Origin of the sequence: Bartonella sp. MR110HLJHH (assembly GCF_042194225.1) — a bacterium.
Classification (GTDB): Bacteria; Pseudomonadota; Alphaproteobacteria; order Rhizobiales; family Rhizobiaceae; genus Bartonella; species Bartonella grahamii.
Genome location: NZ_JBHIMQ010000001.1, coordinates 115,344 through 173,014, shown reverse-complemented (window position 1 = coordinate 173,014; position 57,671 = coordinate 115,344). Strand labels below are relative to the sequence as shown.

Sequence of the window (57,671 nt, the reverse complement as noted above, 5' to 3'; positions counted from 1 at the left end):
TGGACGCCATAACCTTTTGTTTGTAGGACCTCCTGGTGCTGGGAAATCTATGTTAGCGCAACGCTTACCTTCCATTTTGCCACCTCTTGATAGCCGTGAGCTTTTAGATGTCTCTCTGATTGCTTCTATTACAGGAGAAACGGTTCATAATACCATTTCACTTCATTGCCCCTTTCGTTCCCCACATCATTCTGCTTCCATGGCCGCAATGATTGGTGGGGGACTTAAAGGACGACCGGGAGAGGTCTCTCTTGCCCATAATGGTGTGTTATTCCTTGATGAATTGCCTGAATTTTCTCCGCAGGTTCTTGATTCTCTTCGTCAACCCTTAGAAAGTGGGGAATCGGTTATCGCCCGCGCTAATCACCATATTAGCTATCCTGCTCGCTTCCAACTCATTGCCGCAATGAATCCTTGCCGTTGTGGTATGGCAGGCGAAAAAGACCATGTTTGCGCTAAAGGAATACGCTGCCAAATCGATTATCAGTCCCGTATTTCTGGTCCTCTGCTTGACCGAATTGATTTACGGATTGATGTCCCTGCTTTGACAGCTATGGACCTTATGCAACCAGAACAATCAGAAAAAAGCTGCGATGTTGCCAAACGCGTCGCACGATGCCGTACCATTCAAGCTAAACGTTTTGCAACAATGGGGTTTGATCATATTCGCACCAATGGCGATTGCCCTGCCAAAATTATAGAACAGATTGCCATTCCTGATAAAAGTGCGACCATACTCTTACGAGATGTGAGTGAAAAAATGCACCTCTCTGCACGCGCTTATCATCGCATTCTCAAAGTTGCACGCACAATTGCTGATCTTGACGGATCAGATAATCTTTCACGCTATCATCTCGCAGAAGCTATTTCCTATCGACTAGGCGCAGAAAGATTAACAGCCCTTAACTAAAAAACTATTCATCAATAAAAACTTATTGGAAAATAACGCAAATAAAGTTCTGTAAGTTTACCATCCTCTTCTAGAGATTTCAGCGCATAATTGAGTATATCAACCAATTTTTCATTCTTTTTTGCAACAGCAAGCTGCATTCCTTGTCCCAATAACTGTGGCGCCATATATGCCCCCCCAACAAAATGGCAGCAATCAACAGATTTTTGTTTTTTGAACCATAACGATAAAGCAAATCCATCATCAAAAATAAGGTCAATTTTACGCTCTTGTAATGCTTTATAGAGCTCTTCTCTCTTTTTAAATTCTTGCCATTTTGCTTTAGGAAAATAATGATGAAAGAGCTTTTCGTGAATACTTTTAGACAAAACACCACTGGTTAAATGTACCAATTGATCGCTTATTGGCTCATCGAGATCTAAAAGTCGAGAAGCAACAAATCGCGCTGGAAAGCGCAAATATGACTTTGTAAAAACAAGATCTTGCTGGGTTTTACTTGTTTCTTTTAAACCCGCAATAATGACTTCTGCACCACCATTTTTAACATATTCTACAAGCTCTTTCCAAGGAATTACTTCTACTTCACAAAGCTTCTCTAATTTTAATTTTGAGCAAATAGCGCGCAATAAATCGATATTATAACCTGCAAGATGCCCCGTTTGATCAAGGAAATTAAAAGGAGGAAAATCAAAAGTTGTTACAAAACGCAAACGAAGAATATCCGTCGTATCAGGTTGTACCAAATGTTCATGCGAATCAAAAAAAGAAGGCAACCTTTCAGCTTCTGCGTAAGAGGAAAATAGAACCCCCCCTGCTACAAATAAAATACGAATAAAAATATTGTATGGATTATTGAATAAAAAATACCATAAACGCAATTGAAGATGTTTTATATATATAGATTTTTTTATTTTCAAAATCTCTCCCCCATTTTTAAAGCTAAGATGCAACTCTTCTCGATTATTATCTAACGCTCTTCACCAAAATATCTGGCGTTTAATAAATAAAATTCTTGCTATTTTTAAAAACCATTGAAAATGCCTAAGCTTTTGGTGTTAATTTTCCCAAATGAATATATAAAAAGTAATTTGAGAGAAAGGCGATTTGATTTTTTAAATATAAGAAATAAGCTGTACATACTTTAGTGGCACACTCCATTTTATCAAAATATCCCACGTATTTTAAAATATTAAGACACTGATTTGTAATGATAATTTATTATTTATATGTTGAATAAAAAACTTTATTTCGAATCTATTTATATTGAAAATATCAAAACCATTTTCTTGCGTATCACAACCAGAGGGAGTATATAGACACTATTAAAGAAAAGAGTAAAAATACCCTTCAAATGCCGAGGGGTCTCTCAACATTAAGGTTGTGTCAACATTTAAGAGCTGGAAAATAAAATGATGCTGCTGGTTTGCATCTTATTGTCAATATGGGCAAGATAGGGGACATGAATCTTGTAGTATTCACAGGGTATTGTGCGTTATACTATTTAAACATCGTTGTAAAATGAGTTTAGGAACATTGAGAGATGTTTCTTAAAAAAGCGCGTGAATAACAGCGCAATGGGGCTTTGTTTTAAATAAGGGACGTAACCTCCATTACAGGAATGAGAAAAACAAAAGCGTAAGACAATGCGTCATCACCCCCATTCTTTAAAAACATCGCCGTAGACGTTTTTAAAAGTTGTAAAACTGAATAAAAGAACGATAGTGGAAACGTGTTTTTACATTTACGCCTTTATATTTTCCACATTTTAAAGATGCCACAAACCAATATACCCAATATTTTCGCCTCAATCTAATATATAAAAATTTGAGCTGCTTAGAGAGCTCGTAACCTTTGTTTTAAATATACGGCAGCATTAGAATTGAAAATTGATTTATGGATAAAACAAGTAAGACCTTTGTTAGTCTAACACAAAAATGTATAACTAATTTTGAAACATTACGCATATGCAAAAATAAACAAAATAAATAGCATCATTATTGTAAAGCTTAATTGACCTCATTCCCACACCTCAAAGGAAAAGGATTCCTACTAGCGTTGACGTCTAGACAGTCCTGCTTCTCTCGACTAATTCTTTGGGGCTATCCACTCATGCAATTTACTTAACTAAAGGTTATACAAATAAACCCTGCTCCGAATATTCACCACACACTTTAAAAATACTTAATGTATCAAGGTAGTGCTTACTTTCCTTATATCACCATATCACCGCCCTAAATGACGGAGTTTTACGACATAACAGTACAATCTCATTTCATCATTCTCTTCATTATATATCGACAGATATTGAATCTAGTTCTGATATACGGTAAATGTTTAATGTGGTTATTCCATAAATAACTGATCAGAACATTAAGCTTTAAAAAAGCAGATAGAATATTGTAAATTGAACACAGGAATGGACTAACTTATGAGTGATGAAATAACCTCAGCGGCACAAAGTGATGATTATGGCGCTTCTTCTATCAAAGTCCTCAAAGGCCTTGATGCTGTACGCAAACGTCCTGGTATGTATATCGGTGATACTGATGATGGATCGGGTTTACACCATATGGTCTATGAAGTTGTAGACAATGCTATCGATGAAGCTTTAGCCGGTCATGCTACTCTTGTAAACGTTACACTCCATGCTGATGGTTCTTGTTCTGTTCGTGATAATGGACGTGGAATTCCGACAGATATCCATCCAACAGAAGGTGTTTCTGCAGCTGAAGTTATTATGACACAGCTTCATGCCGGCGGAAAGTTTGATCAAAACTCTTATAAAGTTTCAGGTGGATTACACGGTGTTGGCGTCTCTGTTGTGAATGCATTATCCGTTTGGCTTAAATTGCAAATCAGACGGAATGGTAAAATTCATGAAATATCATTTACCCACGGAGTGGCTGATGCTCCATTAAAAGTTATTGGCGATTGCGATAGAGAAAGTGGAACAGAAATCAGATTTTTACCAAGTTCTGAAACTTTTACTATGGTTGAGTTTGATTTTGAAACTTTGGAGCGCCGTTTACGGGAATTAGCCTTTCTAAATTCTGGCGTTTATATTCTCCTTGTTGACGAGCGTCATGCTGATACTAAATCAGTTGAATTACATTATGAAGGTGGATTAACGGAGTTTGTCAAATATATTGATCAATCAAAAAAAGCTCTGCTTGATAATCCTATTTACATTGCAAGTGAAAAAGATGGTATGAGCGTTGATGTTGCCCTATGGTGGAATGATTCCTATCATGAGAAGGTCCTGTGTTTTACCAATAATATTCCTCAGCGTGACGGTGGAACTCATTTGATAGGTTTTAGAAGTGCCCTTACGCGCCAAATTAATGGCTATGCTGAATCTTCAGGTATTGCTAAAAAAGAAAAAGTAAACTTAACCGGTGATGACTGCCGTGAAGGATTAACAGCTATTCTTTCTGTGAAAGTTCCTGATCCAAAGTTTTCTTCACAAACAAAGGATAAGTTAGTCTCTTCTGAAGTGCGTCCTATTGTTGAAAATTTGGTCAATGAAGGTCTTTCAGTATGGCTGGAAGAACATCCTCATGAAGCAAAACTTCTCATTAGTAAAGTGGTAGAAGCTGCAACAGCACGTGAAGCAGCACGCAAAGCACGTGAACTCACAAGACGAAAAGGGGCGCTTGATATCACTTCTTTACCAGGAAAACTTGCCGATTGCCAAGAACGTGATCCTGCAAAATCAGAAATCTTTATTGTCGAGGGGGATTCGGCTGGCGGTTCAGCAAAAAGTGGGCGCTCACGTCAAAATCAAGCAATTTTACCCCTTCGTGGTAAAATTCTCAATGTTGAACGAGCACGTTTCGACCGCATGCTCTCATCTGATATGATTGGAACACTTATTACAGCTCTTGGAACGTCTATCGGTAAAGATGAATTTTCACCGGATAAATTACGTTATCATAAGATTATTATCATGACAGATGCGGACGTTGATGGAGCCCATATTCGTACTCTGCTGCTCACTTTCTTTTTTAGACAAATGCCCGAGTTGATTGAACGTGGGCATCTTTATATTGCTCAGCCTCCTCTTTATAAAGTATCGCGTGGAAAATCTTCCCAATATATTAAAAATGAAGCAGCATTTGAAGAATTCTTGATCGATACTGGATTAGAAGAAACAACGCTTGAGCTTTCAACGGGAGAAGTTCGTGCAGGGGCTGATTTGTATCAACTCGCTAAAGATGCTCGTATATTACGTCAACTTTTAGATGGTCTTCATACCCGTTATGACCGTAATATCGTTGAACAAGCAGCAATCGTTGGCGCTTTTAATCTTGAAGTCTTTGCAACACAAGAAAAAGCGCAAAAAATAGCAGATACTATAGCACACCGCCTTAATCTGATTGCTGATGATATGGAACAAGGTTGGAGTGGACAATATACAGCAGATGGAAACTTATGTTTTGAGCGTATTTTGCGTGGTGTTAAAGATGTTGTTACGCTTGATGTGGGACTTATAAATTCAACTGACGCACGCCAAATTGATCGCATTTCCCAAAATTTTATCGACATATATCATCCTCCTGTTCTTTTACGTCGCAAAGATAAAACAGAGCGTATTTTTGGTCCTATGAGCCTTTTAGAGAGCATTTTTACAAACGGTAAAAAAGGTATTACTCTTCAACGTTATAAAGGTCTTGGGGAAATGAATGCTGAACAGCTTTGGGAAACAACGCTTGATCCTAATGCACGTTCTCTTTTACAAGTAAAAATTAATGATGCAACCGATGCAGATTCACTCTTTTCTCGTCTCATGGGTGATGAAGTTGAACCTAGACGTATTTTTATTCAAGACAATGCCTTAAGCGTTGCCAATCTTGATATCTAAAGGTACTCTTCTGTTTTTAGCTGTGTAAATGTCGCAGTTTTATACGTTGTTTTTTCGTATTTGAACATTCCCTCTTTATTTCATTTACGATAAAAGAAAAATAAGGAAGGTCATACACATGGCAGTTGAAACAGAACGTGTAGGAGCCAAGGGTGGCATGGAGCACTCTTTTGGTTTTACAAGAGTAGATGAAACACAAAAACAATCCATGGTGGATGGTGTGTTTCATTCTGTTGCTGAAAATTATGACAAGATGAATGATATCTTATCATTAGGGTTACACCGTGTGTGGAAAAATTCCATGATTGCTTGGCTTTCCCCACCAGCACTTTCTCATTGGAAAGTTCTTGATGTCGCTGGCGGTACAGGTGATATTGCTTTTCGTATTCTCAATGCTTCACGCCAAAAAGCCCATGCTACAGTGCTTGATATTAACGGCTCAATGCTCAACATTGGCAAAAAGCGCGCACAAAAAAATGGTCTTGCCCCTCTGATTGATTTTGTTGAAGCCAATGCAGAAAATCTACCTTTTGAAGATCAAAGCTTTGACGCTTACACTATTGCTTTTGGAATTCGCAATGTTCCTCATATTGATCAAGCTCTTAGAGAAGCTTTTCGTGTTTTAAAGCTCGGTGGACGTTTTTTATGTTTAGAATTTTCAAATGTCGAGACGCCTCTGCTGGATAAAATTTATGATCTTTGGTCTTTCCATGCTATCCCTAAGCTTGGTCAATTTATTGCAAATGATGGTGATGCTTATCGTTATTTGGTTGAATCTATCCGCAAATTTCCTAAGCAAGATGATTTTGCCCATATGATCAAGCATGCAGGATTTTCGCGGGTATCGTACCGCAATCTCACCGGTGCGATTGCAGCGCTGCATTCAGGTTGGAAAATTTAAAAATGGTGCAAATTTCCCCTTACCTTCAATTGATGCATGCAGGATGGGTTTTAGCACGTGAAGGTGTTTTAAGTGCTCTTCCTCATGATGATCTTCAAGGATTTCCAGCGCTATGTCATCGTATAGCGAGTGCATTAGCACGACGCAAAACGAAAAAAAAACAGCGATCTGAAAATATTTCGTATGCCATTAATAAGCTTGGACCCTCTTACATAAAACTTGGTCAATTTCTTGCCACAAGACCTGATATTGTTGGGCGTGATATTGCGGAAGATTTGTCACAACTACAAGATCGTGTCCAAACATTTTCTTGCACTGCTGCTGTTGCTCAAATTGAAAGTTCTCTTGGTCGCTCTATCGATGATTTATTCATAAATTTTTATCCCCCCATTGCTGCAGCTTCTATTGCTCAAGTTCATCCAGCTGAATACAGTGATGAAACTGGTCATACGAAAAAATGTGCTGTAAAAGTTATTCGTCCTAATATCAGAGCACGTTTTTCTAAAGATCTTAGAGGATTCTATCTCATTGCTCACTTACAAGAGCGCTATATCCCTGCCTCTCGAAGGCTTCGTCCTGTTCGTGTGGTAGATACTTTAGCACAAACAACACGCATTGAAATGGATTTACGTTTAGAAGCAGCGGCTATATCTGAAATGGCTGAAAATATTCAACATGATACAGGCTTTCGGGTTCCACGTATTGACTGGGAACGGACAGGACGTAATGTTCTTACAATGGAATGGATTGATGGTATCAGAATATCCGAAATTTCCAAACTCAAAGAAGCAGGATTTGATTTGCAGGCGCTTGCCATTACGCTTATTCAATCTTTTCTTCGTCATACATTGCGTGATGGTTTTTTTCACGCTGATATGCATCCTGGTAATTTATTTGTAGATGCAAAAGGATGTATTGTTGCTGTTGATCTAGGCATTACAGGAAGGCTTGGCAAAAAAGAAAAGCATTTCCTTGCTGAAATCCTTTATGGCTTTATTACCCGTGATTATCATCGGGTTGCACGCGCCCATTTTGAAGCCGGTTATGTTCCTTCACACCATAACATTGAAAGCTTTGCGCAAGCCAACCGCGCTATTGGCGAACCAATACATGGACAATCAGCACAAAGTATTTCCATGGCTAAATTGCTCACTTTATTGTTTGAAGTCACTGAATTATTTGACATGCAAACGCGACCTGAACTTTTATTGCTGCAAAAAACGATGGTTGTCGTGGAAGGTGTTGCCCGCACATTAGACCCCACTTTTAATATGTGGAAAGCTTCTGAACCTGTTGTCAAAGAATGGATTAGTAAAAATTTGGGACCTGTAGGCGTTGCAAAAGACTTTAGTGAAGGAGCGCAAGCTCTCCTTTCGCTGGCACGCAAAACACCACAATTGGTTCAAAATTTCCAACGGATAGAAGAAGATTTCGATCAAATGAGAAAAACAGGTTTTAATCTTTCTCCTGCCACCATCAAACAACTTGCTGTCGAACAAAGTCGTAGAAACCGTTATGGTCGTTATAGTCTTTTCATCATTGCGCTTTGTTGCGTTTGTCTCACTTTTTACTTTTTTCATCTTTTCTAATTTCCTTAATATGCTAAAAATATCAACGATGAAATCATTGCAATCATTTTATTTCTTGGAGGTATTTTATGGCCAGTATTACTATTCGTAACCTGTCTCCTGAAACCAAAGAAGCTTTGCGCATACGTGCCGCGCAAAATGGTGTTTCTATGGAAGAAGAAGTCCGACGCCTTTTAAGCAATCCCACTCCTCTCACCACACAACTCTCTCATACTAGTGCTGTTGAAGTGCAATCATTGAAATCAAAATCTCTCCTTCTTATTATTGGGGGAAGTATTGCATCCTATAAAGCACTTGATTTGATTCGCCGTTTACAAGAACGTGGAGCACACTTAAAAGTTGTGATGACAAAAGCAGCGCAAAAATTTATTACGCCTTTAGCTGCTGAAGCTTTAAGCAGTGGTACTGTATATACTGATTTATTTTCACGCGAAGAAGAACACGATATTGGACATATCCGATTAGCACGTAATGCTGACCTTATTATTTTAGCCCCTGCTACAGCCAATCGCATTGCAAAAATAGCCAATGGCATAGGAGATGATCTGGCTGATTGCATCCTTTTAGCGGCACGCTGTCCACTCTTAATTGCACCCGCTATGAATCCGTCCATGTGGGCGCATCCAGCCACTATTCGCAATGTTGCACAACTGCGCGCAGATGGCGTTCATATCATTGGACCAGAAATCGGAAATATGGCTGAACGTGACGAGATAGGATATGGGCGCATGAGCGAACCTTTAACGATTGTCGCTACCATAGAGGCTCTTTTGAATGTGCATGAAAAACCTCTCTCTGACCGCCATTTCATCGTTACCTCTGGCCCTACCCATGAACCAATTGATCCAGTGCGTTATCTTGCTAATCGGTCTTCAGGTAAACAAGGTCATGCCATCGCAACTGCTCTTGCGCATTTGGGTGCAAAAGTAACACTTATTTGTGGACCTGTTAATCTTGAAGACCCACAAGAAGTAAAAACCATTCATGTTGAAACAGCACAACAGATGTTACAAGCCGTTCAAACCGCATTGCCTGCTGATGGTGCCATTTTTGTCGCCGCTGTTTGTGATTGGCGCAGTCAAACGCAGTCTTTACACAAAATTAAAAAGAATGCTCATAAAATACCACCATCCCTTCATATGGTCGAAAATCCTGACATTTTAGCAATGATTGGACACGCTCCAAATCGCCCCTCATTGGTCATTGGTTTTGCTGCTGAAACATGTGATATCATTGCCAATGCGCAAAAAAAATGTGTTGAAAAAGGAGCTGATTTCATTCTTGCTAATGATATTTCTCTTCAACTAGATGGCACAAGTGTCATGGGTGCTGATACAAATCAAGTTTATCTCGTGAGTAAGGAAAAAGTTGAACAATGGCCCCATATGAGTAAACAACACGTAGCGCAAAAATTAGCAAACATGATTGTATCATTTTTTGCCCCCCAGACACCTACTCCTCATGAGGAAAATATACCCCATTTCAAATAATAACTCTTCAAATGCATTCATATTAAAACACCTTATAAAATAGAACTAACAATAGGTGTCTATCTATCTCGATTAGTATACAATATTTTGAGTTATAATGATCATCTAGCGTTGTTCATATTAAATTAGAATCCTGAATATCGTAAGATTCTCTCATTTCAACTCTCTCTCATGTTGAATCAATAAAAACCATTTTCTTGCACGTTGCAAAGAAGGATAGCCGTATGAATACAAAACGTTTAAGAAAGAACTAAAAACGCTTATAATGGACCGTCTCAAGAACAGAGCTGTCGAGCAATACTGAGAGAATGATGGTGCCCGCAGTGCTCTTTTATTAAGTGTAAAGATAGTGGTGCCCTATAAGTTTTATATTATTCACGAGAGCTTTACCCTTATACCATTCACAAGCACTGTTGGGAAATGGGTGTGACGAGCGTTGGGAAATGTTTCTTTAAAAAATTCTATTTCACCCATAGCCTTCATAAAAAATTGGATCTATTGCACCTCTGTTTCCCCAGCTTATAAAAAACAAGCTATTATTTACTTTGCCTACCATCAATTTTGAGAAAGCTCTTGCACTGGATAAAATTTATAAAAGCATTTTCTTTCTTCAATGTTTTTATCCCCATATTAGTCCTATTTATGATGTGCAAATAAATGCTTTTGATTGTTTCATGATGAGAGCAGCTAATAAGAAAATATGACAACTTTACTTGGGGCTCTTATTCACTATGAAAAATAATGTATAAATCAATGTATTATAACATCTCAATGCAATTTGAAGCATATCTCACACTGATGCTCATAAAGAATGTAAACAAAATTCATTGCACCACTGTCTATAAGTTTATGAAACTGACGCCTTTATTATTTTCCTCAGTGATCGGTCTTTAAAATTAAATGTGTGTGTCCTCTCTCCAGCATACCAAGACCACAAAGACTAGGATTTGATCCATGATATCCTCACATTGTAACGATTCATGAGAAGCATTTTTATTCCTTTATCGAAAGCTTTGTATCCATACACTGGTCTCGCCTATAATGTGCAAGTAAATAATTTTTTGATGTTGAATAGAGGCTTTAAAATGAGAGAATATTTCTATATTTTGGATTCTTATTCAAGTTGAAAATGATCAATTCTCTTCATAAATTAGTGGTGTTATTATCTAAAAATTATTTGATACAGTGCACCACTTATATGAAAAGTGCTTCAATGAATTCTTACTTCGTTGCACTTATAGCTTTTAAAATTCAAAATCTCATCATTTTTAATCATCAGTGGTGTCTCCCACTCTTTGCTTCTTCTCAAGAAATTACCCTTCCATGGGATATGGACAGTCAATCGCCTAAGCTTATTTTTTCCACTTCTATCATATTAATCATTCTGTTGCCCAAATCAGAATATCTACAAGCTACTACGTTACTCCTATTCCATTGAACTCAATATGTTTTGAATAAAAGCGAGAGGCAAAAGCATGCCGCCAAATAGTATAAAAGTACAGAGTATTAGGAATTGTGCAAAACAATTAAGCACGTAGATAAACGAAATTAGACAACTCTACTGAATAAATAGAAGTCAACAACTTTCCTCCCAAATAGTTCTTATTCCTTAATTTTTACATATATCATATAAACGCAATAACCTACACTCTGTACAAAAATATTAAAAATTTCTTCTACAACAGCTGCTTTTTAAATTCTTCTTGATTTTTAAAAATCAAAATTTCTATCTATTCAAACTTTATTTTAAACAAAGAAGCCTTAGCCGTTTTTTATAATGTTCTTGAAAAGAAATCTTGTAATTCAAAAAAGAAAAAACTACACCGTACATTCTTTAAATATATTTCTTGTTTTTTTTGCTTCTTTCCTTAGTTTATTAATTTATGATTTTTACTGCTGCCTATCGTGCTTTACAACGTCTTCTGACCTCGCAATATAGTATTATGATACTGAAAGCATTGGGGATTACTTTTTTCATTCTCGCCATTTTATGGTTATGTGTGCACCAACTTTTTATGTCTTACTTTTGGCCTTGGATTGCTCAGTTTTTTCCTGAACTCCCTAGTTGGGCGGGATGGATTGGTTTTAGCATGCTTATCATTTTTAATCTTGGTTTGGCTCTTTTGTTGGCTTTTTTGATTGCACCAATCGCAGCTATGATTGGTGGTTTTTTCATTGACTCTGTTGCTGAAATCATTGAAAAAGAGGATTACCCAAACGAGCCTATTGGACAAGCTTTGCCGTTTCAGCGTTCTCTTATCATTTCCTTTAAATTTGTTATTTTAAGCCTTCTTGGTAATGGAATTGCTTTTATTTTATTCTTCATACCAGGTATTAATTTAATCGCTTTTTACGTTATTAATGGTTATTTGCTTGGTCATGAATATTTCTTGTTTGCTGCTTATCGTTTTCGAACAGAGCAAGATGCACGTGCTTTTTTACATACTCATTACACAACGGTTTTTGGTGCAGGATTATTAATAGCGCTTTTTGTTTCGATTCCAATTCTTAATTTAACAACACCGCTTTTTGCAGCCGCCTTTATGACATATTTACACAAAATGCTTTCCCAAAAGACCATGGCACGCATTACACAAAAATAATGTTACTTGACTTTAAGGCTAATAAAACTTGCCAGCCAAAAAAGCATAATATAAAATTTTATGCTTTATCTTTTATTAAAGTAATATATTGATTTATAACGATAATTTATTGTTTCACAACATGAGTGAAAAACCTAAATATCATGAGGCTTTCTCATTTTAATCCTATTCATATTGGATTAATTGAAATCGTTTGTTAATATGTCATAAACGGAGGTGGTGTGTGGATAAAGGTACTTTCAAAAAGGCGTGAAATATCTTTTATGAATCCTCTCAATGCAAACATTATCGTCACATTAAAACTGGAAAAGAGTATGATGGTGTCGATTTGTACCTTCTATTTCAGTAAAAATGAAGAGCATAATGTATTTTATACCATTTACGGAGAGTATATACTCTTCTGAGGACAGTCATTAAGAGAGTTTTGGTGATTATTGAAAAATGTCTTTGTAAAACAAGCACATGAATGAGTAATATAATAGCATTTTTGAGGGTATTCAATTTTAATTGTGAAAAGCGCGCGCTTTAAAGAAACCTTTTGAAAAAAATCTTGCTCTGATGATAACGTTTCGCTAATATGGTGTTATCATGTACATTATCTTAAATGGATTGTTTTAGCCTTGTTAAAGCCTTATATTATAAGGTTTCTTTTCTTAAAAACTGTTGATACGAATGATTAATTGGATTTTCATTTTTATTAAAAAATAAGGGGTTTGTTAACCATCGCAAGGAGTGAATTTTAATACCAAAGTAAAAAAATAAAAATTAAAAAACAAGCTATACGTACACAGATAAAAGTATTAAATAGACTCCTTTGTTCCACCGGTAAAGCAAATGTGACTGCTTAGGTTCATATTCTTTCAAATCATGCGAAAGATGTGTAATATTTAAAGGAAGGTTATAAAGATGAACTGGATTACAAATTATGTTCGTCCTAAAATTAACTCTATATTGGGGCGCCGTGAAATTCCAGAAAATCTATGGGTTAAAGATCCTACCAGTGGTGAAATGATCTTCCATAAAGATCTGGAAGCTAATCAATTTGTAGCTCCCAATTCTGGCCATCATATGCGTATCAGCGCTAAAAATCGTCTCATGCATTTTTTTGATGATGGTGTTTATACAGCTCTTGAAAATCCAAAAGTTGTAACAGATCCTTTAAAATTTCGTGACGAAAAACGCTATATTGACCGGTTAAAAGATTATCGTTCTAAACTTGGTGTTGATGATAATATTTTAAGTGCACGTGGTACGATTGAAGGCTTACCAATCATTGCGACCGTTCAAGATTTCGCCTTTATGGGTGGATCACTCGGTATGGCTTCAGGAGAAGCTATTATTAAAGCTTTTGATACTGCCATTGCCGAAAGGCGCCCGTTAGTTCTTTTTTCTGCTTCTGGTGGCGCACGCATGCAAGAAGGAACACTCTCGTTGATGCAAATGCCTCGTACAACCGTAGCGATTGAAATGTTGAAAGAAGCAAAACTTCCCTATATTGTTGTGCTGACTAATCCAACCACCGGTGGTGTTACTGCTTCTTACGCCATGCTTGGTGATATTCACATTGCTGAACCTGGCGCTATGATTGGTTTTGCTGGTCCACGTGTGATTCAACAAACTATACGCGAAACCCTACCAGAAGGTTTTCAAAGTAGTGAATATCTGCTCGAACATGGTATGATTGATATGGTTGTATCACGTTTAGAAATGAAAACAACAATTGCGCGTCTTTTACGTTTGATGATGAAACGTCCTGCTGTTTTTGACCCTTCCAATCCATCCCCAACAGACTCTCAAACATCGCTTTCTACAACAAAAGCAGCTTAAATTTATGCAACAAAACCAGATACAAAGGGTGGTGGATGATTTACTAAAAAATTATCCGAAAAAATTTGATCTTTCTTTAGAGCGTATTATTCACCTTTTAGAGCGTCTTGGTAATCCACATTTAAAACTTGCCCCTATTATTCACATCGCTGGAACAAATGGCAAAGGATCTGCCTCAGCGATTTGCCGTGCTCTTTTAGAAAGTGCAGGATACTGCGTTCATGTCTATAGCTCACCTCATCTCGTCAACTGGAATGAACGCTGCCGGTTAGGTCAAAAAGGAGGTGGTCAACTTGTTACAGAAAACCAATTGGCTGAGACAATCCGTGAAATTATAAAAGTAAATCGTCAAGAGCCGATTACTATTTTTGAAATTTTTACAGCCGCTGCCTTTATGCTGTTTAGTACACATCCAGCTGATGTTGTCATTTTAGAAGTTGGGTTGGGAGGGCGTTTTGATGCTACCAATGTCATTAACAAACCAGCTGTATCGCTTATTATGCCCATTGATTATGATCATGAGAACTTTCTTGGAAACACAATTGCTCAAATCGCTTTTCAAAAGGGGGGAATTATCAAACCAAATGTTCCAGTAGTCATCGGGAAGCAAAATTATGAAGAAACTCTTGCTACTTTAATACCCCTTGCCGATAAAAATAAAGCACCTTATTCTCTATTTGATCAAGATTATCAAAGTTATAAAGAACATGGACGTATGGTTTTTCAAAACAATCAAGGTCTCATGGATCTTTCACTTCCTAACCTTATTGGAGACCACCAAGTTGCCAATGCTGGCGCATCTCTTGAAGCAGTTTGTCAAGCAGGTTTTCAACTTTCAGAACAAACCATAAATGACGCTTTGAAAAATATCTATTGGCCCGCACGGATGCAACATCTTATCCAAGGACATTTGGTTGATCAACTGTCTCCTAATATTGATTTATGGTTAGACGGTGGTCACAATCCTGCTGCTGGAAAAGTTATTGCAGCAGAACTTACACAATGGAGAAAAAAAACAGATCGTCCCATTATTATGATTGCTGGCATGCTCAATACCAAAGATGCTGTCGGTTATTTTCGTTCCTTAGCGAACCTTGTCGATAAAATATATACGATACCGCTGATTAACAATAATGCCAGTATCTCTCCAATAAAATTAGCTGAATCAGCGCAAAAAGCAGGAATCTTTGCTACTCCACAAGCACATCTACAAGATGCTTTGCATAAGATTAGAGCCGAATATAAAGAGGCAATTGTCCTTATTAGTGGTTCCCTTTATCTTGCGGGCGATATTTTACGTGACAATAAAACACCTCCATGCTAGAAATTGATTATTTTAAAGCTTTGAAAGATAGACTTTTTAATCATGCAACTTGATTGTGCACTTTATCAACATCCTAAACTTATTACTGTTTTTGGCGGATCTGGTTTTGTAGGACGACATGTCGTTGAAACTTTGACTAAGCGGGGATATCGCGTTCGTATCGCTGTTCGTTATCCACAAAAAGCTTATTACATGCTCCAAATAGGAGAAGTAGGACAAACCCAAATGCTTAAAACGGATATCAAGCATCGTGCCTCTGTTGCACGCGCGTTGCTTGGAGCTGATGCGGCAGTGTTTTTACCTGGTAGCTTAAAACAAGCAAATCAATCGAATTTTAAAAACACACAAATTGATGGTGCTTACAATGTTGCTGAATTAACAGCACAAGCTGCTATTCCACTCATCTATATGTCCACACTTGTGGCTAACGAGAATACTTCATGTCTTTATGCACGTGTTAAGTTTATGGGTGAACAAATCATTCATAACAAGCATCCTCAAGCAATTATTATCCGTCCATCCGTTATCTTTGGACCAGAGGATTGTTTCTTTAACACCTTAGCAGATTTGTCACGTTTTTTACCAATTATGCCTCTTTTTGGGGGTGGGCAAAGCAAATTGCAACCCGTGTATGTTGGTGACGTTGCTGAGTTTATCGCGCGCGCTTTAGATGAACAGGTTGCTTGGGGAAAAAATTATGATCTTGGTGGTCCCCAGATTATCACTTTCCAAAATACTCTTGAAAATATACTCAAAATTATTCACCGTAAAAAAACAATCCTATCCATGCCTCTTTCTGCTGGTCTATTGATTGGAGGAATTTTGGGAACTATCGGTAAATTTCCTTTTGTACCAACACTCGTAACAGCCAATCAAATACGTTTTTTGCAAATGGATAACATTGTTTCTAAAGAGGCTATAGAGAATGGATATACTCTAGAAGGTGTGGGAATTACCCCCAGAGCAATGGCTGCATTCTTGCCAAGTTATCTTTGGCGATTTCGTCCACATGGTCAATTTTCCAAAAACTTACTCGTCTAGAATAAATTTTTCCAGAAATGAGTTAATTATTTGATTTATAATTTATAGCTCGTTGTTAGCGGTTTTAAAATCAGAGTGCTCAATAGAGTAATGTCTTTGCATTTTTAATGCTCTATTCAGTATCACAAAAAATGTTTAATCGTATATCTATAGTATTTTGATAAAAATCGTTGAAAACAGGAGAAAAGCACTCCCTATAAACTGTCTTTATCCAAGAACAGATGCAACATTGGAATCCTAAAGAACCGATTCTGAATTGCCTATTCATAAATATGATAACCTATGGCTTTGCATTATATTATTTTGGTAGAAAGCTTAATAATGAGATTAAAGTAAGGTAATACTTCCTTTTTCAACAACCGCATAAGCGAGTAGAATACTCGTATACTACTTTCGATATTATCCCATAAAAAATCGATATAAAAACTGTGAAGCAATGCACAATTTTTATTATTTAAAAGGTATTCTCTCTGGAGATTTTTAAAAGCTTTAACGTTACGTGAAAAGGATAGAGTTTTGTTTATATAATAAGACTTATCATGGAGATCTCTTATTCTGTCAGTAACATCATCACTCAGATTCATAAATGCATATTTGTTGCACAAATTTATGAAGATTTTAAAAGAGCTTTTTCACATAGAGAAGTCCTCTTCTTGTCTTGCATTTTTTTTTAATTTCTCCTACCGTCTTGGAAAAACTTATTTTAAAGGGATAAAGAATGGCAGCTCAAGATTTTGTTGTCAAAGATATTGCACTTGCCGCTTATGGTCGTAAAGAACTTGATATTGCTGAAACTGAGATGCCTGGTTTGATGGCTTGTCGTAAGGAGTTTTCCTCTAATCAACCTTTGCGCGGGGCGCGTATTTCTGGCTCATTGCACATGACAATTCAAACAGCTGTTTTAATTGAAACATTAAAAGCTATTGGCGCCGATATACGGTGGAGCTCTAGTAATATTTTTTCTACGCAAGACCATGCAGCAGCAGCTATCGCCGCAACTGGTATTCCTGTATTCGCCGTTAAGGGTGAAACATTGGAAGAATATTGGACTTATATAGATGCAATTTTCCAATGGCCAGATGGTAATCCTTCCAATCTTATTTTAGATGATGGAGCTGACGCCACAAACTATATTTTAATGGGAAGTCGTGCAGAACAAAATAAAGATATCCTATCGCATCCCAAAACAGAAGAAGAAGAATTTTTTTTCAAACAAATACAAAAGCGTATGGATGCAACGCCAGGATTTTTTACACGACAGCGTGCAACAATTAAAGGTGTAAGCGAAGAAACCACAACAGGTGTAAACCGTCTTTATCAGTTACAAAAAGAAGGGCTTCTGCCTTTTCCTGCTATTAATGTCAATGATAGCGTCACTAAATCAAAGTTTGATAATAAATATGGATGTAAAGAATCATTGGTCGATGGTATTCGACGTGGAACAGACGTGATGATCGCTGGTAAAACTGCCATTGTCTGTGGTTATGGTGACGTAGGAAAAGGTTCAGCAGCATCTCTTTCTGGTGCTGGGGCTCGTGTTAAAGTAACAGAAATTGATCCTATTTGCGCTCTTCAAGCAGCTATGGATGGCTATGAAGTTGTTAATTTGGATGATGCTGCTTCCAGTGCTGATATTATCATCACGACAACAGGCAATAAAGATGTTGTTCGTTTAGACCATATGCGACAAGTAAAGGATATGTGTATTCTTGGAAATATTGGTCATTTTGATAACGAAATCCAAGTCGCAGCCCTTAGAAATTTGCCATGGACAAATATTAAACCACAAGTTGATATGATCACCTTTCCCGATGGAAAACGCATCATTTTGCTCTCTGAAGGGCGTTTGTTAAACCTCGGGAATGCGACTGGGCATCCCTCTTTTGTCATGTCAGCCTCTTTTACTAATCAAGTTTTAGCGCAAATTGAACTTTTTACCCGTGCAGAACACTATACAAATGAAGTCACTGTTTTGCCTAAACATCTTGATGAAAAAGTTGCACGTCTACATCTTGACCGGTTAGGAATAAAATTAAGTGTTTTATCAGAAGAACAAGCCGCTTATATTGGAGTCACACCACAAGGACCTTATAAACCAAACCATTACCGTTACTAAACATTTCCTTGGGTTAAAAAAGGGAAAGATGTCGTGCGCAGCTTTGGTGACTATAACCCCAAAGAAAAAGCTCAAAAAATGATTCGAATCTATGCGTATATATTTTGCCTTTTTTTCTTTTTTTCTCCAACATGCGCTGTTGCTCAGCCACTGGAAGGTTATCTACCATTTTTCTTCACTTTACTAGATGGTCCATGGCTGCTTTTAGCGCTGTGTGGAGGAATTTCTTGTGCTTCACTTCTCACGTGCCTAGCTGTTATTATGCGTGCAAAAAAAACTGCACAGAAGCCTTTGAAGATAATTCAGGCAAATTTTTCTGAAAAACTTAAATATTATGAATGGCTTCTGGAAGAAACCGAGCAATTCCTTCTTATTTGGGAAAATCCAACAACCTTACCCCGTGTCGTTGGTGCCCTTTCTGCATTGCAAAAAATAGGAATCGATCAGAAAGATTTTCAGCGTTTTGAGCTCTGGGTTGAAGAAAATTCTCTGCGAGAACTTGATTATGCATTGACTCAACTACGTTGTAAATGTCACCCTTTTGATATTTCTATCACCACCACAAACAATGTACTGCTGCAAGTTACAGGAGTTATCGCAGGAACAGTCGCTATTGCTCGTTTTCAAGATATCTCAAAACAACAGAGTGAAAATGCTCGTTTACAGAAAGATATCGCCCGCCTTCTTACTGAACTGAGAATGCAGCGTAATCTTCTTGATCTTATTCAAGAGCCCGTATGGATAAAAGATTGTGAAGGAAAAGTTTGTTTTATAAATCGCGCCTTTAGAGAAATGACAGACTTTCGTGAAGACAGTGATGAAGTGGGGGATCTTTTCAATGAAAATACACAACGTAAAACAGATGAAACAGAAACAATTTTTCAAGAACATGTTCACACAGTTATTGATGGAGAACGACATCGTTTTCATCTCACACGTATTACAACAGCCGAAGGGATGGCAGCTTTTGCGCGTGATGACAGCGCATATGAAAATCTTGCTCATGAATTAAGTTATGTTCTTCAAAGCCATTGTGAAACACTTGACCAAATTTCAACAGCTGTAGCTATTTTTGATACAAACCAAAAATTAAAATTCTGTAATCATGCTTTTAAAATTTTATGGCCGTTGGAGACTTCCTTTTTAGAAAGTGAACCAAGCCATACATTATTTCTTGAACGTTTACGTGAAAAAGGGCTCATTGCTGAACACCCCGATTGGCGCGCGTGGAAAGAAGAACTTTTTAAAGCCTATCGACAAACAGAATCGAACCAACAAATTTGGAATCTTCCAGATGGGCGTACGGTGCGTGTTATCTCGAACCCTCATCCACAAGGAGGTGTCACTTGGCTTTACGAAAACCTTACAGAAAAAATTGATCTTGAACGCCGTTATAATACACTTATTAAAATACAAGGTGAAACACTTGATAAACTTTCCGAAGGCGTGGTTGTTTTTGGTACTGATGGGCGCCTTCGTTTATCGAATCCTGCCCTGTCGAAATTGTGGTCGCTTCCCTATAATTTACTGGTAGAAGGGACCCATATTACACAGTTACAAAGCCATTGTTCAGCCTTAACCTTAGGACAAGAATGGGATCAATTTACCAAATTCATTACCGGTTTTGCTGAAAAACGTGAAACATATTCAGGTCGTATAGATCTTAAAAATGATATGATTATTGACTATACTCTGGTCCCTCTTCCCGATGGACAAACGATGCTTACTTTTGTGAATGTTACGGACACTGTCCATGTTGCGCGTGCTCTTCAAGAAAGAAATGAAGCATTAGAAAGTGCTGATCGTTTGCGTAATGAATTTGTTCAACATGTTTCCTATGAATTGCGTACACCTCTCACCAATATTATTGGATTTTCGGATATTTTACGTGATCAAATTTTCGGCTCTATCAATAAACGTCAACAAGAATATCTTGGGCATATTCATTCAGAATCAGGAACTCTTTTAAATATTGTTAACGATATTCTTGATCTTGCTACCCTTGATGCAGGCATTATGGAGTTGGACATAAAATCGGTTAATATTGCAGATGCTATGATACAAGCAGTAACACGTATAGAAGATCGCCTTAATGGACGCCATATTACGCTTTTACAACAAATTTCTCCTTCCTTAAATTCCATTTCTGCTGACGAAAAACGCTTGCATCAAATTTTTGTGAATGTGCTGAGTAATGCTATTAATTTTGCAACGGAAGCGAGCACTATTGAATTTTGCGTCGATGAACAAGATGATAATATTGTCTTTAGCGTTCACAATGAAGGCTCTGATATTCCAAAAGACGTCCTTGATCGTATTTTTAAACGTTTTTCTTCTCATTCACACCATGGCGGGCGTGCAGGAGCGGGTCTTGGCCTTTCCCTTGTGAAGAGTTTCGTTGAACTACACGGTGGACATGTTGAGATTCTTACCGGTTCTGGAAAAGGAACAACAGTTAAATGTTTTTTCCCACTTCCCAAAGGAGATAAGATTTTTTAATTTCAATCTTTATTATAACAAAAATTTTTCATCCATTTCATGGAACTCTTAATGAATTTTAGTTTTTTTCTTGAAAATGAAGAGGCAACAAAGCTTTTTGCACAACATTTAACCCTTTCTTTAAAGCCGGGGGATCTTGTAACGTTGCAAGGAGATCTTGGAACTGGAAAATCAACTATTGCACGTACAATCATCCAAACACTTGCGAATGATAACACTATGGATGTTCCAAGCCCTACTTTTACTCTTGTGCAAAGCTATCAACTTCCACAGTTTGAAATTATTCATGCTGATCTTTACCGCCTTTCTATGGCAGAAGAAATTGATGAATTAGGGCTTCATGAAGCTCGTGAGAAAAATATTTTGCTTGTTGAATGGCCAGAAAGAAATACAGCTCTTTTAGAGCTTGCCACTTTTGCACTCACCTTACACTATAAAGAACATGGGCGTCATGTAACACTCAGATCAGCACAACATTCCATTGAACGTTTGCAACAGTCTTTTGCAATTCGTACATTTTAAAAAAACATCGACATGAGCATGGACCTCATCATTTTTTAATTGATAATACCTCTAATACGTACCGAAATTTGAAATGATGAACAACATAAAGAAGTCCCTCATAGCGGATCAACCATGAAGATGAGACGAAATACTGACTCTTTTATATAACAATGACATAAATTGCAAAGGACATCCGTTAATTTATAGGAATTTATCAATTTATTTTAGAGAATGTTTTTTGCCTTTCATATTTTTGGTAAAGGCTCCAAAAAAATCTTTTGATTCTAGAGAATAGTACAAGAGAATTTTAAATTGAAGTGGTAACCCTTTAGAAGAGCATTATATAATCTGTAGTGAATTGCTTACTTCTTTCTGCTTAAAAATTGTGAACTTCAGAAAAGTAATTTGCAAAGTTTTTTCTTAAAATCTCCTTATTTCTAGATTGATATTGCCTTTTTATGTGTTGAAAGCACTATCTATCTCTATAGTCTTATCCAAGAAGAAAATACCTCTATGAAATTATCATTCACCCAATATTTTTAACGCGCATATAAGGAAAGAATTGCCTATATTCTTCATACAGGACAATTTTTTATAAAAAATAGTCAATTGAATCATGCATAAAAGTACGAATTCTTAAATTCATTTAACATTTTGATTTTATTATCTTTTTATTATAATGTAATGCAAAAAAGAATGTTAAAAAAATCAAAAGGAGAGACAAAGCTTCTCTCCTTTATAGTGATTATATGTGGAATTAACTAAGCCCATCTTTTATCCATTCAGAAAGACGTCCTTTAGAGGTAGCGCCAACCATATTCGATGAAATATTTCCATTTTTAAACATTAATAATGTAGGGATAGAACGTACTCCGTATTGGGTAGCCAGTTCTGGATTTTCATCAATATTTACCTTAGCAATTTTAACTTGATTTTGCATTTCTATTGAAATTTCATCCAAAATTGGAGCAATCATTTTGCAAGGGCCACACCATTCTGCCCAAAAATCAACCACAACAGGGGTGGAAGAGGTTAGAACTTCACTTTCGAAATTGTCCTTATCAACTTTTATACACGTCATTGATTTATCCTTTATATTCACTTTTTATAACTTGGTATGATAACAATTCATATCAAGTTATTGCAAAGATAAATTATTAAAGGACTTTTTTACACCAGAGATTGTGCATTGTGTTTGTTTGGGCGATTTTATGAAAGTAAAAAAGTGTAAGGATACTTTGAAGGAAAGGAGTAACTTATAAGGCAACTTCACCAAGAAATGCCTCGAGTTTTTCTGGAGAAAGTTTAAAAATTTTGGCTTCTTTACTGTAGATAAGCAGAGCTTGGATATCTTTATCGGGATGAATAGCTTGCAACAATTTTCGGTAAAGAGCCATTTGCAACCAGTGATGGGAAGCAATAGCAGCTTCATTTTCTGGCGGGGTTCCTGTTTTAAAATCAGCAAAGATAATGCTGTTTTGCGTGATGTAGAGACGGTCAATTTGACCAGAAATTGCTTGTTCTTTTCCACGAATTTTCACTATACCCATTAAGGAGACCTCAGCACGTGAATGCTCAGAAAAAAGGGGCTTGAGGTAAACGTGATCTAATATTTTCCAAACATGGCGAAGAGCATCTTCTCTTTGGCTCTCATACCAATGAGAGGCTTTGATATTGAGATAGTTTCGAGCATAGTCTCGACGTTTTTGTAGGGGATAATCGGGTAAATATTGTAACAATCGGTGAACGATATTACCATATTCAATGGAAAAAGCTCTGTTAGTATTTGTTGCTCCTAAAACAGGGGAGGTGGTAAGCTGTTTTGGACTTGAGGACAGCTCTGTATCAGCTTCAATGGAAAGGCTCGCGACTGAGGGTTTTAACGGTTTTGGTAGCACTGGTTCTTCTGGTACTTTATGGGAGAAAAAAGCAGGCAAAGGTGGTAAGGTTTGGCATTCAGCGCAAGGGACTTTTGGGTTTATAGAAGCAGAGGAAGGAGATGTAATACAATAACGCCAAGCTGCAATATCTTCCGCAGGACCTTTTATAGCTACCGCATGCGGTTCGAGAGCTTTCTTTACCAATTGTAGCCACGTATGAGGATTATTGCGTTCACCGCTATACCCGCAAACAAACAATCGATCTTCAGCACGCGTCATTCCCACATAGAGAAGGCGCCTATACTCCTCTTCAGCACGCTCTTTTAAACGCAAAGTTGCTTGTTTAGAGGGCATTGTATCAAATTCTGCATTAGGGCGCCAGATAAAAGCTTGTTGGTCACTCAAATGTGCATTGTTCAAGGGAACTTCAAGCAAGTGAGGTGAATGCTGGGGATGCCAGATTGCACTACCAGGATCAACCAGAAATACAACGGCAGCTTCCAGTCCTTTTGCAGCATGAACAGTCATGATGCGAATTTCTTCATGGTTTTGGTCAAACTCACGTTTAATTTCTGGTTCACTGACACTTAATGTTTCCAAAAAAGCTTGTAATCCTGGTAACCCCGTTTTTTGAATCGCGAGTGTGTAGTCCATAAAAGCATCAAGCACATCATTGGCTTCCGAGCCTAAGCGCGCTAAAATTTTTTGTCGTCCCTTATCATTATTTAAGATATGACTATAGAATTCGAAGACTGGTATTTTATCCACTAAAGTACGATACTGACTCAAGCTTTCAAAAGTATCTTTAAAAGGAATATGCGACGATGCCTGTTCACAAAGGCTTTTCCAAAGAGAGCCTGTACGGTGAGCGGCAAGTTGATAAAGTTCCTCTTCGCTAAGCGCAAAGAGTGGACTTTTTAAAACACAAGCAAGAGACAAATCGTCTTGTGGTTGCAAAACAAAACGTCCGAGTGCCATTAAATCACGCACACTCATATGTTTTATAAGCTGTAAACGATCTGCACCAGCGACAGGTATATTGCGTTGTTTAAGGGCACGAGAAAGCGCTAGGGCAAATTGATCACGCTTACGAACCAAAACCATAATATCACTAGCACGCAATAACCGCCCTTTTGCTGGAAGCATTTCTCCTTTGTGTAACCAGCCTGCAATAGTTTCAGCAACTTTTTCTGCCAAACGTATTGCTGGTGTATCTAAATGATCAACAGTTACATGCCAATCATCAGGAAATTCGTCTTTTTCTTTAGAAATGGCATCCCATAAAATAACTTCACCTGGACTGTGAGTACGGATAGCTTCGTGTATGGTTTTTGTATTTTCTGCTGAAAGCCCTTTATAATTCTCTGGTGTTTCAAAGACAAGATCCACACTTTTAAGAACATCGGCTGTGGAGCGAAACGAGTAATTCAATTGTATTTTTTCAAATTTCTGCTTTGCTTGTTGTGCTTTTTTTTGAATAATTTTGCCATTTGCAGCAAAATTTTCTGGTGCAGCGCCCTGAAAGGAATAAATAGACTGTTTTTCATCTCCAACAGCAAAAAGAGTACGTATATTGTCACGTTGACTATGACCTGTAAAAAATTCTTGCGCTAAAAGTTGAATAATTTTCCATTGATCAGGGTTCGTATCTTGTGCTTCATCAAGCAAAATATGATCAAGACCCTTATCAAGTTTATAGTGCACCCATTGGCTTGCACCTTCACGTTGCAACAAATGGAGTGTGCGCTCAATGAGATCATCAAAGTTTAAAAAACCATTGGCTTTTTTTAAATTTGCATAAATTTTGAGATAAAGGGCACAAAGCTGAAAAGCCGCCATATTGAGTGCACAGACTTTTACGCACTGATATTTCTCTAAAAGAACAGAAAGCTTGCTTTGTTTATCTTTAATCAATTGTTGAATAAAAGGCCAAATTTCATCTGATTTTTTAGACGATATAAGTGCAAAATTACGAGGTTTACCTTCTGTTGTAAAATAAATATTTGAAACAATATCAATGATAGTTTCTTCATCACAAGCGGTTTCTAATTGGGGAAGTTTTTCAATGATACTCTTGGTGTTTTTATTCCCATGGGTTTGGCAATGGGTAAAAGCATAAAGAGGAAGACGAGCAGTCTGTTGAATTTTTTCTAGTAATTGCTGATTTGTATCATCAGGTGCTAAATTAAACAGCGCCCGCAATTTTTCTTCTCCATTTTCAGACAGAAGAGAAGACAAAAAATCAGACAGTTTATGTTGCTTTTCAGCTGCTTCATACAGCAATTGGTTAAAAGTATGTTCACTGATAACCTTAAGCAGCTGTTTTAGAGCGGGTTGTACATCATGATGCTTTAAAAGTTGGCAGCGGGCTTCTTGTAGTAATTTCTTGCGGTTGACATCATCTATGAGTTCGAAATGTCCAGCAATATTGGCTTCTAGCATAAATTGATGCAAGAGAGATTCGCAAAATGCGTGAATAGTCTGTATTTTCAAACCACCAGGTGTTTCTAAAGCACGAGCAAAGAGTTGGCGCGCATAGGTTATTTTTGTTGCACTGATAGGTTTGTTTTCAAGCTTCGATAAGATTTCTTTAAGCTGCGCATCATCGAGTTCATTCCAGCTGGAGAGTGTGCGAAAAATCCGCGATTGCATAACAGCGGCGGCGGCTCTCGTGTAAGTAAGGCATAAAATACGTGCTGGAGGAGTACCGTTTAAAAGCAAACGAATAACGCGTTCGGTTAGAACATGGGTTTTTCCAGATCCTGCATTTGCAGAAACCCATACATGTGTTTTTGGATGTGTTGCTGTTGCTTGTGCATCAATGGCTGCTTCAGGAATAGAAAAAAGAGTCATGATTGATCTCCTTTATGAAATCCATTTGACCATTCCCATAAGCGTGCCAGATGATCATAGTCACTTTCATATTGTTTTAACATAGGGACTGCGTGTGAAAGATAGCCTTGTTGTGGATTTTGATAATACTCCATTAATGCGATAAGATGTTCCCACACCCTTTCACCAAGATTAATAACATTTTGGTGATCTTTTTCCGCTTTTTCTGAAAGAATTGATTGAGGAGTAATCTTACCTTTTCCATTAAGAGGGATATAAAATAAATTTGAGGGAGTAAAATCTTGAAAATCTGTAAAAGCTCCTCTCATTAATAGAGCGGTTTCCAATGCTAATTGTGGAAATAATAAATCACGAACTTGTTTTGATGAAGGGGGTGTACTCGTTTTAAAATCAAGTATTTCAACCGTTTTGTTTGGCAATATATCAATACGATCAGCACGTCCTGAAAGAATTACACCTGTTGTACCTATGGGTATTTTTTGCGATTCCACTTCCGAATGTCGTATTCGGGGTTCTAGACTTTGTTCCCATTGCAGAATAAAGGGAGCAAGATTTTCAAATGTATTCCACCAGATTGTTTCAACATCAGCAGGTAAATTAAACTTATCAAATTCTTTACGTCCAAGAGTGAGGAGTACATTTAATGCATTGTCAACCTTTAGATTTTTTACTTTTGTGCAAAAAGCAGCAAGAATAGCGTGATAAAGTGTTCCACGTTCTGAAGCGCTAGGATCATGAATAAGTTCTTTAAGTGGTTTGAGCCGTAAGATTTTTTTAGCATAAATAGCATAAGGATCATACCGCAATGTTTCTATTTCAGTGACTGAAAAATGACGCGGACGTATATCAAGAGGTGGAGCAGGGCAAGGACGTTCCACCTCAGAAGTTATGCTTGTATGATCAAGCATCTTTGCCCAATGGCGTAGTATTTCACCTCGTTCACGGATTTTTTTCCAAACCTGTTTCCCTACAACTGTTTCCATGCGTTGTAGCCAGCGTGAAGGAATGGAGGGTGTATGATTAACGCGCAATGCGCGACTCATCACCACTTTATCCATTCCCATCGCCCATTGAAAATCATGCGCGGAAAGACCAATACGCTGCTCTGGTGGCTCCAGAGTTAACATCATTTTCATCGGTCGCGATAAAAAAGCATCATTTCGGGTTGATATCGGCCATGACCCTTCATTAAGACCGCCGATGACCACTGTATCAACTGTTTGCAAACGTGATTCCAAAGTACCCCAGATGAATAAACGTGGATGTCCTCCAGGCGAAGGTGTGACGGAACGGGTTGCTATTATGGCAGAAAACATAGCGGGCCATTCGCAAAGATGAAATGTTAATCCTGATTGATCACTGACCAATTCACGTAAAAATTTTGATAGGGCTTGTCCTGCTTCGTGTTGATAAAGATGTGCAAGAGAATTATCTTCATTGCGACCAAAATTTTCAAAAACCTCAACAGTTGCTATCGCAGCTTCGGTGATGGTGCATTCTTTCTCTTTTTTCATAAGAGATGTTAAAGGTTCAACAGCTTTCCTCAAAAGATGACAAAGGAAACGTGCTTCTTCACATTTCTGCTGATCAAGAGCGTTGATTTCAGAACTATTATGAAAGTGCGTTTCAATCCATTTTTCAAGAAATTGATCACATTCGCAAAGATTGATGCGCCCTGTATTCCCTCGAAGAATAAAAAGTTCAAAATTTTCTGCCATTTCGCGTAAACGATGACGGTTTTGTTGGAGTGTTGTCAGAGGATGTTTAAGAAGAGAAAGAAAAGCAATGGGATCATCGGGTTGCAACACATTTTCTAAAATAAGCCGTAAGAGAGTTACAGGCAATGTTTGTGCAAGTGGTATTCCGCTTGAATCATTTGCTTCAATTCCAAATCTCTGTAATTCCACAGCAACACGGCGTGCTAAATTACGGTCATTTGTAATAAGGGCCGCAGTTTTTTGGGGTTCTTCAATAGCTTTACGTAAGGTAACAGCTATAGCGAGAGCTTCTTCACGTTCATTTATAGCTTCAATAAATGACCAATCTGCACAAAGATTTTCATAATCATCACGGACAATTTGTATCCATTTATCTGTTGTAGAAGCTGGTCGGAGTGCTTCTGATAAAAGAGCCATTCGTCTTTTCTTTGTTATACTTTGTTGGCCAATTTCGCAAACATGATGACGTTGACACTCCATGAGAGTTAGAAGTTTTTTTAAATGATATTGAGGATGGCTAAAAACATTTTCTGCAGGATCAAAAAAATCACAAGCTGTTTTTTCTTTATGGCTTGTGCATAGTGCATTCCATTGTTCTTCATCCATATGAAGATCAAGGCCAGGAAGAACAACAGCCCCTTTTGGCAGAGAAGCTATAACCTTTAAAAGATGAGAAACTGCGGGCATAGAACCTGACACACCAGCTGCAATGACCGGTTTATCAGGCGGCATACGTCGTAAAGTCTCTGCGTGCATTGTGAGTGCTTGATTACGCCATTCAGCGGGATTACTTCGTTGTCTTTCTGTCAAGATTTTTGGCCAATTTTGCGTAACAATAGTCAAGAAATCGAGCGTTATTTGCCACCATTCAGCGACCATATCAGGTGCAATATTTTTAAGTTTTGACCAGTCTGCTCCTTCTGTTTCAATTTCGTCCATCAAGTGTGCTAAATCTTGCGCAAGCCAAATCGCATCAGCACTATGAGCCGGAATAAGCACATCTTCTGTGCCAAACATGGCACGCAGATGCGCAGGTAAATTTTCACGCCATGGACGAATAAGGCGTGCTAAAAGTAAAAGACGTTCGCTTTCTCCAATAGGCGGATCGAGAGTGCTGGTATGATTTTCAACAAAAAGGAAACTGTCTTCATCTACATCTCCTAGAGCACGAATGGTTGGCAAGAATGTTGATTGTGTATCACTTCTTTCAACAAAGGCTAAACGCAAAGCGCGAGCAGCACGACGTGTCGGAACATAAATAAGGCTATCGGCAAGGGCAGTTTGAATATCTCCACTAGAAGCGAAATTATCAATAAGGCTACCAGAGAGTAGTGCATCAACAAAGTGAGGCAAAAAAGCAGTTCCCGGAGAAATAGAAAAAACACGCGGTTTATAGGTCATATGATCTCATCTTTGGGATAACAAATTTCAGCTTATTGATTATTTGTATTATTTGTATTATTTTGACTGTATACAATATTTATACAAGGAAAAACTGAAAAGCTATATTTATACAGCAGATTTTTTATTTTAGATTTAAAAAATCAGTTTCATAAATAATATTTTCCCATAAAAAGCTTGGGAAAAAAATAATATTTCCACCCTTCACAGCGAAAATAGATTACTTTGATGGAGAGAGTTTTGCAAAAGTTTATCGTGCAAGCCTCTATTTTGCTAGGATTACATCCCTTATGCAAAATAGAATGCCCAAAAATATCATTATGTTGCAATTTTATATGTTTGTTTTTAAAGAGACATCTTTCATTGTACTTGAGCTTACCTCGTAATGTCGTCCCGTAAATAATATAAATGAATAGTATAACTTAAACTTCCGTGAATGGGATAAGATACACCACACACCACCATCGTTACATCATAACGCTACAAACCACCATCATCACTTTTTTACCCTCACCCAATATTTTGAAAGCTCTTGGCTATGGAGAAGATTTATAAGAGGCTTTGTATTTCTTGCTTCCAGTGTTTTACGCACACATCAATCCTACTTATGACATGCAAACAAACGATTTTGGTTGTTTCAATATAAGAAACTTATAATATTCAGATTTTTAACCCAATATAAAAAATGATAAATTATCATTATAAATCAAATTATTGTAGAAAATATTTTTCTTTATTTTAAGAGCGTACTTGGTAATCTTTAAAAGCAGAAAATTTTATTTTAGGAGCTCTTTCTGCCTCATAATTCAATGAAAAATGATTCTCCGCTAAAAAGACTGGATCACCTTCTAAATCATACGCAATAGCAGAGCGGTGATTGCTGAGAAACTTTTGCAACTCATCTTTGCTCTGCGCTGAAATCCAACGACATAAATTAAAACGCGCAGACTCAAAATTCACTGGCAAAGAATATTCTATTTTTAATCGTTCTTTTAAAACATCAATTTGCAAAGCACCAATAACACCAATGAGAGAAGGCGACCCATCATCAGGAATAAACAATTGTACAACCCCTTCTTCAGCCATTTGTTGCAAAGCTTCTTTGAGCTTTTTTGCTTTCATTGGATCGCCCAAACAAACACGACGCAAAATCTCTGGTGCAAAATTTGGTACTCCCTTAAAGAGGATATCTTCTCCTTCAGTCAAAGTATCGCCAATACGCAATGTTCCATGATTAGGAATCCCTACGATATCACCGGCATAGGCTTGATCAGCAATTTGGCGTGAACGCGCAAAGAAAAATTGTGGAGCCGAAAGTGTCATTGGTTTTCCTGTTCGAACCAACTTTGTCTTCATACCACGTTCAAGTGTTCCCGAACATACCCGAAAAAATGCAATACGATCACGATGATTAGGATCCATATTTGCTTGAATTTTAAAAACAAATCCCGTCATTTTAGGTTCCATGGCTATGACATTGCGCTGATCTGCACTTTGGTCACGAGGACTTTGACCAAAATCAATAAGCGCATTGATCAAATCACGAACACCAAAATTTCGCAAAGCTGAACCAAAATAAACCGGAGTCATATGACCTTCACGGAAAGCTTGAAGATCAAAATTCTTGCAAACACTTTGAGCGAGTTCTACCCCTTCAATAAAAGTTGAATGTTGATATTCAGGAAGTAAATGGACAACCTCTCTGGGATTTGAAACTATCTGCTGTGTTATCTCATCATCTTTTTGACGAAAACGATTATGATAAAGGTCATAGGTACCAACAAAATCTTTACCCGTACCAATTGGCCATGTTATAGGCGCAGTATCAAGAGCAAGCTTTTCTTCAATTTCATCTAAAAGCTCTATAGGATCACGTGCCTCACGATCCATTTTATTGATAAACGTAACAATAGGAATATCCCGCATCCGACACACTTCAAACAATTTTAATGTTCTAGGCTCAATTCCCCGTGCCGCATCCAAAACCATGACAGCACTATCAACAGCTGTGAGTGTGCGATAGGTATCGTCCGCAAAGTCCTCATGTCCTGGAGTATCTAGGAGATTAAAAATATGATTTTCATATTCAAACGTCATCACCGAAGTTACAACGGAAATACCACGATCACGCTCAATATTCATCCAATCAGAACGGGTTTGAATACGATCTTTTTTGGCTTTTACTTCTCCTGCAAGTTGAATAGCACCACCAAACAATAAAAGCTTTTCTGTCAATGTTGTTTTCCCAGCATCTGGGTGAGCAATAATTGCAAATGTACGGCGTCGCTTTACTTCCTGCACTCTCTTTTCCATTATTCCTCCGTCGGCCGTGCAAGCGCTTCAGCAATCAGTGCACGCATTTCATTAATCCCATAAAGCGCTATAAATGATCCCCATCGTGGACCTCGCTCTTGTCCCAGAAGGACTTCATACAACATTTGAAAAAAAACATTGGAAACACCAGGCCCACCTTCAGGGCTTTTTTTGCTATGATCTTGATAGCGTTCCGTTAACCGCGCAACATCAAGAAGCATATTTTGTAGCATATTGCCATCAACAGTTTCAGGTAAATTAGCTAATTTTTCATCAATTTGTGCTAATGTTGCTCGTTCGCTATCATCAGGGAGCCGGAATTTTTTGTTTGGTTTAACAAAAACATCAAAATATCTAATGGCAAACTTCACTAATTGATTAAGTTCTGGATAAGTTTGTGCATTTGCTCCTTTAGCGTAACGAGAAATAAAACCCCAAAGAACTTCTGCATTCTCCGCATTTGAAGCACTTACCAAATTTAAAAGCATCGCAAAGGAAACAGGCAAATCAACCTGCGGAGGACAACCATTATGAATATGCCATACAGGATTATTCAACCGCTCTTTCCATTCTTGGCGACCATAGGCTGAAAGATGCGCATAATATTCATCAACCGCTTTAGGAATGACATCAAAATAAAGCCTTTTTGCTGTTTTAGGCTTTGAAAACATATAAAGCCCTAAACTCTCTGTTGGGGCATAAGTAAGCCATTCATCAATGGTTAAGCCATTTCCCTTGGATTTGGAAATTTTCTGCCCCTTCTCATCTAAAAAAAGCTCATAGTTGAATCCTTCTGGGGACTTCCCACCTAATACTTTACAAATTTTAGAAGAAAGATTTGTGGAATCGATAAGGTCTTTTCCTGCCATTTCATAATCAATGCCAAGTGCTGTCCAACGCATTGCCCAATCCACCTTCCACTGACACTTAACCTTGCCCCCCGTAACCTCTGTTTCTATGGTTTCTCCTGTTTCTGGCTCAATATAAGTGACTGTACCTTTTTCAACATTACGTGCAATCATCGGTACCTGTAATACTTTTCCAGAAAAGGGAGAAATTGGTAAAAAGAGCGAATAGGTCGCTTGCCGCTCTGCACCCAATGTTGGTAAAATAATTGCCATAACCTTGTCATAACAGGCAAGGATTTTCAAAAGTGTTTCATCAAAACGACCAGAATGGTAATAATCCGTAGCACTTGCAAATTCATAATCAAAACCAAAACGATCAAGGAAAGCCCGTAGCCGCGCATTATTTGCTGCCCCAAAAGAAGGATAGTCATCTCCAAAAGGGTCGGGTACACGGCTCAACGGTTGACCAAGATAATGTTCCATCCTCTCGCGATCAGGCACATTCTCAGGAACCTTGCGCAAACCATCCATATCATCAGAAAAACAAAGCAATTTTGTTTTTACTTTATTCTCCGTAAGAATATGAAATGCATGACGCACCATGGTTGTACGTGCAACTTCCCCAAAAGTACCAATATGCGGTAAACCAGAAGGTCCATAACCTGTTTCAAATATCACACTGTCTGGATAACCCGTCTTTTCATACCGTTTGATAATCTTACGTGCTTCTTCAAATGGCCAAGTTCTCGATTGAAAAGCCGCATCTTTTAATTCAGGCGCAAGGTTAAGGGTATCACACTGATCACGCATCATTATTTGTCCTAAAAATTACACTCTTTCAAAATAGGGTGTATGGTTCTTGAATTTATTCGTCAATAATAGCAAGCAAAAAGATGAAAATTTCTTTATACTCTTAAGTCACAATACAAAAATCGCCCTCGCTATAAACATATTTTGTTCTGATAAAAATCAAAAACATTCAATATTATAAAGCAAAATTGACTTGTTTTGATTATCAGAGCCTTCATTGCTATTATTATCATGAATTTTGCTTATTATACTGATTTAGTACAAAAGCGAAGCCTCTAACATTGAATGAAAGGACTGAAAAAACCAACAGATAAAAATGCTTAAGTTAGGCATTCCATACAAAAGTACTTCCCCTACTTTACACTTGTCACTGTAATTTTCTATTTCTTTTTTTGTCACCTTGATGACGCATTGCTAATGTACGCAAACGTAAAGCATTTAATTTAATAAAACCAGTTGCATCTCTTTGATCATAAGTACCTTGATCATCCTCGAAAGTTACCAACTCACTCGAATAAAGTGATTTTTTACTTTGGCGCCCTTCAACAATCACGTTTCCTTTATAGAGTTTTAACGTGACTTCACCTTCAACATGTTCTTGAGATAAATCAATAGCTGCCTGCAGCATCTTACGTTCCGGCGAAAACCAAAATCCATAATAAATGAGTTCTGCATAACGTGGCATCAATTCATCTTTCAAATGAGCTGCACCACGATCTAGCGTTAAAGATTCTATAGCTCTGTGAGCCGTTAAAAGAATGGTCCCCCCTGGTGTTTCATAAATACCCCGCGATTTCATACCCACAAAGCGATTTTCTACCAAATCTAACCGACCAATACCATTATCGCGCCCATAATGATTTAATTCTGCAAGTAAAGTTGCAGGAGATAAATTTTTTCCATTGATTGAAACAGCATCACCTTTTTTAAAGCCAAGAGTGATTCTGGTTGCTTGATCTGGAGCATCTTCCACCGAAAGAGTACGCATATGGACATATTCAGGAGCAGGAAGTGCTGGATCTTCTAAAATCTTTCCTTCTGATGAAGAATGCAATAAATTTGCATCCACTGAAAAAGGTGCTTCGCCTTGCTTATCCTTTTCTACAGGAATTTGATGTATACGAGCAAATTCAAACAGATCTGTCCGACTCTTAAAATCCCAATCACGCCATGGAGCAATAATCTTTATATCAGGGTTAAGAGCATAAGCGGAAAGCTCAAAGCGTACCTGATCATTGCCTTTGCCCGTTGCCCCATGAGCAATTGCATCTGCTCCTGTTTCCTTAGCAATTTCAATAAGGCGTTTTGAAATAAGTGGGCGTGCAATTGATGTTCCTAAAAGATAAGTTCCCTCATAAACGGTATTGGCTCGAAACATCGGAAAAACAAAATCACGCACAAATTCTTCGCGCAAATCTTCAATATAGATTTCTTTAACACCTAACATTTCAGCTTTACGACGAGCAAATTCTAGCTCTTCCCCCTGCCCCAAATCCGCTGTAAAAGTTACAACTTCAACGCCTAGCGTACTTTGCAACCATTTGAGAATAATTGACGTATCCAATCCCCCTGAATAAGCCAAAACAACTTTTCTAATATTTTGCCACTTCTTCATTTCAAAATTCTATATGAGCTGCTCTTTTATCTCTACCTAGAAATCAAAACAATGCAACAAATATAAAAATAAATTCTCTTTAAGCAACATTAAAAAGACGCAAAAAACGTAAATAAAAACGCTTTAGAGTGTAAATAATGAATACTGCTTAAAAATAAAAGGAGATTTACGTGTCATTTCTACCGGAGTGGTCTATTGTTGTACAATTTGCTTTAGCATCGTTGATTTTAGCACTTATTCCAGGACCTGATATGATGCTTTCTGTAGGACGAACCATTACACAAAGCAAAAAAGCTGGAATTATGTGCGCCTTGGGTAGTGCAACAGGGTTTGCCATTCAGGTTACCGCTGTAGCACTTGGCTTATCAGCGCTTATTTTTGCTGCGCCACACACTTTTATTCTTCTAAAAATTGCTGGCGCCTTTTATCTTTTATGGTTTTCCTTTCAAGCGTTACGGAGAAATCCAACTTTTTCCTTCGAACAGACATCTTCTAAATCTCAAAGCGCTAAACGCAACTATCTTGCTGGTATTGGAATCAATCTTTTAAATCCTAAAGTTATACTCTTTAACGCGACATTCTTACCACAATTTATCAATGCGGATGATCCTATGGCAACACAAAAGCTACTCTTTTTAGGACTCTCTTATATTCCTATTTCTTTTCCCATTACAATTTCTATCGTTTTTACAGCGCATAAACTTACCAAAATTCTCAAGAAAAATCCTCTTTATATTCGCTTTCTCGACTGGCTTATTGCTGGTACTTTTACTATCTTTGCCCTCCATCTCCTTATAGTTACAAAAATTGATTTATAAATGTAATTTATCGTTTTTAATTTAAATGAGAACCCAAATATTGTAGGATTCTCTCGTTTCAAACCTGTTTATTTTAAATCAAACAATATCTTTCTCTTGTACGTTATAAGCGAATCGGGAGTTTTCGTGTGTGAAGCGAAATCTTTTTAAAGAACGTAATAAACAAAAGAGTGAAGCAATACACAATCTCCACTTTTTAAAAGATATTACCGTAGATGCTTTTAAAAGTCATAAAATAGAATTAAAATGTACGATAATAATATGGAAATTAGTTAAGCCACTTAAGACTTCATATTCCCTCTAAATGAGGTTTCCTCTTTATTTTAGAAATTACGCAAACAGACTGCTATATACAATATTTCTCCCCATTGAGCATATAAAAGCTGAAACTGTTCGTCTAGCAATTATCCATCTTAATCTCTGTCTCACACATGCTATTATATGCTGATTTATTGAAAAAAGCATAGGCTTTAATATCGCAGAAAGTTGCATTAACTAATGACCAATGGCATTTTCAAGTCGCAAACGTTCAGATTTCCGTAAACGCTCTGAAGCTGATTTAAGTTGTCCACATGCCGCTAAAATATCGCGTCCACGCGGTATCCGAATAGGAGAAGCATAGCCCGCTTGATTAACGACATCAGCAAAACGCTCGATTTGCTCCCAATCAGAACACTGATAATTGCTCCCTGGCCACGGATTAAAAGGGATTAAATTGATCTTAGCAGGAATCCCTTTCAATAACTTAATCAATCGCTTAGCATCATCTAAACTATCATTGATATCTTTCAGCATAACATATTCAAAAGTGATTCGTTTTGCATTGGAAAGACCAGGATAATTACGGCAAGCCTCCATTAGTAAAGCAAGCGGATATTTTTTATTAATGGGAACAAGCATATCCCTTAATGTATCGTGTACTGCATGGAGTGAAATCGCCAACATAACACCAATTTCTTCTCCGGTTCGGATAATTCCAGGAACAACCCCACTGGTTGAAAGCGTAATCCGACGTTTTGATAAAGAAAGCCCATCGCCATCAGAAGCAATTAATAAAGCTTTTTTAACAGCTTCAAAATTATAAAGAGGTTCTCCCATCCCCATCATAACAATATTGGTAATTTTGCGACCTTCAATGGGAACTATTGCCCCATCAGGGGTATTTTTATCAGGAAAATCACCCAAACAATCACGTGCAACCAATAATTGTGCCAAAATTTCTTCCGCAGTCAGATTGCGAACAAGCATCTGCGTTCCCGTATGGCAAAAAGAGCAAGTTAACGTACACCCTACTTGCGATGAAAGACATAAAGTACCACGTCCTTCTTCAGGGATATAAACCGTTTCAATTTCAACAGGCCTTCCAGCTCCACGTGCAGAAAAACGTAAGAGCCATTTACGCGTACCATCTTTTGATATTTGTTCTCCAACAATTTCTGGGCGCGCAATGGAGAAATGACACTTAAGTGTTTCTTGCATTGCTTTAGAAATATTCAGCATCTCATCAAAATTTGAAACACCACGCACATAAAGCCAATGCCAAAGCTGACGCACACGCATACGCGTTTGATGCTCTGGTACACCAACTGTCTTTAAAGCCTGCACCATCTCATCTTGCGACAAACCAATTAAAGAGAGCTTAGAACTCTCCTTCACGACCACATTATCTGTTTCTCGCGCAAAACATGAACCAACTGGTCTAAGGTCATAGGAAATGGCCATTGCTTTCCAATTCACATCACTATTTTAGAAATTATCGAAACCTTAATGGCACTTTTGAGCTGCATTTAATGCAGCAGTAACCCCTTTTAAGGAATAAGTATAAGTGGTATGCGTTCCTCGTTTTGATATCGCTTTCACTGTCATATTGCTTCCAGCACGCATAGCAGAAACAAGCTGCTTTTCTAGCTCTGATGAAGCCAACCAAGCTGAGGAATCTTTCGTGAAAAAATCAAAGTCCTTACCTCCAATGGTCACTGTCACTCTCGACCCTTCTTGAAGGGTATAACCAGCCATAAACTGCGGTTCAAACGAAATAGGTGAATGAGAACGCTTGGTAACCAAGAAAAAGTTATCACCATGATTAACTGTCGTTGGAAGAGCCTTCAAAGGTACCGATAACACATAGCAAATCGTATTTTTGGGCGATTTATAAGAATAGGCTCCCCACGCTTCAAATTGATTTAAACGGCTTGGCGTTTGTGCATATGCCACGCCCGCTGTAACAAAAACCATTACAGATGCAGCAATAACAGTCTTTTCAAACATCTTCATTTAGCTCACTTCTTTAGTCTCTAACAAGATTCTCTTCATTGGAAAAATTCAACAAAAACTCCTCGATATCCATGTGTTATTGTCTTAATTCCTTCAATAAGCGAAATATTTTCACACTAACCAGAATAGATTTCCACGTTCCATTGTGACCTTTTAATCGTTACCAAAACATAAACTTCTTATTCAATAACCACATTAAAAAATAACATCTTCATTTTATGCTACTCATTTCGTTTTTGTATAAAAAACGATTTCTTTAAGCTATAGAACTTCAAAACGAGATGAAAATATACCCCATACTCCCCGCAAAAAAGCTTAATCGCCTTACGGATATCACTTCTCGACTTTATGCATTCAATACATTTATGTTCACAAAATACTCCATCTTTCACCCATTATAGTGCATTCATACTTCGTATTCAATATCGTCCCGATAACACTTTTTCTCAATCTTCAAAATATCTTGTAAAAATAATAAAATATTATCAATATATTAATAATAAAACATAAAGAATTCAGATTCTATCTCAATAATCACATACCACTTTGTTTCTTTTGATCTTATTTCCCTATATATTTTATCTCCAATTATTAATTTCTAAAATGATTTTAGTAGCTTATAATATTATTTTAATGTATTAGACGATATTTTTCTACAGCAATTTTAACCTTATCGTTTTTTAACAACATTTTAATCAATTAAAGTGGATCTGAATAAATCTTCCCATGCACAAAGCTGTTTCACCCAACCTAAAGCTATAACTTTCATTTTTACCGTACAAAATTGTTTTTTAGCATGGGCTCTATAAAACAGCTGACATCTAAATCATATCTATAAAATAGTTGACCTCTCCACTTGTGAAGAAGCAAACCGGCACCATAACACTATTTTCCAGCTCCCAATGTTTTGCTACAACCCTCGATACTTGAGACGATTCATAGGAAGCATTTTTACCCTTTCTTGTACAGTTTTTATCCACACGCTAATTCCGTTTATAACGTGCAAGCAAATGGTTTTGATTGATTCAACATAAACAGGTTTGGAATGAGAGAATCTTACAGTATTCGCATCTCTCATCCAACATGCAAAATAGTGAATTATATTTATAAATCAATATCTTGCTATACTGAGGATACACTCTTATTTCTTCTTGAGCATTAAAATATTATCCCTAAACACTCAAACTCAATTTACGAAAAAATTCGATGCACAAATAAATTTTTCTGTTGATTTCTTTCCCGCTTTCAAAGGACAAAGATTCTTAATCCAATCTGGACTGAAAAAGTTTGGATTCTTGTCGAGCGGTCTCCTCTTGTCTTCCCACTTATGTGATTTACCTAACCAAAAGCTCTACAAACAAGTCCTGCTTAAGAATATTTACCACACATTCTAAAAGCATTTAATGTATTAAGAAGACTTACATGCCTTATCTCTCCACACCTCAAATGATGGCTTTTTACAGTACAACAGGATAAATTAACCCACGAAGCATAATGATTAGATGCTTTAATATACAAGAGCAAGTAACAAAAACAAGTACTTCGTTTTTGTTACTTGCTCTTTAAAAAGAAGGTTCGCTTAGAAACGATTTCTCAAAATTGCATGACATAACCTTTTGTTATCAGTCTTTTAAGATAAAAATTATATTATTTTCTACGTTCCGTGGTGTATACCTTGCAACTTATACACTCATAATATCTTCTAAGCTGCATTTGATTCTGAAGTTTGAATCAGTAAAGCATAAAGCGCATTAGCATTATGCGTATTGCGCAATTTTTGCACAACATCAGTGTGACGCAAAACACGTGCGATCTGTGATAAAGCTTTTAAGTGATCTGCACCAGCATTTTCAGGTGCTAAAAGGAGAAAAACGAGATCTATAGGTTCGTCATCAAGAGCTTCAAAATCAACAGGACTTTCAAGACGTGCAAATATACCAATGATCCGATTAATATCAGGTAATTTTCCATGAGGAATCGCAATACCTCCACCCAAACCCGTTGAACCAAGCTTCTCGCGTTGTAAAACAACATCAAAAATCACATGCTCACTAAGACCTGTTAGCTTGGAAGCTTTTTCGGCTAAAATTTGCAGAACCTGTTTTTTCGAATTAGCCTTAAGAGCCGGAATGATCGCTTCCGGTGCTATTAACTCACTCAAATTCATACTTTAATTTTCCTCTTACACGCTAAAATGCTCATCAATAAACCTATAAACGGTATAGATACTTAATGTTCTTTCACTTTTCGCAACATCGCATGTGTTTTTACTTTTCAATTTATAATGGGTGATGGCTCAATACATCTCATATCACTTCTAACACAACAATAAATAGTATTCGGATCATCATTAACGGCATGAGAAACCAAAGAAATGAAGTTGTTCATAAAGTTAATTTCCTCACGACTCTAGAAAAGGTCATTATTCATAAATTTATTAAACTTGTCATAAGAGTTGATGTATAATTCGCCATCAGAGTTTTTCTTTCTTTAAAAATGAGCCCTTAAATTAAGATGAAAAGCATACTGAGCAAAATGGACCTTTACTTTGAAAATTACTGTATAGCTTGAACATCGCCTTATAACAAGAATATAAAGGTTTTTAGAGATTTAATGATTATTTTGAAAGGTTTATAGATTTATCCTGATATCTTTAGCCGAGCTCCTATTTTCAAATAGGCCATATAAACCAATAAAATACGACAACTCCTATTGAATAACCGCAATATATAACCGGTGCTCCCATCAAAATACCTAAAACAGCATCATCGATATATTATTTGATTCGACAGAGAAAAATATGATAAATATCTCTTACCTTTCAATAACACACGCATTTATTGAGAGCTTCGTTTATCACTCATTATCAAGTTAATCTAGTGATATCTTTTCTATGATACAATCATGAGCAAGCTAAACTTATAAAACAACAAACTAACCCTCTAATGATGAAGTCTTTTTCACCACTCAATAACAACATTAAGGTTATAGTCATAAAAGAAGTTTTGGCATAAATAAGGAGATTTTCAGTAATAATGTTTGGTTAAACTTAAATGGAAACTCGTGAAAGCTGTAAAATCAAAGAGAAAACTGATTTCCCAAATAAATTCTGCGTACATCAACGTTGTTGATAATATCATTAGGACAACCGTGAACTAACACCCGCCCTGTATGAATAATATAAGCGCGATCGACAAGCCCTAATGTCTCACGCACATTATGATCCGTTATTAGAACACCAATGCCACGCCTAGTTAAATGACGAATAAGTTGTTGAATATCGAAAATAGCGATAGGATCAATTCCTGCAAATGGTTCATCAAGTAACATAAAATGGGGACGAGAAGCTAAAGCGCGCGCAATTTCAAGTCGCCGACGTTCACCTCCAGATAACGAAAGTGCAGACATTTTACGTAAATGATCAATTTTAAATTCATGTAAAAGGCTATCTAACTCTTCACGTTGTTTAAGGCGATCTTTTTCAACGACCTCTAAAACAGCTTTAATGTTATTTTCTACTGAAAGACCACGAAAAATAGAAGCCTCCTGTGGAAGATATCCAATACCTAAACGCGCACGTCGATACATCGGAAGATGCGTAATATCAAATCCATCAATTTTAATGGATCCTCCATCAGATTTTATGAGCCCCGTAACCATATAAAAACAAGTTGTTTTACCTGCCCCATTGGGCCCTAAAATGCCAACGGCTTCTCCCGTACGAATGCCAAAAGAAACACCATTAACAGTTCGTCTTCCTCGATAAACTTTAATCAAGTTACTGGCAATCAAGGTCCCTTTTAAGGGATTTTTTGAAGCTTCACTTTCAAGATTATATTTATCGGTCTGTTTTTTTCTTTTGATTCCAAACATGAAATCTTAATGGCCATTCTTTTGATTTTGTTTTAAAATAATAGAAACACGACCTTTTTTCTTAGGCGTCTCACAACCTTCTAAAAAAGCCTTTCCGCTTTCCATATTTGCCGTTAGTTTGCACCCCGTGGCCACATTGTCACCGTCAGTTAACACAACATGACTCCCTGTCAAACTCATCATTTTTGACTTTCCATCAAAAACGCCTTTATCACCCGTAGCAATTTGCGTAGCAATTTTTATATAAACTTTTCCTAAAGCTTCCATTTTTTGTATACCCGACGAACCAAATAAAGAAACAGATGATGCCTTTGTATCTTCCTTGTTTTTATCAATTTCTTTATATGCTTTATCGTAGTAAACAACTAATTTTGCCGTTCTTAAAAGACGTTCACCTTGCACCACTGAAACATCACCTTTAAAAAGCGCTATCCCTTCTTTATCACGTATTTCCAAAGAATCTGCATGAAGTTCTACCGGTTCTTTGTCGCTTGATAAACTTATTCCAAAATGAGCCACTTCGGCATATCCTAAAACTGCTCCTCCTAACATTCCCATGCTAAAAGCCAAGGTCACACCTATCCATCTTTTGTACGATTTCATTATTTCAATTCTTCTGTTTGTATATACACATACTTCTCTTTATAAATATCCTTTGAAGATTCGTATTGATATTACGTCATTGCTTTTGAAGCACTAAATGCACACCACCATGGAAATACATGTTTTTTCCTTTTTCTCGAATTTGTAAGGCATTTGCGGCAAGATGCAAACCGGCTTGCTGAATATTAACACGCTGATCTGTTTTTAACTGTCCCTCGGATAAGTTAATACTCGCTGACATAAATTGTGCCATCATCCCATCATTCGTCGTAATGGTGAATGGCTTGTCCAACTGTAAAAAACCATTAATGTTATCGTAAACCCCCCCTTGTGCTGCGAGAAAAACCTGTTTTTGTTGGCCCATAAATGCTTTAGCTGTAATGTTTTGCAACCCAATCATTCCAGAGTGTGTATGGTCTTGAAATGCCTTTTCTGCTTTAAGCCAATAAGGTTCATGAGCACGCGTATACCCTTCTAACTTTGGATTGAGCATTGTCAAATTCACCACGCCACTTTCTTCATTATTCAAAGGCATAGAATCAGAAGTAACGGGAACCAAGAAAAACGTAAACCAGCAAAAAACCAGCGCTGAAATCAACGCTAAGAGAGGTAAAAAAATTTTTAATATGCTAATACGACGCGAATGAAGGGATGCTTTTTTAAAAACATCTCCAAAAGATGATTGCGTTGAAAAGGCTTCATAATTATTGTGTACGGACATACTCTCCTAATCTCTTAAATACTCCGCATTTTTAATCTGTATAACCTTTATAGAAGGTATTTTCAAATTTTGTTTCTTGCAATTTGTTTTTTCTTGGTTTTATTTTGCTTTTATCCGTTTATATATTGTAATATGCATGAAGTGCACAATTACAAAAAAATTTTTGTGTGAAAGTGAGGCTATTGTGGTAAAATCAGAGCTTGTGCAAATTATCGCTCGTCATAACCCGCATCTTTTTCAACGGGATGTAGAGAATATTGTAAACGCTATTTTTGAGGAAATTTCAACAGCACTTGCAAATGGCAATCGCGTTGAACTTCGTGGATTTGGAGCTTTTTCTGTAAAAAGCCGTTCAGCCCGTAATGGACGTAATCCACGAACAGGTGAAGCTGTTTCTGTTGAAGAAAAGTGGATTCCTTTTTTTAAAACTGGCAAGGATTTACGCGACCGTCTTAATCAGTGAGAAACTTATGATAATTAAACGTATTCTTCTAACAAGTATCGGTGTGATTCTCGCAGCGTTTTTGATTGTTTTTATCGTGGCTAATCGTCAAATGGTTCCGTTAACCCTTGATCCTTTTCGAGCAGATTCTGAAAGTTTTACTTATCATGCTCCCCTCTTTATATGGCTCTTTATTTTCTTTGGTTTTGGTATTTTATTAGGGAATCTGATCAGTTGGTTTTCCTATCACAAATACAAAAAAGCTCTCAAAAAAAGTAAAGCAGAGATCGAGAAATTGAAAACGTCTATCACAAATCTGGTGTAATGGTATTTTAATAAAATCTTTTCTCTCTGTATTTTATATTCAGTACAGAGTTAAAAGTGCTCTTTTCTTTTTTTATACATATTTTAATTGGCTTTAGCTCTTTTGCACTTTTACGAAATACTTAAGAGCTTTATAATATATTTTCATACCTCATATACCGTGATACAAAACATGCCCGCACAATGCTTTCAATCCTCCTCCCATAACAATAGATATCCGCAGGAAAAGTTGCCACTTATTTTAGAAACAGGTGTAAGTGAAAACTATGCTCTCATTGATTCTGGTCATGGAAAAAAATTAGAACGTTATGGAGCTTACCGCATTATTCGACCAGAAGGTCAAGCACTATGGAAACCCGCTTTACCACGAAAACAATGGGCTGATGTTGATGCTATTTTCACAGGAAACCGTGATGAAGAAGGGGTTGGTCGTTGGCATTTTCCTAAAAAGCCACTTGATGAAACATGGACTCTTTCTTGGAATGGATTGTTTTTTCTAGGCCGTTTTACTTCCTTTCGTCATGTGGGGGTTTTTCCTGAACAAGATGCTCATTGGCGCTCTATGGAAGAGCAAATTGTTAAAGCCGAACGTCCTATAAAATTGTTGAATCTTTTTGGCTATACAGGTATTGCCTCTTTGATTGGGGCACGAGCGGGTGCGAATGTTACCCATGTTGATGCTTCTAAAAAAGCCATTGCGTGGGCAAAAGCTAATCAAGAAAAAGCAGGATTACCAGATCATTCTATTCGCTGGATTTGCGATGATGCTATGAAATTTGTCGAGCGTGAACTGCGTCGTAAGAAAAGCTATGATATGATTCTTCTTGATCCCCCTGCTTATGGGCGTGGACCCCATGGTGAAATTTGGCAACTGTTTGATCATTTACCCGCTATGATCTCAAATTGTCGTAAACTTCTCTCTGATAAACCGCTCTCTGTTGTCCTTACAGCTTATTCTATTCGTGCTTCCTTTTTTGCACTTCATGCTTTAATGCGTGATGCATTTGTAAATCTTGGTGGTACGGTCGAATCAGGAGAACTCATTTTGCGTGAAGAAGTTTCAGGACGTGCTCTTTCTACTTCTCTTTTTAGCCGTTGGATTGCTTGAATATGTGTAGACCCAAAACTGGTAGAGTGAAAGAAATTACCTCTCTTAGCAACCCCATCATAAAAGACCTTAAAGCACTTAGCCAAAAGAAAAACCGTAATAGAGAAGGTCTTTTCATGGCAGAAGGATTGAAATTGGTCATTGATGCTCTCAATCTCGGCTGGACAATACAGACGCTTATTTTTTCTAAAAGTAAAATCGGTAATGCTGCTATCGAAAATACTGCCGCACGTGCTGTAGCCAACGGTGGTTTTGTTATTAAAGCCTCACAAAAGGTTATGGAATCACTTACACGACGCGATAATCCACAAACAGTTATTGGTATTTTCAAGCAAAAATGGCACTCTCTTGAAATGATAAAAGGACAGATTAAAGATGTTTACATCGCGCTAGATCGTGTACGTGACCCTGGAAATCTTGGTACCATTATTCGAACTGCTGATGCTGTAGGTGCTAAAGGTGTTATTTTAATTGGCGAAACAACAGACCCTTTCTCGCCTGAAACGGTCCGTGCAACCATGGGATCTATTTTCTCTGTACCACTTTATCGTCTTGATGAAAGCGCCTTTTTAAACTGGTCTGCTCACTTTAAAGGTATGATCGTTGGAACACATCTCAAAGGATCTCTGGATTATCGCACACTTGATTTCAAAAATGGCCCTATTATCCTTTTAATGGGAAATGAAAAACAGGGATTATCAGATCTTCTTACAAATCGGTGTGATAAACTTGCGCGTATTCCACAAAGCGGACGTGCAGACTCGCTTAATCTAGCTGTAGCAACAGCTGTTATGCTTTATGAAATCCGTCGCCCCTATTTAATACTGGAACCATGTGAGGAAAAATATGATGCGTAAATCACTCCCTTTTCTTCTCTTGGGCTTGGCTTTTACAGTAGTACTTGATCAAGCTGTCAAATACTGGGTTATGCACAATATGCCTTTAGGAACAGAAATTTCGCTTATACCTTTTCTTTCCCTTTATCATGTGCGTAATTCTGGCATTGCATTTTCGTTTTTTTCTTCCTTTTCTCACTGGGGAATCATCGCCATCACAATCATTGTGATTATCTTCCTTCTATGGCTATGGAAAAATACTGAACATAATAAGTCTTTAATGCGCTTTGGCCTTATTCTTATTATTGGGGGAGCAATTGGCAATCTCGTTGATCGTATTCGCTTTCATCATGTCACTGATTATATACTCTTTCATATTGATGATATTTTTTATTTTGCTATTTTCAACCTTGCAGATAGTTTTATAACTCTCGGTGTTATTGCCATTCTTATTGAAGAATTGCGCACTTGGATGAAAGAAAAACGTCATTCTAACAGTACATCTTCTCATTGATATGCTCATTGTCTTAGAAAACAGAGCTTATTGACCATCATAAGCCTGATTGTAAATTGATTTTTCTTGGATAATTCTTGCAGCTAATTGTTTTTCGTGTTTCTTTTCATAAAATTATAAAATCTTATTTTTCAACTTTACACTTCTACACTTGGTCAATGCAAAAGAAATGAACTCAAATAGAAATCAATATTTTTTATCCATATGTCCTCTATCAAATTCAGAGAGAAAATATTTTACAGCATTTAAAGTTCTATTATTTGCTTAGAACATTTGCTTTTCATATGTTTTTTAGTTTTTACAGATATTGTTTTTTACAGAGCCTTTCTTAAGTGCTTCGTTAAAAAACTCTCCTTTTTTATTTTATATATTGTTTAATAAAAAACATTTTTTCAACTATTTTCAATGGTGTATTGTTAAAGCAACCTATTGATTATAAATATAAATCATCGTTTTTTATATTGGATAAAAGCCCTTAATAGCCTAAATCTCTTTTATTTGAAATATCATTTAGCATACAAAAAGACAGTTTATCACTATATATCAATATGTTATATAAATCCAATTCAATAGCTCTTCTAACCGTGCAAAACAGGTGCAATATTGAAGGTTGAAAAATAGTATTATAGATACTTGCCGCTCTTCTTACAAATGCAAAAATAGTGGATATTTTATAAAGGATTGTATTACATAGTTTCTGTGAATAATAAAAATTTTTTGAGTGTAGTCTTTTTATCTTGTAAAAATATGGCAAAAAATGGAAATATTTTTTATTAAAATGAACCGTTTCCTTACCAATTTGTAAGGTTCCTTCTTCATATAAATCTCTTGTAATTTTTAAATAAATCTCCATAATAAGAGCAAATATGCTGGAATTCTGTCAGTGATTCTTAAGGGTTTTTGTATTTGCCCAATTAAGGCTTATGCCAAGCTTATCTGTGTAATGACAGAGACACTTTTAAAGCCCTATACCTGACGGGACATATGCTAAAGGATTTTATATTATGGCTAATTTTAAAAATTTACGTTCGGCGCCTACTTCTCACGCCGATGCATCAATTGATCAGGGATTGCGCGATTATATGTTGGGTGTCTACAATACAATGGCCATTGGTTTGCTTATTACAGCTGCTGCCGCTTATGTAATTGTATCATTAGCAACGACAACAGATATGAGCCAAGCAGCAGCTCAAATCAATAGCAGTGTTTATTTAACATCATTTGGAGTAACATTTTATACATCGCCATTCTCTTACATTGTTATGTTTGCACCACTCATAGCAGTTTTATTCCTCAGTTTTAAAATTAATACATTGAGCACAAATGCTGCTCGTAGCCTCTTTTTTGGTTATGCTGCTCTGGTTGGTCTTTCACTGTCTTCAATCGTTTTGCGCTATACGACAGAAAGTGTTGTGCAAACCTTTGTCATTTCCGCTGCAGCTTTTGGAGCTCTTTCACTTTATGGTTATACGACAAAGCGTGATCTCACGGCAATCGGTTCATTCCTATTCATCGGATTGATCGGCTTGTTTCTTTCCATGATTGTGAACATTTTTCTTGGATCAAGCGCTTTGCAATTTGCTATCTCTGTGATTGGCGTGTTGATCTTTGCTGGTTTAACAGCCTACGATACCCAAAGCATTAAGTTGATGTATTATGAAGGAGATGAAAGCGACACCAGAGGACGTAAAGTTATTATGGGCGCGTTGAATCTTTATCTTGATTTCATCAATATGTTTGTCTTCTTGCTACAATTTCTTGGCTCAAACCGTGATTGATTGCAGAAATCATAACTTAATTAAAGAACCTTGTTTCTAAAAGAGACAAGGTTCTTTTGTTTTTAGTGTAAGTCTTTACCCTTTGCCTCTTAGGGACTATTCTTTTCGCAAAATGACAAAAATACCTTATAAGCAAAAATTCCCTTGGTTTACCGGTTTTATCCAACAAAAACTCCATAGCTCCCTTTTAAATGCAATTCACAGCCGCTCTCATCATCAATCAAACATCATCAATCAAAATAGTAATTATGATCTGACTGTTGCTTCCTATAATGTGCATAAATGTGTAGGTGTTGATAAAATTTTTAATCCTACAAGAATTGTCCGTGTTATTACTGAATTACAAGTTGATATCCTTGCTCTTCAAGAAGCAGATAGACGTTTTGGAGAACGCGTCGGTTTGATTAATCTTCAGCTATTAAAAGCTGAAACCGGTTTGATTCCTGTACCTCTTAATACTATGTCACCTCATGGACACGGTTGGCATGGGAATGCTCTTTTTTTGCGAAAGGGATATGTACGTGATACTTTACAAGTCACTCTGCCTAGTATTGAACCACGTGGGGCTGTAATTGTAGAGTTGGAAATGGCAGCAGGCCCTATTCGTATTATTGCGGCTCATTTTGGCTTATTACGTTACTCTCGTAAACAACAAACAAAAATGCTCCTTGAAATTTTCCAAAAACGCTCCCTTATGCCTACACTCCTCATAGGAGATTTTAATGAATGGCGGATGGGAAAAGGCTCATCTTTAAATCATTTTTTTCCCTATTTTGATAGCACTTTTGAAGTTGTACCAAGTTTTCCCTCTCGCTTTCCTTTTTTAGCCCTTGATAGAGTTTTTTCTTTTCCCCACCAATTGGTAACAAGTATTGAAAATCATCATTCACCGCTTGCACGCATTGCTTCAGATCATTTGCCTATCAAAGCCTATCTTAATCTTTCCAACGCAATCAACATTCTTAAAAATAAATAAAAAAATTAATGTGCCTCATCCCAATTTTGAGCCGTCATGACTTTTACTTCAAGCGGTACAGATAAAGATAAAATCGGCATTGTAGCATTTTCCATAACATTTTTAACAACAGCCATGGTTTTTTTACTCTCTTCTTCTGGTACTTCAAAAATCAGTTCATCATGCACTTGCAGCAACATTTTTGCTGATAGTTTTTCTTCTTTTAAAGCATTTTCCATCTGTATCATAGCGCGGCGAATAATATCAGCCGCGGAACCTTGAATTGGAGCATTGATAGCTGCTCGCTCATTAAGAGAACGAATTTTTACATTCTTTGCTTTTATTTCTGGATAATGGATACGACGTCCAAAAATTGTTTCTACGTAACCATTTTCACGTGCAAAGATTTTGGTCTTCTCCATATAATCTTTAATTCCTGGAAATCTTTCAAAATACAGTTGAATATAACGACCCGCTTCTTGGCGTGAAATTCCCAATTGATTTGCTAATCCAAAAGCTGAAATACCATAAATAATACCAAAATTAATCGCTTTTGCACGCCGTCGTATATCTGAATGCATTCCTTCTATCGCAACACCAAACATTTGTGATGCCGTTATAGCGTGAATATCATGCCCTTTAGCAAAAGCTTCTTTTAATGCTTTTATATCCGCAATATGTGCAAGAATACGCAATTCAATCTGACTATAATCAGCAGAAAGTAACACATGTCCTTTTGGAGCAATAAAAGCTGTTCGAATTTTACGTCCTTCAGCAGTCCGCACTGGAATATTTTGCAAATTTGGCTCTGATGATGATAACCGCCCTGTTGATGTTATTGCCAAAGAATAATTCGTGTGAACTCGCCCTGTTTTTGAAAAAATATAAGAAGGCAAGGCATCTGTATAGGTAGATTTTAGCTTTGCAAGTTGACGCCACTCAATAATTTTACGCGGTAAAACATGACCTTCAGCAGCCAACTCTTCTAAGGTCTGTGCAGAAGTTGACCATTGTCCACCCTTAGTTTTAGCGCCTCCAGGTAATCCCATTTTTCCAAAAAGGATATCCCCTAATTGCTTTGGCGAAGCAAGATTAAACTTTTCATCAGCTTGTTTGTAAATTTCCTCTTCTAGAATCAAAGCAGCTTGTGCCAATTCTCCTGAAAGACGCAATAAAATCTGCCGATCAATAAGAATCCCACGTTCTTCCATTCTTGCAAGAACTTCTACAAGGGGTCGATCAAGACGTTCATAAATTTTTGTCATTCCACGAGCAACAAGTTGCGGTTTTAATACTTGCCAAAGGCGTAGCGTTATATCAGCACGTTCCGCCGCATAAAGGGTTGCTTGTTTTAAATCTACTTGTGCAAAAGAAGTAATTTTTTTTCCGTTATACGTTAAGTCTTTATAGGAAATTGGTTTATGCTCAAGCCAACGTTCAGACAAATCATCCATATTATGGGTTAATATTCCAGCATCAAAAGCATATGATAAAAGCATGGTATCATCAAAAGAGCTTATAATAATGTCGTATTGCTTCATCACCAACCAATCATATTTTATATTCTGACCAATTTTTAACACCGATGAATCTTCTAATATTGGTTTTAAAAGTGCTAAAGCTTTTCGGGTCTCAATCTGCGAGGCAATGTGCCCGCCCCTCAAAAGATCCTCTTCTCCTTCATCAAAATGTTCAAGAGGTATATAAGCTGCTTTTTCTGGCTGTAATGCGAGTGAAAAACCAACAAGCTTTGCTTGCATCGGATCAAGAGATGTTGTTTCAGTATTAAAAGCGAAAAAACCCTGCTCTTGTGCTTGTGATAACCAATCTTTTAAAATTTCCTCATCAAGAATTGTTGTATAAGCATCTCTTGTAATTTTTTGAGTCAGCGCTTGATCTTTACGTTTTTGTGCAAAAACTTGTGGAGAATTTTCAGAAAAATTATGAAGAGATGCGCGCTCAGTATTTTTGATATCAGAATCATGCCCGTGGCTCAGTTTTTCCCATTCAACATCTATATCAAGTGCATCAATAACAGCTGCATCGCATGTCGTTGCCTCTGCCACACGACGCGTTAATGTTGAAAATTCCATCGCTTTCAAAAAAGCAATTAAACGTGGACCATCTTGTGGCTCCAAAATAAAATCATCTAAATCATTATCTATAGGAACATCTGTTTTAAGCCTAACAAGTTCACGAGAAATTTTAACTTGTTCTCTATAAGCTTGAATGTTTTCACGTCGTTTTGTTTGTTTAATTTCTGTTACGTTTTGCAATAAAATATCAAGAGAATCAAACTGATCTAACAACTGAGCTGCAGTTTTGGGACCAATGCCTGGAATACCCGGTACATTATCCGTTGAATCTCCAATTAATGCTTGTAAATCAATCATTTTTTCAGGTGCAACACCCCATTTTTCTACAACTTCTGAGATACCTATATGCTTGTCTTTCATTCCATCATATAAAGATACATGCGTATTTACGAGTTGCATAAGATCCTTATCAGAAGAAATAATGGTTGTTTTTGCCCCAACCTTTGTTGCCAATTTTGCATAGGTAGCAATCAAATCATCCGCTTCAAAGCCTTCCTTTTCAATACAAGGCAAATTAAAAGCCTTCGTTGCTTGACGTATCAGCGCAAATTGAGGAATTAGATCTTCAGGAGGTTCAGCGCGATTCGCTTTATATTCAGGATAAATTTGTTTCCGAAAAGTATCAGATGAATAATCAAAAATAACAGCAAAATGTGTTGGAACAATACCAGTCGCTGTATTACGAGCATCACAAAGTAATTTCCATAACATATTGCAAAAACCAGCTACTGCTCCTACAGGAAGTCCATCCTTTTTACGTTTTAAAGGCGGCAAAGCATAATAAGCACGAAAAACATAGCCTGATCCGTCAACCAAAAAAAGATGATCTGTTGCTTTCATGACAATTTTATTTCTCCATTTCAGCTAAAAAAGCAAATTACCCTTATATATTTTTTTCACTTTTATTTTATTTTTTTCACTTTGCCTCTAAAAAGCCATTTTTTCTTTTCATAAGACATGAAGTCGTTGCACTTTATATTAAGTACCTAGAGCTTTTCTTTGCTGTTACAGGATTAATAGCTTTCATTTTGCTCCTCCTATGATAGCTGAGGTACGATGTAACGACAGGGTCGTTGTGGTGTTCCCCTCCCCACAACGACCGTTTTTTTTTGACATCCATATTCTTTAATTTAAATGGTGACTTCTTTAGAGAAAAGATGATGTTATTCATGAATTTTGAAGTTATTCCACAGAGCTTTTTCACCCATCGTGTTGATAAAATCGGCATGAAACCTTTTTTCTTGCGTACTCAATCTTGAAGGTAAAGCCTGTGGGCGAATTTTAACTGCATAAGATGTATCTTTATCATTCTGGATATGTTCATCAACACCCCTTCTATTACCAAAACCCAATACACCTTGTTTTCCACCGATCAGTTCAATATAAACATCGGCTAGGATCTCTGCATCAAGCAAAGCACCATGAAGAACACGATGGCTGTTATCAATTCCAAAACGTTTGCATAAAATATCAAGAGAATTAGGCCCCATAGGGAATTTACGCCGTGCCATAGCCAGTGTATCAAGAATATTATCAACACTGATGAGCGGTTTGTTGACGCGTTTTAATTCTGCATTAATAAAACCAATATCAAAACTCGCATTATGCGCAATCATTGTCGCGCCTTTAATAAATTCCAAAAATTCATCAACAATATCACTAAAACTTTTCTCGTTTTTTAGGCGTTCATTGGTTAATCCGTGAATTGCTACAACTTCATCAGGAATAATAACGCCTTCAGGGTTTAAATAAACATGAAATTGGCGCCCCGTAAGATAACGATCAACCATTTCTACACAACCAATTTCTATTACACGATCTTTTTCTTTATCTAAACCTGTTGTTTCTGTATCAAAAATAATTTCCCGCATGACTTCAATTCTTTAGTTTTTTTATCACATCAAAAACCTGTTGACGTGTATTCTCTAAATTTTTCCCTGTATAAATAATAAAATCAGCACGTTCTCGTTTTTTTTCATCCGGCATTTGTTGAGCATTGATAAAGGCAAATTTTTTCTCATTCATACCTTTGCGAATCATTACACGTTCTTTTTGTATTTCTGGTGGGGCAGAAACAACAATAACGCTATCCACACGACTTTCACCATTTTTTTCAAATAGAAGTGGAATATCAAGAATAACTAATTTTTTCCCCTGTTCACGCGCTATATTAATAAATTCCCTTTCTTTTTCTTGCACCAAAGGATGAATTATTTTTTCTAATGTTTGTAATTTTTCCTTATCATCAATCAAAATTTCAGAAAGTTTCAAACGGTTAACTTCACCGTTTTCAACAACACCTGGAAAAATACGCTCTATGAATGACAAAGCTGGCTCACTTTTATAAAGCTGTTGTACTGCTTCATCAGCACTAAAAACAGAAATACCCGCCTGCTTGAAAAAATCAGCAACTGTTGATTTTCCCATAGCAATTGATCCTGTTAATCCTATGATCTTCATTCTCTTTTTTCACTCATATCCTCTAAAATGGCTGTCCGTAACGCTTTTGTTACCTGTGGTCTTATTCCAAACCACTGTTCAAACCCTATAACAGCCTGATGTAGAAGCATCCCAAGCCCATCAACCGTCTTGAGATCACAAGCTTTTGCCTGTTGTAAAAAAGGAGTTATCAATGGTGTATAAATAATATCTGTTACTAACGCCGTTTTTTTTGCTTTATGAAAATCGCAAAAAAAAGAATCACTTTTTTCTTCTGGATTTTTTATGCCAATAGAGGTTGTATTAACAATCAAATCAGCTTGATGGAGTATTTCATGGATTTTATGCCAATCGTAAACTTTAATGGTTTTTCCAAAATGCTGAGCTAAATTATCGGCGCGTTGTTTTGTACGGTTAACCAAATAAATCTGTTCAAATCCGCGTTTTTTTAAGGCATATATGATAGCGCGTGCGGCACCACCTGCTCCAAAAACAAGAGCTGTTTCCCCTCCCCAATCAGATGCAAAATCATCAAGATTAGCGCTAAAACCATAGGCATCGCTATTCGTGGCACAAAGCTTATTTCCTTCATACCAAAGTGTATTAACAGCACCAATCATTATTGCTCTCTCATCTTTATAATCTGCTAAACGAAAAGCTTCCTGTTTATAAGGCAAAGTAACATTTCCTCCACAAAAGCCTATTTTTTGTAAAGACGCAATAAAATGACTGAATTCTTCAGATGTTACTTCTTGTGCAAGATATTCTCCTTGTAAACCATATTGTTTAAGCCAAAAATTGTGAATTTTAGGTGATTTTGAATGATGAATTGGAGAACCAACAACAAAAGCACGCGGATAATTTATTTTTTTTATTGTTAAGTCAACCATCAATAATTCCTAAATGACGCAGTTTTATGAGTAGAGGCAGCAAAGGTAAACCAACAATGGTAAAAAAATCTCCTTCAATTTTTTCAAAGAGATGAATCCCTTCCCCTTCAATTTGATATACTCCCACGCTGTTTAGAACATCTTTTCCTACGCGTGCTAAATAATGTTCAATAAATTCTGACGAGAGCAAACGGACGGACATATGTGCACTAAAAGCTTCAACCCAAATTTTTTGACCATTTTTAAATAAAGCTACCGCACTATGAAGAGAATGGGTTTTTCCTGATAACTCACATAAACGTTGATGTGCTTCCTTAATATTTGTTGCTTTGTGAAAAACTTTACCTTCCAAATCAAGCACTTGATCACAACCAATAACGAAAGCATCAGGAAAACGATCTGAAACATTTTTTGCTTTTGCACCCGCAAGAAAACAGCTGAGTTCTTTAGGTGTTTTTTCTTTTGCTTTTTTTTCTACTTCTCTTTCATCAAAAGAAGCTCCTTCAATGAAAAAATTTAAACCTGCTTTTTTTAATAATTTTGCACGATAAAAACTAAGAGATGCTAATATTAACGTATCTGCGTTCATGAGAATTTTCTCTCATTTTCCTTCACGAAATCGTGATAAAAGTTCAAATATTGCAGCAGCAGTTTCTTCAATAGAGCGTCTTGTGACATCAATAATAGGCCAACCAAAACGTTCGCAAATGCGTTTTGCATAGATTAATTCTTCAGCTATGTTGATACGATTTGTATAACTATCAAGAGCAAAACCTTCTCCCAAATCTCGATTTTGGCGAATATGTGAGATTCTTTCAGCTGAAGCAATTAAACCAATAATTAAAGAATTTTTTGCCTCTAAAAGGGATTCTGGCAAATCAATATTAGGAATAAGAGGAACATTAGCCGTTTTTATTCCGCGATTTGCTAAATAGATACTTGTTGGCGTTTTAGAGGTTCTTGAAATTCCCACAAGGATCACATCTGCTTCGGATAAGCTATTGGAAGACTGTCCATCATCATGCTCTATTGTAAAATCCAGTGCCTCAATACGGCGAAAATAATCTGCATTAAGATCATGTTGTGCGCTTGCACGTAAATGTGTTGGCATTCCAAGGTAAGACTGAAAAGCATTTAAAACAGGATGCAATATATCAATACAAGGAACTTTTACTTTTTTACACTTTTTTTGAAGGAGAAGTTTAAATTCTTCATCGATCATTGTGTAAAGAACAATACCTGGCTCTTGTTGTATTTCATCAAGAGCTTTTTGTAACTGTATTTTATTACGAATCATAGGATAGATATGCTCTGTTGCCTGACTCGTTATATACTGCGATGCTACAGCTCTTCCCACAGAGATTAATGTTTCTCCCGTTGCATCAGAAAGCATGTGTAAATGAAAGAATTTTTTTTCTTTTGTCACAGAAATTTTAACTCCTTGTTAAGATATGTGTATATACCTTTACCGTTTCTTATAAAACTAAAATTTAGGAAAAATTCTTCGTTTTTATGCACAAATTAAATGCTCGTGATAATTTTATACCTCTTATAAAAAAAGAGGGGATAATATCTTTAAGATAGTGTTATTTTTATTCTTTTTTTTAGTTCCTTTTGTGGATAAAATTGAGGATAAATAATAATCCACACTAAACACAGTTATAAATAAGAAGAATCCTTTCTTTAATATAAATTTATTAATATAAATTTCTGTAAAAAATACTTTTTAATAGCATTTAATTAATGCTATAACTCTAACTCATATTTTTGTTATAAATTAAATTTAATACTATTTGTGTTTTATATTTTTTCAAGTTTTTCATATAATTACTTAATATTATAGGGATAAATTTCATATAAATGGTACTTGCAGATTAAAAAAATTGAGTGTAAAATATTTCTCTTCTTAAGAATATTTCATTCATAAATTTCCGTAAATTATTTAAGATAATCTTCTCCTTAATTACAAAGAGCATATTTCATGCAAAAAATGAAACTACAAGAACTTAAAAGCAAAAATCCCGTTGAACTTGTTTCTTTTGCTGAAACATTAGAAGTTGAAAATGCCTCTCTTATGCGCAAACAAGAATTAATGTTTGCTATCTTGAAAAAACTTGCTCTACAAGATGTAGAAATTATAGGAGAGGGTGTTGTTGAAGTTTTACAAGACGGTTTTGGTTTTTTGAGATCTGCTGACGCTAATTATCTTCCTGGTCCTGATGATATTTATCTTTCACCAGCACAAATACAGTCATTTTCTTTAAAAACAGGCGATACCATTGAAGGCCCTATACGCAGTCCAAAAGAGGGAGAACGTTATTTTGCTCTCCTTAAAATTAATACAATTAATTTCGAAAAACCTGAAAAGATTCGTTATAAAATTCACTTTGATAATCTTACTCCTCTTTATTCAAATGAGCGTTTCCAAATGGAAATACAAGATCCTACAGAGAAAGATATGTCATCACGCGTGATTGATTTGATATCTCCATTGGGAAAAGGACAAAGAGGGTTAATTGTTGCTCCTCCTCGGACAGGAAAAACAGTTTTACTTCAAAATATTGCTCATTCCATTACCACTAATCATCCTGAATGTTATCTCATTGTTCTTTTAATTGATGAACGACCAGAAGAAGTTACAGATATGCAGCGTTCAGTAAAAGGAGAAGTGGTTTCTTCTACTTTTGATGAACCTGCAATACGTCACGTACAAGTAGCAGAAATGGTCATTGAAAAAGCCAAACGCCTCGTTGAATATGGACGCGATGTTGTTATTCTTCTTGATTCTATTACACGTCTTGGGCGTGCATATAATACAGTTGTTCCTTCTTCGGGTAAAGTTTTAACAGGTGGTGTGGATGCAAATGCTCTCCAGCGTCCAAAACGTTTTTTTGGTG

40 protein-coding genes (2 of these 40 cut by a window edge) are annotated in these 57,671 nt (G+C 36.8%); 21 read left to right on the top strand and 19 right to left on the bottom strand.

What is annotated here, in order from left to right:
• Positions 1 to 910, top strand: the 3' portion of a protein-coding gene (locus tag ACFIKB_RS00695; protein WP_375635385.1) for a YifB family Mg chelatase-like AAA ATPase. It extends 623 nt beyond the left edge of the window; only the last 910 of its 1,533 coding nucleotides appear in the window; the start codon falls outside the window, past its left edge; the stop codon is at positions 908 to 910.
• A gap of 11 nt (positions 911 to 921) precedes the next feature.
• Here ACFIKB_RS00695 and ACFIKB_RS00690 read toward each other — a convergent pair whose 3' ends face one another.
• Positions 922 to 1,827, bottom strand: coding sequence for a transporter substrate-binding domain-containing protein (locus ACFIKB_RS00690; RefSeq protein ID WP_375644369.1), 906 nt, complete (start codon positions 1,825 to 1,827; stop codon positions 922 to 924).
• A 1,511-nt stretch (positions 1,828 to 3,338) separates the two neighbouring features.
• On the opposite strand from ACFIKB_RS00690, the gene gyrB reads away from it, so the two are divergent.
• The 11 genes from gyrB to tsaE all read left to right on the top strand — a co-directional run bounded on the left by gyrB (position 3,339) and on the right by tsaE (position 21,683).
• A complete protein-coding gene (gene gyrB, locus ACFIKB_RS00685) occupies positions 3,339 to 5,771 on the top strand; it encodes a DNA topoisomerase (ATP-hydrolyzing) subunit B (protein WP_375635383.1) in 2,433 nt (810 codons plus the stop codon).
• A 118-nt stretch (positions 5,772 to 5,889) separates the two neighbouring features.
• Complete coding sequence (gene ubiE, locus ACFIKB_RS00680) at positions 5,890 to 6,672, top strand: bifunctional demethylmenaquinone methyltransferase/2-methoxy-6-polyprenyl-1,4-benzoquinol methylase UbiE (RefSeq protein ID WP_375635382.1); 783 nt, start codon at positions 5,890 to 5,892, stop codon at positions 6,670 to 6,672.
• Between the two features lie 2 nt (positions 6,673 to 6,674).
• Complete coding sequence (gene ubiB / locus ACFIKB_RS00675; RefSeq protein WP_375644366.1) at positions 6,675 to 8,261, top strand: 2-polyprenylphenol 6-hydroxylase; 1,587 nt, start codon at positions 6,675 to 6,677, stop codon at positions 8,259 to 8,261.
• A 68-nt stretch (positions 8,262 to 8,329) separates the two neighbouring features.
• Positions 8,330 to 9,751 (top strand): bifunctional phosphopantothenoylcysteine decarboxylase/phosphopantothenate--cysteine ligase CoaBC, encoded by a 1,422-nt coding sequence (coaBC, locus tag ACFIKB_RS00670; protein WP_375652566.1) that lies wholly within the window; start codon positions 8,330 to 8,332, stop codon positions 9,749 to 9,751.
• Positions 9,752 to 11,634: 1,883 nt separating this feature from the next.
• Positions 11,635 to 12,354, top strand: a complete 720-nt coding sequence (locus ACFIKB_RS00665; protein ID WP_375635379.1) for a sulfate transporter family protein — start codon at positions 11,635 to 11,637, stop codon at positions 12,352 to 12,354.
• A 906-nt stretch (positions 12,355 to 13,260) separates the two neighbouring features.
• Entirely contained in the window at positions 13,261 to 14,181 is a 921-nt protein-coding gene (gene accD, locus ACFIKB_RS00660; protein ID WP_375652564.1) for an acetyl-CoA carboxylase, carboxyltransferase subunit beta, read from the top strand.
• Between the two features lie 4 nt (positions 14,182 to 14,185).
• Entirely contained in the window at positions 14,186 to 15,505 is a 1,320-nt protein-coding gene (locus ACFIKB_RS00655) for a bifunctional folylpolyglutamate synthase/dihydrofolate synthase (RefSeq protein ID WP_375635377.1), read from the top strand.
• 42 nt (positions 15,506 to 15,547) lie between these two features.
• Complete coding sequence (locus ACFIKB_RS00650; RefSeq protein WP_375652563.1) at positions 15,548 to 16,546, top strand: complex I NDUFA9 subunit family protein; 999 nt, start codon at positions 15,548 to 15,550, stop codon at positions 16,544 to 16,546.
• A gap of 718 nt (positions 16,547 to 17,264) precedes the next feature.
• Positions 17,265 to 18,662, top strand: a complete 1,398-nt coding sequence (ahcY, locus tag ACFIKB_RS00645; RefSeq protein ID WP_375646947.1) for an adenosylhomocysteinase — start codon at positions 17,265 to 17,267, stop codon at positions 18,660 to 18,662.
• A gap of 33 nt (positions 18,663 to 18,695) precedes the next feature.
• The gene (locus tag ACFIKB_RS00640; RefSeq protein WP_375646946.1) at positions 18,696 to 21,161 is read left to right on the top strand and encodes a PAS-domain containing protein; all 2,466 of its coding nucleotides are present in this window, start codon (positions 18,696 to 18,698) and stop codon (positions 21,159 to 21,161) included.
• A gap of 51 nt (positions 21,162 to 21,212) precedes the next feature.
• Complete coding sequence (gene tsaE / locus ACFIKB_RS00635) at positions 21,213 to 21,683, top strand: tRNA (adenosine(37)-N6)-threonylcarbamoyltransferase complex ATPase subunit type 1 TsaE (RefSeq protein ID WP_375626156.1); 471 nt, start codon at positions 21,213 to 21,215, stop codon at positions 21,681 to 21,683.
• A 739-nt stretch (positions 21,684 to 22,422) separates the two neighbouring features.
• Here the strand turns inward: tsaE and trxA are convergent.
• The 6 genes from trxA to ACFIKB_RS00605 all read right to left on the bottom strand — a co-directional run bounded on the left by trxA (position 22,423) and on the right by ACFIKB_RS00605 (position 35,103).
• Positions 22,423 to 22,746, bottom strand: a complete 324-nt coding sequence (gene trxA / locus ACFIKB_RS00630; RefSeq protein WP_375635373.1) for a thioredoxin — start codon at positions 22,744 to 22,746, stop codon at positions 22,423 to 22,425.
• A 175-nt stretch (positions 22,747 to 22,921) separates the two neighbouring features.
• The gene (gene addA, locus ACFIKB_RS00625; protein WP_375652562.1) at positions 22,922 to 26,398 is read right to left on the bottom strand and encodes a double-strand break repair helicase AddA; all 3,477 of its coding nucleotides are present in this window, start codon (positions 26,396 to 26,398) and stop codon (positions 22,922 to 22,924) included.
• A complete protein-coding gene (gene addB, locus ACFIKB_RS00620) occupies positions 26,395 to 29,517 on the bottom strand; it encodes a double-strand break repair protein AddB (RefSeq protein WP_375652560.1) in 3,123 nt (1,040 codons plus the stop codon). Before addB ends, addA begins: the two co-directional genes overlap by 4 nt.
• A 738-nt stretch (positions 29,518 to 30,255) precedes the next feature.
• Positions 30,256 to 31,830, bottom strand: a complete 1,575-nt coding sequence (locus ACFIKB_RS00615) for a peptide chain release factor 3 (protein ID WP_208438469.1) — start codon at positions 31,828 to 31,830, stop codon at positions 30,256 to 30,258.
• Entirely contained in the window at positions 31,830 to 33,491 is a 1,662-nt protein-coding gene (locus ACFIKB_RS00610; protein ID WP_375652558.1) for a lysine--tRNA ligase, read from the bottom strand. Before ACFIKB_RS00610 ends, ACFIKB_RS00615 begins: the two co-directional genes overlap by 1 nt.
• Positions 33,492 to 33,855: 364 nt before the next feature.
• Positions 33,856 to 35,103 (bottom strand): argininosuccinate synthase, encoded by a 1,248-nt coding sequence (locus ACFIKB_RS00605; protein WP_375635369.1) that lies wholly within the window; start codon positions 35,101 to 35,103, stop codon positions 33,856 to 33,858.
• A 170-nt stretch (positions 35,104 to 35,273) separates the two neighbouring features.
• Between ACFIKB_RS00605 and ACFIKB_RS00600 the strand changes: the two genes are divergently transcribed.
• Positions 35,274 to 35,921: a LysE family translocator gene (locus ACFIKB_RS00600; protein WP_375652556.1), complete on the top strand. Its 648-nt coding sequence runs from the start codon at positions 35,274 to 35,276 to the stop codon at positions 35,919 to 35,921.
• A gap of 495 nt (positions 35,922 to 36,416) precedes the next feature.
• Here ACFIKB_RS00600 and rlmN read toward each other — a convergent pair whose 3' ends face one another.
• From rlmN to lptC, 6 genes are all read right to left on the bottom strand, one after another.
• A complete protein-coding gene (rlmN, locus tag ACFIKB_RS00595) occupies positions 36,417 to 37,643 on the bottom strand; it encodes a 23S rRNA (adenine(2503)-C(2))-methyltransferase RlmN (RefSeq protein WP_375635471.1) in 1,227 nt (408 codons plus the stop codon).
• 42 nt (positions 37,644 to 37,685) lie between these two features.
• Positions 37,686 to 38,189, bottom strand: a complete 504-nt coding sequence (locus tag ACFIKB_RS00590; protein WP_026500150.1) for an invasion associated locus B family protein — start codon at positions 38,187 to 38,189, stop codon at positions 37,686 to 37,688.
• A 1,708-nt stretch (positions 38,190 to 39,897) separates the two neighbouring features.
• Positions 39,898 to 40,362 carry a PTS IIA-like nitrogen regulatory protein PtsN gene (gene ptsN / locus ACFIKB_RS00585; RefSeq protein ID WP_012754449.1) on the bottom strand — a complete coding sequence of 155 codons (465 nt, stop codon included), beginning with the start codon at positions 40,360 to 40,362 and terminating at the stop codon, positions 39,898 to 39,900.
• A gap of 911 nt (positions 40,363 to 41,273) precedes the next feature.
• Entirely contained in the window at positions 41,274 to 42,068 is a 795-nt protein-coding gene (gene lptB, locus ACFIKB_RS00580) for an LPS export ABC transporter ATP-binding protein (protein WP_375635367.1), read from the bottom strand.
• Positions 42,069 to 42,074: 6 nt separating this feature from the next.
• Positions 42,075 to 42,671 (bottom strand): LptA/OstA family protein, encoded by a 597-nt coding sequence (locus ACFIKB_RS00575; protein WP_375635366.1) that lies wholly within the window; start codon positions 42,669 to 42,671, stop codon positions 42,075 to 42,077.
• Positions 42,672 to 42,747: 76 nt separating this feature from the next.
• Positions 42,748 to 43,392, bottom strand: a complete 645-nt coding sequence (gene lptC, locus ACFIKB_RS00570; protein WP_375644358.1) for an LPS export ABC transporter periplasmic protein LptC — start codon at positions 43,390 to 43,392, stop codon at positions 42,748 to 42,750.
• Between the two features lie 184 nt (positions 43,393 to 43,576).
• On the opposite strand from lptC, the gene ihfB reads away from it, so the two are divergent.
• The 7 genes from ihfB to ACFIKB_RS00535 all read left to right on the top strand — a co-directional run bounded on the left by ihfB (position 43,577) and on the right by ACFIKB_RS00535 (position 49,370).
• The gene (gene ihfB / locus ACFIKB_RS00565) at positions 43,577 to 43,855 is read left to right on the top strand and encodes an integration host factor subunit beta (RefSeq protein WP_012754445.1); all 279 of its coding nucleotides are present in this window, start codon (positions 43,577 to 43,579) and stop codon (positions 43,853 to 43,855) included.
• A gap of 7 nt (positions 43,856 to 43,862) precedes the next feature.
• Positions 43,863 to 44,159, top strand: a complete 297-nt coding sequence (locus ACFIKB_RS00560; RefSeq protein ID WP_375628030.1) for a lipopolysaccharide assembly protein LapA domain-containing protein — start codon at positions 43,863 to 43,865, stop codon at positions 44,157 to 44,159.
• Between the two features lie 171 nt (positions 44,160 to 44,330).
• Positions 44,331 to 45,266 (top strand): class I SAM-dependent methyltransferase, encoded by a 936-nt coding sequence (locus ACFIKB_RS00555; protein ID WP_375652554.1) that lies wholly within the window; start codon positions 44,331 to 44,333, stop codon positions 45,264 to 45,266.
• Positions 45,267 to 45,268: 2 nt separating this feature from the next.
• Positions 45,269 to 46,123, top strand: a complete 855-nt coding sequence (locus ACFIKB_RS00550) for an RNA methyltransferase (RefSeq protein ID WP_273787537.1) — start codon at positions 45,269 to 45,271, stop codon at positions 46,121 to 46,123.
• A complete protein-coding gene (gene lspA / locus ACFIKB_RS00545; RefSeq protein WP_375635362.1) occupies positions 46,113 to 46,616 on the top strand; it encodes a signal peptidase II in 504 nt (167 codons plus the stop codon). The genes ACFIKB_RS00550 and lspA overlap by 11 nt, the downstream gene beginning before the upstream one ends.
• Positions 46,617 to 47,620: 1,004 nt before the next feature.
• Positions 47,621 to 48,394 carry a Bax inhibitor-1/YccA family protein gene (locus tag ACFIKB_RS00540; protein WP_012754440.1) on the top strand — a complete coding sequence of 258 codons (774 nt, stop codon included), beginning with the start codon at positions 47,621 to 47,623 and terminating at the stop codon, positions 48,392 to 48,394.
• A gap of 112 nt (positions 48,395 to 48,506) precedes the next feature.
• Positions 48,507 to 49,370, top strand: a complete 864-nt coding sequence (locus ACFIKB_RS00535) for an endonuclease/exonuclease/phosphatase family protein (RefSeq protein WP_375644356.1) — start codon at positions 48,507 to 48,509, stop codon at positions 49,368 to 49,370.
• Positions 49,371 to 49,375: 5 nt separating this feature from the next.
• On the opposite strand, the gene polA is transcribed toward ACFIKB_RS00535, so the two are convergent.
• The 6 genes from polA to ACFIKB_RS00505 all read right to left on the bottom strand — a co-directional run bounded on the left by polA (position 49,376) and on the right by ACFIKB_RS00505 (position 56,200).
• A complete protein-coding gene (gene polA, locus ACFIKB_RS00530) occupies positions 49,376 to 52,285 on the bottom strand; it encodes a DNA polymerase I (protein ID WP_375652553.1) in 2,910 nt (969 codons plus the stop codon).
• A gap of 323 nt (positions 52,286 to 52,608) precedes the next feature.
• Complete coding sequence (gene dnaQ / locus ACFIKB_RS00525) at positions 52,609 to 53,316, bottom strand: DNA polymerase III subunit epsilon (protein ID WP_375644354.1); 708 nt, start codon at positions 53,314 to 53,316, stop codon at positions 52,609 to 52,611.
• A gap of 4 nt (positions 53,317 to 53,320) precedes the next feature.
• Positions 53,321 to 53,905: a dephospho-CoA kinase gene (gene coaE / locus ACFIKB_RS00520; protein WP_375652552.1), complete on the bottom strand. Its 585-nt coding sequence runs from the start codon at positions 53,903 to 53,905 to the stop codon at positions 53,321 to 53,323.
• Positions 53,902 to 54,774 carry a shikimate dehydrogenase gene (locus ACFIKB_RS00515; protein ID WP_375644352.1) on the bottom strand — a complete coding sequence of 291 codons (873 nt, stop codon included), beginning with the start codon at positions 54,772 to 54,774 and terminating at the stop codon, positions 53,902 to 53,904. Before ACFIKB_RS00515 ends, coaE begins: the two co-directional genes overlap by 4 nt.
• Complete coding sequence (locus ACFIKB_RS00510) at positions 54,767 to 55,363, bottom strand: Maf family nucleotide pyrophosphatase (protein WP_273787544.1); 597 nt, start codon at positions 55,361 to 55,363, stop codon at positions 54,767 to 54,769. The genes ACFIKB_RS00515 and ACFIKB_RS00510 overlap by 8 nt, the downstream gene beginning before the upstream one ends.
• 12 nt (positions 55,364 to 55,375) lie before the next feature.
• A complete protein-coding gene (locus ACFIKB_RS00505; RefSeq protein ID WP_375652551.1) occupies positions 55,376 to 56,200 on the bottom strand; it encodes a pyruvate, water dikinase regulatory protein in 825 nt (274 codons plus the stop codon).
• A gap of 555 nt (positions 56,201 to 56,755) precedes the next feature.
• Here ACFIKB_RS00505 and rho point away from each other — a divergent pair.
• On the top strand, positions 56,756 to 57,671 hold the 5' portion of the coding sequence (gene rho, locus ACFIKB_RS00500) for a transcription termination factor Rho (RefSeq protein WP_015857121.1). Its footprint extends 350 nt past the window's final position; only the first 916 of its 1,266 coding nucleotides appear in the window; its start codon is at positions 56,756 to 56,758; the stop codon falls past the right edge of the window.

Coding starts and splice junctions, on each gene's coding strand:
- gyrB (WP_375635383.1), top strand. CDS start 3,339: ATGAGTGATGAAATAACCTCAGCGGCACAAAGTGATGATTATGGCGCT.
- ubiE (WP_375635382.1), top strand. CDS start 5,890: ATGGCAGTTGAAACAGAACGTGTAGGAGCCAAGGGTGGCATGGAGCAC.
- ubiB (WP_375644366.1), top strand. CDS start 6,675: ATGGTGCAAATTTCCCCTTACCTTCAATTGATGCATGCAGGATGGGTT.
- coaBC (WP_375652566.1), top strand. CDS start 8,330: ATGGCCAGTATTACTATTCGTAACCTGTCTCCTGAAACCAAAGAAGCT.
- ACFIKB_RS00665 (WP_375635379.1), top strand. CDS start 11,635: ATGATTTTTACTGCTGCCTATCGTGCTTTACAACGTCTTCTGACCTCG.
- accD (WP_375652564.1), top strand. CDS start 13,261: ATGAACTGGATTACAAATTATGTTCGTCCTAAAATTAACTCTATATTG.
- ACFIKB_RS00655 (WP_375635377.1), top strand. CDS start 14,186: ATGCAACAAAACCAGATACAAAGGGTGGTGGATGATTTACTAAAAAAT.
- ACFIKB_RS00650 (WP_375652563.1), top strand. CDS start 15,548: ATGCAACTTGATTGTGCACTTTATCAACATCCTAAACTTATTACTGTT.
- ahcY (WP_375646947.1), top strand. CDS start 17,265: ATGGCAGCTCAAGATTTTGTTGTCAAAGATATTGCACTTGCCGCTTAT.
- tsaE (WP_375626156.1), top strand. CDS start 21,213: ATGAATTTTAGTTTTTTTCTTGAAAATGAAGAGGCAACAAAGCTTTTT.
- trxA (WP_375635373.1), bottom strand. CDS start 22,746: ATGACGTGTATAAAAGTTGATAAGGACAATTTCGAAAGTGAAGTTCTA.
- addA (WP_375652562.1), bottom strand. CDS start 26,398: ATGACTCTTTTTTCTATTCCTGAAGCAGCCATTGATGCACAAGCAACA.
- addB (WP_375652560.1), bottom strand. CDS start 29,517: ATGACCTATAAACCGCGTGTTTTTTCTATTTCTCCGGGAACTGCTTTT.
- ACFIKB_RS00615 (WP_208438469.1), bottom strand. CDS start 31,830: ATGGAAAAGAGAGTGCAGGAAGTAAAGCGACGCCGTACATTTGCAATT.
- ACFIKB_RS00610 (WP_375652558.1), bottom strand. CDS start 33,491: ATGATGCGTGATCAGTGTGATACCCTTAACCTTGCGCCTGAATTAAAA.
- ACFIKB_RS00605 (WP_375635369.1), bottom strand. CDS start 35,103: ATGAAGAAGTGGCAAAATATTAGAAAAGTTGTTTTGGCTTATTCAGGG.
- rlmN (WP_375635471.1), bottom strand. CDS start 37,643: ATGGCCATTTCCTATGACCTTAGACCAGTTGGTTCATGTTTTGCGCGA.
- ACFIKB_RS00590 (WP_026500150.1), bottom strand. CDS start 38,189: ATGTTTGAAAAGACTGTTATTGCTGCATCTGTAATGGTTTTTGTTACA.
- ptsN (WP_012754449.1), bottom strand. CDS start 40,362: ATGAATTTGAGTGAGTTAATAGCACCGGAAGCGATCATTCCGGCTCTT.
- lptB (WP_375635367.1), bottom strand. CDS start 42,068: ATGTTTGGAATCAAAAGAAAAAAACAGACCGATAAATATAATCTTGAA.
- ACFIKB_RS00575 (WP_375635366.1), bottom strand. CDS start 42,671: ATGAAATCGTACAAAAGATGGATAGGTGTGACCTTGGCTTTTAGCATG.
- lptC (WP_375644358.1), bottom strand. CDS start 43,392: ATGTCCGTACACAATAATTATGAAGCCTTTTCAACGCAATCATCTTTT.
- ACFIKB_RS00560 (WP_375628030.1), top strand. CDS start 43,863: ATGATAATTAAACGTATTCTTCTAACAAGTATCGGTGTGATTCTCGCA.
- ACFIKB_RS00555 (WP_375652554.1), top strand. CDS start 44,331: ATGCCCGCACAATGCTTTCAATCCTCCTCCCATAACAATAGATATCCG.
- ACFIKB_RS00550 (WP_273787537.1), top strand. CDS start 45,269: ATGTGTAGACCCAAAACTGGTAGAGTGAAAGAAATTACCTCTCTTAGC.
- lspA (WP_375635362.1), top strand. CDS start 46,113: ATGATGCGTAAATCACTCCCTTTTCTTCTCTTGGGCTTGGCTTTTACA.
- ACFIKB_RS00540 (WP_012754440.1), top strand. CDS start 47,621: ATGGCTAATTTTAAAAATTTACGTTCGGCGCCTACTTCTCACGCCGAT.
- ACFIKB_RS00535 (WP_375644356.1), top strand. CDS start 48,507: ATGACAAAAATACCTTATAAGCAAAAATTCCCTTGGTTTACCGGTTTT.
- polA (WP_375652553.1), bottom strand. CDS start 52,285: ATGAAAGCAACAGATCATCTTTTTTTGGTTGACGGATCAGGCTATGTT.
- dnaQ (WP_375644354.1), bottom strand. CDS start 53,316: ATGCGGGAAATTATTTTTGATACAGAAACAACAGGTTTAGATAAAGAA.
- coaE (WP_375652552.1), bottom strand. CDS start 53,905: ATGAAGATCATAGGATTAACAGGATCAATTGCTATGGGAAAATCAACA.
- ACFIKB_RS00515 (WP_375644352.1), bottom strand. CDS start 54,774: ATGGTTGACTTAACAATAAAAAAAATAAATTATCCGCGTGCTTTTGTT.
- ACFIKB_RS00510 (WP_273787544.1), bottom strand. CDS start 55,363: ATGAACGCAGATACGTTAATATTAGCATCTCTTAGTTTTTATCGTGCA.